Source organism: Bradyrhizobium sp. BRP56 (assembly GCF_020194035.1).
Taxonomy (GTDB): Bacteria; Pseudomonadota; Alphaproteobacteria; order Rhizobiales; family Xanthobacteraceae; genus Bradyrhizobium; species Bradyrhizobium australafricanum.
The window spans coordinates 1-41795 of record NZ_JADYVV010000084.1 but is presented as its reverse complement, the minus strand read 5'-3'; the positions used below and the strand labels follow the sequence as shown (position 1 = coordinate 41795).

The 41795-nt window shown below is 60.1% G+C and carries 43 protein-coding genes, 1 tRNA gene and 1 pseudogene; 10 read left to right on the top strand and 35 right to left on the bottom strand.

The genetic code is table 11. The annotated features are described in order from the left end of the window. A partial coding sequence (locus I6F38_RS38120) for a DUF1254 domain-containing protein (protein WP_225164032.1) occupies positions 1-613 on the bottom strand: 613 nt, incomplete at its 3' end. Between the two features lie 382 nt (positions 614-995). Between I6F38_RS38120 and I6F38_RS38115 the strand changes: the two genes are divergently transcribed. Next, positions 996-2426, top strand: coding sequence for a DUF1254 domain-containing protein (locus I6F38_RS38115; protein ID WP_225164031.1), 1431 nt, complete (start codon positions 996-998; stop codon positions 2424-2426). A gap of 198 nt (positions 2427-2624) precedes the next feature. After that, positions 2625-3062: a DUF2721 domain-containing protein gene (locus I6F38_RS38110; RefSeq protein ID WP_225164030.1), complete on the top strand. Its 438-nt coding sequence runs from the start codon at positions 2625-2627 to the stop codon at positions 3060-3062. Positions 3063-3258: 196 nt separating this feature from the next. Here the strand turns inward: I6F38_RS38110 and I6F38_RS38105 are convergent, their stop codons facing one another. The 9 genes from I6F38_RS38105 to I6F38_RS38065 form a co-directional block, all read right to left on the bottom strand. After that, positions 3259-3858 carry a hypothetical protein gene (locus I6F38_RS38105; protein WP_225164035.1) on the bottom strand — a complete coding sequence of 200 codons (600 nt, stop codon included), beginning with the start codon at positions 3856-3858 and terminating at the stop codon, positions 3259-3261. Positions 3859-4003: 145 nt separating this feature from the next. After that, positions 4004-4750, bottom strand: coding sequence for an outer membrane beta-barrel protein (locus tag I6F38_RS38100; protein ID WP_225164029.1), 747 nt, complete (start codon positions 4748-4750; stop codon positions 4004-4006). A 129-nt stretch (positions 4751-4879) separates the two neighbouring features. After that, positions 4880-5746: a helix-turn-helix domain-containing protein gene (locus tag I6F38_RS44315; protein WP_225164028.1), complete on the bottom strand. Its 867-nt coding sequence runs from the start codon at positions 5744-5746 to the stop codon at positions 4880-4882. A gap of 211 nt (positions 5747-5957) precedes the next feature. After that, positions 5958-6311, bottom strand: a complete 354-nt coding sequence (locus I6F38_RS38090; RefSeq protein WP_076826357.1) for an HdeA/HdeB family chaperone — start codon at positions 6309-6311, stop codon at positions 5958-5960. A 199-nt stretch (positions 6312-6510) separates the two neighbouring features. Beyond that, positions 6511-7230, bottom strand: coding sequence for an outer membrane beta-barrel protein (locus tag I6F38_RS38085; protein ID WP_225164027.1), 720 nt, complete (start codon positions 7228-7230; stop codon positions 6511-6513). 295 nt (positions 7231-7525) lie between these two features. Further along, positions 7526-8467, bottom strand: coding sequence for a hypothetical protein (locus tag I6F38_RS38080; protein WP_225164026.1), 942 nt, complete (start codon positions 8465-8467; stop codon positions 7526-7528). Between the two features lie 228 nt (positions 8468-8695). Further along, positions 8696-8998 carry a hypothetical protein gene (locus I6F38_RS38075; RefSeq protein WP_225164025.1) on the bottom strand — a complete coding sequence of 101 codons (303 nt, stop codon included), beginning with the start codon at positions 8996-8998 and terminating at the stop codon, positions 8696-8698. A 59-nt stretch (positions 8999-9057) separates the two neighbouring features. Then, positions 9058-9543 (bottom strand): helix-turn-helix domain-containing protein, encoded by a 486-nt coding sequence (locus I6F38_RS44115; RefSeq protein WP_276573533.1) that lies wholly within the window; start codon positions 9541-9543, stop codon positions 9058-9060. A 406-nt stretch (positions 9544-9949) separates the two neighbouring features. After that, positions 9950-10360 carry an AraC family transcriptional regulator gene (locus tag I6F38_RS38065; RefSeq protein WP_225164024.1) on the bottom strand — a complete coding sequence of 137 codons (411 nt, stop codon included), beginning with the start codon at positions 10358-10360 and terminating at the stop codon, positions 9950-9952. A gap of 835 nt (positions 10361-11195) precedes the next feature. Here I6F38_RS38065 and I6F38_RS38060 point away from each other — a divergent pair. After that, positions 11196-11417 carry a hypothetical protein gene (locus tag I6F38_RS38060; RefSeq protein ID WP_225164023.1) on the top strand — a complete coding sequence of 74 codons (222 nt, stop codon included), beginning with the start codon at positions 11196-11198 and terminating at the stop codon, positions 11415-11417. 2 nt (positions 11418-11419) lie between these two features. After that, positions 11420-11596 (top strand): helix-turn-helix domain-containing protein, encoded by a 177-nt coding sequence (locus I6F38_RS38055; RefSeq protein ID WP_225164022.1) that lies wholly within the window; start codon positions 11420-11422, stop codon positions 11594-11596. A gap of 156 nt (positions 11597-11752) precedes the next feature. Here I6F38_RS38055 and I6F38_RS38050 read toward each other — a convergent pair whose 3' ends face one another. After that, the gene (locus I6F38_RS38050) at positions 11753-12238 is read right to left on the bottom strand and encodes a DUF992 domain-containing protein (RefSeq protein ID WP_225164021.1); all 486 of its coding nucleotides are present in this window, start codon (positions 12236-12238) and stop codon (positions 11753-11755) included. 416 nt (positions 12239-12654) lie between these two features. On the opposite strand from I6F38_RS38050, the pseudogene I6F38_RS38045 reads away from it, so the two are divergent. Next, positions 12655-13316 (top strand): annotated as a pseudogene (locus tag I6F38_RS38045) (hypothetical protein). A 479-nt stretch (positions 13317-13795) separates the two neighbouring features. On the opposite strand, the gene I6F38_RS38040 reads toward I6F38_RS38045, so the two are convergent. Both I6F38_RS38040 and I6F38_RS38035 read right to left on the bottom strand, forming a co-directional pair. Continuing rightward, positions 13796-14236, bottom strand: a complete 441-nt coding sequence (locus I6F38_RS38040) for a hypothetical protein (protein WP_225164020.1) — start codon at positions 14234-14236, stop codon at positions 13796-13798. 134 nt (positions 14237-14370) lie between these two features. Then, positions 14371-15726, bottom strand: coding sequence for a hypothetical protein (locus I6F38_RS38035; RefSeq protein WP_225164019.1), 1356 nt, complete (start codon positions 15724-15726; stop codon positions 14371-14373). A gap of 94 nt (positions 15727-15820) precedes the next feature. On the opposite strand from I6F38_RS38035, the gene I6F38_RS38030 reads away from it, so the two are divergent. Beyond that, positions 15821-16036 carry a hypothetical protein gene (locus I6F38_RS38030; protein WP_225164018.1) on the top strand — a complete coding sequence of 72 codons (216 nt, stop codon included), beginning with the start codon at positions 15821-15823 and terminating at the stop codon, positions 16034-16036. 16 nt (positions 16037-16052) lie between these two features. Then, entirely contained in the window at positions 16053-17051 is a 999-nt protein-coding gene (locus tag I6F38_RS38025; protein ID WP_225164017.1) for a DUF2806 domain-containing protein, read from the top strand. A gap of 191 nt (positions 17052-17242) precedes the next feature. Here I6F38_RS38025 and I6F38_RS38020 read toward each other — a convergent pair whose 3' ends face one another. The 14 genes from I6F38_RS38020 to I6F38_RS37955 all read right to left on the bottom strand — a co-directional run bounded on the left by I6F38_RS38020 (position 17243) and on the right by I6F38_RS37955 (position 29494). Beyond that, positions 17243-17617, bottom strand: coding sequence for a hypothetical protein (locus I6F38_RS38020; RefSeq protein WP_225164016.1), 375 nt, complete (start codon positions 17615-17617; stop codon positions 17243-17245). A gap of 1025 nt (positions 17618-18642) precedes the next feature. Next, positions 18643-19035 (bottom strand): hypothetical protein, encoded by a 393-nt coding sequence (locus tag I6F38_RS38015; RefSeq protein ID WP_225164015.1) that lies wholly within the window; start codon positions 19033-19035, stop codon positions 18643-18645. 53 nt (positions 19036-19088) lie between these two features. Then, positions 19089-21332, bottom strand: a complete 2244-nt coding sequence (locus tag I6F38_RS38010) for a phage tail tape measure protein (protein ID WP_225164014.1) — start codon at positions 21330-21332, stop codon at positions 19089-19091. A gap of 127 nt (positions 21333-21459) precedes the next feature. Then, complete coding sequence (locus tag I6F38_RS38005) at positions 21460-21795, bottom strand: phage tail assembly protein (RefSeq protein WP_225164013.1); 336 nt, start codon at positions 21793-21795, stop codon at positions 21460-21462. 14 nt (positions 21796-21809) lie between these two features. After that, positions 21810-22457, bottom strand: coding sequence for a hypothetical protein (locus I6F38_RS38000; RefSeq protein ID WP_225164012.1), 648 nt, complete (start codon positions 22455-22457; stop codon positions 21810-21812). An 8-nt stretch (positions 22458-22465) separates the two neighbouring features. Next, on the bottom strand, positions 22466-22738 hold the full coding sequence (locus I6F38_RS37995; protein WP_225164011.1) for a hypothetical protein: 273 nt from the start codon (positions 22736-22738) through the stop codon (positions 22466-22468). A 7-nt stretch (positions 22739-22745) separates the two neighbouring features. Beyond that, positions 22746-24455 carry a phage portal protein gene (locus tag I6F38_RS37990; RefSeq protein WP_225164010.1) on the bottom strand — a complete coding sequence of 570 codons (1710 nt, stop codon included), beginning with the start codon at positions 24453-24455 and terminating at the stop codon, positions 22746-22748. 5 nt (positions 24456-24460) lie between these two features. After that, complete coding sequence (locus tag I6F38_RS37985) at positions 24461-24823, bottom strand: hypothetical protein (protein WP_225164009.1); 363 nt, start codon at positions 24821-24823, stop codon at positions 24461-24463. 14 nt (positions 24824-24837) lie between these two features. Then, positions 24838-26646, bottom strand: coding sequence for a terminase gpA endonuclease subunit (locus tag I6F38_RS37980; protein WP_225164008.1), 1809 nt, complete (start codon positions 26644-26646; stop codon positions 24838-24840). A 39-nt stretch (positions 26647-26685) separates the two neighbouring features. Next, complete coding sequence (locus tag I6F38_RS37975; RefSeq protein ID WP_225164007.1) at positions 26686-27102, bottom strand: hypothetical protein; 417 nt, start codon at positions 27100-27102, stop codon at positions 26686-26688. Between the two features lie 229 nt (positions 27103-27331). Further along, entirely contained in the window at positions 27332-27553 is a 222-nt protein-coding gene (locus I6F38_RS37970) for a hypothetical protein (protein WP_225164006.1), read from the bottom strand. 128 nt (positions 27554-27681) lie between these two features. Further along, positions 27682-28308, bottom strand: a complete 627-nt coding sequence (locus I6F38_RS37965) for a phage tail protein (RefSeq protein WP_225164005.1) — start codon at positions 28306-28308, stop codon at positions 27682-27684. Positions 28309-28475: 167 nt separating this feature from the next. Beyond that, on the bottom strand, positions 28476-29084 hold the full coding sequence (locus tag I6F38_RS37960; protein WP_225164004.1) for a hypothetical protein: 609 nt from the start codon (positions 29082-29084) through the stop codon (positions 28476-28478). 32 nt (positions 29085-29116) lie between these two features. Continuing rightward, complete coding sequence (locus I6F38_RS37955; RefSeq protein ID WP_225164003.1) at positions 29117-29494, bottom strand: hypothetical protein; 378 nt, start codon at positions 29492-29494, stop codon at positions 29117-29119. 734 nt (positions 29495-30228) lie between these two features. Here I6F38_RS37955 and I6F38_RS37950 point away from each other — a divergent pair. Next, positions 30229-31104: a hypothetical protein gene (locus tag I6F38_RS37950; RefSeq protein WP_225164002.1), complete on the top strand. Its 876-nt coding sequence runs from the start codon at positions 30229-30231 to the stop codon at positions 31102-31104. On the opposite strand, the gene I6F38_RS37945 is transcribed toward I6F38_RS37950, so the two are convergent. The 8 genes from I6F38_RS37945 to mnmA all read right to left on the bottom strand — a co-directional run bounded on the left by I6F38_RS37945 (position 31096) and on the right by mnmA (position 38873). Continuing rightward, positions 31096-33258 (bottom strand): AAA family ATPase, encoded by a 2163-nt coding sequence (locus tag I6F38_RS37945; protein ID WP_225164001.1) that lies wholly within the window; start codon positions 33256-33258, stop codon positions 31096-31098. The genes I6F38_RS37950 and I6F38_RS37945 overlap by 9 nt on opposite strands. A 10-nt stretch (positions 33259-33268) precedes the next feature. Then, positions 33269-33832, bottom strand: coding sequence for a sigma factor-like helix-turn-helix DNA-binding protein (locus tag I6F38_RS37940; protein WP_225164000.1), 564 nt, complete (start codon positions 33830-33832; stop codon positions 33269-33271). A 110-nt stretch (positions 33833-33942) separates the two neighbouring features. Further along, the gene (locus I6F38_RS37935) at positions 33943-34179 is read right to left on the bottom strand and encodes a hypothetical protein (protein WP_225163999.1); all 237 of its coding nucleotides are present in this window, start codon (positions 34177-34179) and stop codon (positions 33943-33945) included. Between the two features lie 582 nt (positions 34180-34761). Continuing rightward, positions 34762-35127 (bottom strand): hypothetical protein, encoded by a 366-nt coding sequence (locus I6F38_RS43830; protein WP_249794436.1) that lies wholly within the window; start codon positions 35125-35127, stop codon positions 34762-34764. Positions 35128-36397: 1270 nt separating this feature from the next. Continuing rightward, positions 36398-36474 (bottom strand) — tRNA-Met (locus tag I6F38_RS37925). 116 nt (positions 36475-36590) lie between these two features. Further along, positions 36591-36920: a hypothetical protein gene (locus I6F38_RS37920; protein ID WP_225163998.1), complete on the bottom strand. Its 330-nt coding sequence runs from the start codon at positions 36918-36920 to the stop codon at positions 36591-36593. 92 nt (positions 36921-37012) lie between these two features. Continuing rightward, positions 37013-37651 carry a methyltransferase domain-containing protein gene (locus I6F38_RS37915; RefSeq protein WP_141343435.1) on the bottom strand — a complete coding sequence of 213 codons (639 nt, stop codon included), beginning with the start codon at positions 37649-37651 and terminating at the stop codon, positions 37013-37015. Between the two features lie 25 nt (positions 37652-37676). After that, positions 37677-38873, bottom strand: a complete 1197-nt coding sequence (gene mnmA / locus I6F38_RS37910) for a tRNA 2-thiouridine(34) synthase MnmA (RefSeq protein WP_225164033.1) — start codon at positions 38871-38873, stop codon at positions 37677-37679. Between the two features lie 359 nt (positions 38874-39232). On the opposite strand from mnmA, the gene I6F38_RS37905 reads away from it, so the two are divergent. Beyond that, complete coding sequence (locus tag I6F38_RS37905; protein ID WP_225163997.1) at positions 39233-40825, top strand: flagellar hook-length control protein FliK; 1593 nt, start codon at positions 39233-39235, stop codon at positions 40823-40825. Positions 40826-40835: 10 nt separating this feature from the next. Continuing rightward, complete coding sequence (locus tag I6F38_RS37900; protein ID WP_016844363.1) at positions 40836-41549, top strand: flagellar hook capping FlgD N-terminal domain-containing protein; 714 nt, start codon at positions 40836-40838, stop codon at positions 41547-41549. Positions 41550-41795: the final 246 nt, after the last annotated feature.

The window sequence follows — 41795 nt, the reverse complement described above, 5'->3', positions numbered from 1 at the left end:
TGTAGCCGGCCTGAATTTTCTTGACGGCCTCAATATCGGCCGGATCGAACAGCTGGGTCCGGAAGAGTGCCAGGCAGAAATCGCTCGTCGACCGGAACACCCTCTTGATGCCGGCCGGCGTCGTGCCGGTCCATCGCGGGCCGGCGACCAGGTAACTTCCCGCATCGCTGCCCGTCGCGCGCGAGCCGACATAGCCAAAATTATACGTATTAAGGTCGTTCAGCTGCAGCGAGTAGTAGCGCTTGGGATCGATCGCCGGCACCGAAAAGACAAGCGGCTCGGCCCGCAGGTCCAGCCAAGCGAACGAATACGGCGTGTCGCTGTTGGGGGTGATCACGGCGGTATCTTCGTATGTGAAGACGCGCGCCTCGTTGAACAGTGTATTGAACGGCGCCTTGTACTGGCCCGACGACTTGTCGACAGCGTACTCATTCATGACGCCGTAGGCCATCACCATCGGCAGGCCATAGATGAAGCCGGCCTCTGCGATGTCCTTGGCCTTGAAGAATCCCGGACGTTCCGACCACTGGGCCCAGGCCTGGCTTGATTGGGCGCCAGCAGCGGCGACGCCTGCCAGCGCGGCAGATCTCAGCAAATCGCGCTTCGTCAGCATGAACGGGCTCGATCGCTTTTGCATCAAACCTACTCCGTTTCCGTGGTGGACGGGCCTGACACGCCAAGCGTTATTTCGTCCGCTCGCCAACCTAACGAAAAAGCGGCCGCCCGCTATGCAAATTCGGCAATCTCCAGCCCCGCGCGAAGCAATGGTCTGAAATCGCGCTGAGTTATTGCCAGCACGGGGTCTTCGACTTCGGCATGCGCCCGCTCGGATCCCCGGCTCGCCAAGCGATTGGTTGGATGGGCCCCCGATCAAGGTCAGAAACTGCATAGCCGATGCTAGGAAGTACGGGCTAGCCTGCCTTGCGCGGCACGAGATGGAGCTCCGCAACGCTGCCAAAAAGCCGCCTTGAACGAAACCAATCCAGGAAACAACGATGGACATCACCCGCCGTTTTGCGCTGAAGACCGGACTTGCCGCCGCTTCCACTGCACTGACCCCGTCGATCCTCCGAGCGCACGAAGGCCCAGTATTTGATATCGTTGAAGGGGCGGAAGATTTTTGGCTCGCCACCGACGCCTATGTGTTCGGTTATCCACTCGTCACAATCGAGATGACCCGCCGGGTCCTCACCAACGTGGCCAAACCGGAGGGCACGCGTGCCCCCATGGGTCAAATCATCAAGCTGCGTCAGTATCCGGATGCCTCGTTTCGCGATGTGACAGCACCGAACGCCGATACGCTCTACACCACTGCATTTTTCGACGTCGGCAAGGAGCCATGGGTGTTGAGCGTTCCCGACATGAAGGACCGGTATTTCCTGCTGCCGATGCTCGACGGCTGGACCAATGTGTTCGCCGTGCCCGGAAAACGCACAACCGGCACCGGGGCGCAGACCTATGCAATCACGGGTCCCGGCTGGAGCGGCACGCTTCCCTCCGGCGTCAAGGAATTGAAGGCCCCAACCAACATAGTCTGGTTGCTCGGCCGGATCTACTGCACGGGCACTCCGGAAGACTACGCAGCCGTCCACACCCTGCAGGACCAGTTCAAGCTGGTGCCGTTGAGCTCCTACGGAAAGGACTACACCCCGCCCCCGGGCAAGGTCGATCCGTCCATCGACATGAAGATGGCCGTGCGCGAACAGGTCAACCGCATGGATGCGGCTGAATACTTCAGCCTGCTCGCCCAGCTGATGAAAGTGAATCCTCCCTCTGCTGCTGACGCGCACGAACTCGCGCGGTTCGCCAAGATAGGTCTTGTCCCGGGCCAGGACTTCGATGCCAGCAAGCTGGACGCGGATTTCGTCAAGCGTATTCCCCGCGCCGCTTTCGATCGCATCATGCTCCAGCTCAAGGTCAACGACGCCATCAAGAAGGTCAACGGATGGATCTACGACACCAAGACCGGCGTCTACGGGACCGACTATCTCAACCGTGCGCTGGTCACCGCGATCGGGCTCGGCGCGAACCGCAACAGAGACGCGGTTTATCCGCTTTCGCTAAAGGACGCAGATGGTAGCGACTATCACGGCTCGAACAAATACGTCATGCGTTTTCCAAAGGGCCAATTGCCGCCGGTGAGCGGCTTCTGGTCCGTTACCATGTACGATGCCAACTACTTCTTCGTCTCCAACCCGATCAATCGGTACTCGATCAGCCCACGACAGAACCTGAAGGTCAATCCGGACGGCTCAACGGACCTGTACATCCAGAATCAATCCCCGGGGGCCGACAAGGAGTCGAACTGGTTGCCTGCGCCGACCGGCAAGTTCATCCTGATGTTGCGCATGTATTGGCCGAACGAGGACGACCCGTCGATCCTCGATGGCACGTGGTCGATCCCCGCGGCCAAAAAAGCGACGTAAGTTGAAGCGGCGGGCTGTGGGGACGCTTCGCGGCGTCCCCTTGCCCGTCACGCTACGCAGCGATCATCTTGAGCAACGATCTCACATCGTTGTAAAAAGCTCCCCGTGACCAACGATGCGCTAAGCTTTCGTTGCGAGCGCTCGCCCTGACTCCAATGTAGGCGGCGGCGCAGGTACCGGTCGCGGAGAAAAGTAGCCATGCTGATCGACACACCGACCGCCGCGCACCTGTCGCAAGTCATTTCGCAAGTAGCGGCGCCCGCATTTCTCCTTGGCGCAGTTGCGGCCTTCGTGTCGCTTTTGATAGGGCGCATGAATCGCGTCGTCGACAGGCTACAGGCATTGCACGCAACGACCGACGACGACCGTTCCGGAACGCACCCTGATATCCCACACCTCAGGCGTCGCGCTGTGCTTCTGAACAAGGCAATCGTTCTCGCGACGGTCAGCGCAATCGTCACCTCGCTGCTGGTGATCCTGGCGTTCGTGTGTACCTTCTTTCGATTCCAGCATGAGTACGGCGTTGCACTGCTCTTTGTTGTCGCTCTCAGCTTCTTCACGCTCTCGCTTGTAGATCTGGTGCGCGAGGCCCGCCTTTCACTGCATGACCTCAGTCATCACAAGCCCAATCCGTAGCAAGCGGCCGGCTCAGCCGGGCTCTTTTGCATTGTAGCGCCAAGACTCGAAATCGGCTCGTTTCTGGACGGGCCGGCGCTTCCTCGAGTCGAGAGAATCATCGTCCAGTGCCGGCTGGACGCAAATGCTACACAAGGTGCATCAGCCAGAGGCTGGCCCGGCGCAAGGACGCCAGGCCAAACTCCGCGCGGTCCCGCTAGTAGCACGGGGGATAGGGATAGTACCCGCAAACCGGCGGCCGATAGTAATACGGGTGGTACGCGTAGGCAGCCGCAGCGCCAGCCGCCGCGGCGGCTCCGGCATAATACGCACCTCGATAGGCCGTGCGTCGCGCAACGCCCGCGAATGAAAGCGGCGTGAACGGAAGGCCGATGATGTCGATGAAGACAGAGGCAGGACCGTCGGCGCCCTTGATGTCACCTTCGAGAATATCGACATCGAAGGCAAGGTTATCACCTTCGAGCTTGGGATTCTTCAGCGTGACAACGACATCGCGCACGGTGTTGCCGTCCTTCTGGAATACGGACACTGTGGCATTGGGCGGATTCTTTGCAAAACTGTCGTTGCCGGTTCCCCAGTCTTCCACGATATGGCTGGTCAGATCGTGACCAGCCGAGCGAACCGGCCGATCCGCAAATATGATCGCATTTGGCGCGACACCGGTGAGGACCAACTTGCCGGGCTGCGCGTTCGCGCCCCTGGAGTTGAAGACGATCAGTGATGGAACGACCTGGGGTTTGGTGGCCCCGATCGTCTTCAGCGGCGCATGGGACGCCGTGTCTTGCGCCAAGACCATGTTTGTGGCCGCCAAAGCACCGAGAAAAGCAATCGCACGCATCGTATTCGACAGCATGATCAACTCCGGAATAGTGGATTACCTGGACCCAGGCATGATGAAACAAGAATGGAGGCCGGCCGAATTGGACGACCTCCTTTCTTCACTAGTAACCGAACTTATAGTTGAGGCGGAGCGCCAGCAGACTCGCGTCCGTCTTGGTGTTGGCGGTGATCGACGTGATGCGCCCGAGTGACGGCGTCAGGAACGTGTTGCTCTCGTTTACCCGCCACAGATAGTCGTACTCGATGCCGGCCGTCCAATTCGGAGAGAAGCCGTACTCGAAGCCGACACCTACGACGCCACCCCAGCGGGTCCGGTTCGCGAAGGCGAGGCCCGTGCCGGTCACATTGTCGATGATGGCAAAGTCCTGGCTGCCAACCGCGCCGCCGCCCTTGACGTAGAACAAGGCCTCGTTGGCCGCGTAGCCCAGTTGAGCCGTGAAGAGGCCCAGGCCGGCGAGGGTCGACTTGTAAGTACGTGTCGGGTCCTGCGCACTGATGCGCGTGTTGCGGATGTTGGCCCAGTCGCCCTGCGCTTCCAGACCGTACACCAATTGTCCGGCCTGCCAACGATAGCCAAGCTGGCCACCGATGATGCCGCCGCCCTTGCTATTGCAGCCTTCCGCGAAGACGCCGCCAATTCCATTGATTGCGGTGATATCGATGCACTGGTTGCTCCAGCCATATCCGCCGTTGATACCGAGATAGAAGCCGGACCAGTTGTACATCATGGGCGCTGCGATCGGCGCCGCCTTGTACGCCGGCCGCTGCGGAAGATCGGCGGCCTTTGCAATACCCGTGAACGCAACGGACATCACCGCCGCTGCGGTAAGTAAACTGATTTTCTTCATCGCCTGCAAGCCTCATCGAACGTGGAAAACACATGAGCCACTTGCCATCGACCTTGTCTCAGTCGGTATGCAGAAACTGTCACCGCCGACCAATTCTTAGCGGTGTTGCACCAAAACCCCACTTCGAAGTCACGGCACGTTGCCAGGCCTCAATGCGCGAGACCGGCGATATGTCTCGGATGGCAACTCGCCGAACAGCGACCGGTAGTGGCCGGCAAATCTGCCGAACTCGGTGACGCCGTGTGCCGACAGGATATCGACGACTCTGACCGATGCACCGTTGTCGCGACTGATCTCGTGATAAACCAGGTTTAGCTGCCGAAGCCTCAGATAGAGCTTTGGCGAGAAGCCGAGATAGCGCTCGAAAGCACGCAGCAAGGTGCGGTATTCCACCTTGGTCGCTTTCACGATATCCTTGATATGGACGATGCTTTCCGACCTGGTCCCAACGAACTCAAGCGCCTCCAGAACGATTCGCTCGTACGAGAGGGTGTACTTGTTGGGCAAGAAGCTTTGGCTCAGGCGATTATCCCGGATGCAAGCCAGCTGATCCATCAGGGCGTCCTCTGCCTCCCGGGCCATCATAGGCCGGTCAGCGAAGGCAGAATCGGAGAAGGAACGCAGTGCCTGCCTCGACACCTCGATCAGCTTCGATTTGATCGGCTCTGGCAACCGGACGAGATGCTTGGCGGTCTTCGGCGAAGCCTGAGTTGTGGCCGCAGGGAGCATGTTCCTCGCGATGCTCTCCTCATTGGGCAGCGACCACGCCACCCATTCGACATGACCGGAACGGACAAAGGTGAAGTGACAGTTTGGAGGGAAAATGACCAGGTCAGAGGCCTGGCATGGCACACCATCGAGCACGACGCGATCGTCGAAGTTGGACGACTGGACGATCAACGTCGTAAAATTCGGGTCGGTGACGCCATGCGCAATCCCGGGGCCGCCGTCGGTGCCAAACTGAAGGATCGTGCGATTCAATGCGAGAGACTTCACGCCCCAATCGTGAGAGGACGGAGCGGATTTCAGAAATGTCACCCTCGCGCCTCTAACGGCGTCGGTGTATTGCCCGAAATCATTCAATTCAAAATATCCCGCCCGTCTGAGCGGCTATTCAAGAGAAAAATAGAACAGGCTATGCCGCTCTTAGTAACAGTGCGCACAGCGGATCGGTCGGCAACGTGCGACCGATCCGCCCTCAGACAATCTACTTCATCTGGATTCCCATCATCTCCCGCTCCGCCTTGAACACGACGGCAATAGCGTCGATGATGAGCTTTTCGGGATGTGCCTTGCAGTACACGATGACTTCGTGCTCCACGAGCTTGCCCTTGCGCAGGTCGAGGAAGTGCTTCTTGGCAAGGCCGTTGTACCAGCCGCTGTACCAGGCCGTCAGCGCATCGGCGTCCTCCTGGTAGGTCCCGGCCAGTTGCGCGCAGGTCAGCTTCTGAACATCGATGAATCCATTCGCGTCGACATAGGCCGACAGCGGGGTCTGGGCCCTGGCAGACACCATTGTGGCAACCAGCAGAGCTACGGAAAGCAGCAGTCTCGAACGCATTGGGGATCCCATTGTGATGAATCGGATGTAGAAAGATCTCGGACGATTTTCAGAGGCCGGGCGCCTTCGCGCGCGACAGGCATCCGAGCTGAAAAGCATCGGCTCGGATGCACGATCAGGATCAATACAGTCCTATCGGACGTTCGAGGCGGCGCATCGTCCGTCGAACAGGACCGAATATGTGATCGATGTCCCTTGTTCAGAACCGGTAGTTGATGCCGCCACGCACGACATTCAATTCATCCGTGCTGACTCCGGTGCCGACGACTTTCGTGTAGAGATACTCGGCCTTCACGGACCAGTTCGGTGTAAAGCCGTATTCCACGCCGAGACCCGCGGAGATGCCCGGACGCCAGGACGAGCCTGAACAATCCGGCAAGACGCCAACCGTGCCGCAGGGCACGCCGGCGATGGTTGATGCGCTGGCGGTCGACTTGACGAAGGCTCCGCCGCCGGTGGCGTAGATCAGGACGTTGTTCATGGCGATACCGACCCGGGCCCTCACCGTCGCCAGCGCGCTGATGTTCGACGAGGTGTTCAGCGTGACGCCCTGTCCGATGCCGAGAATGCTCGGCGTTACGACGGAGGACCCGCTGATGTTGGCCCAGTCGATGTCACCTTCCAAGCCGAGCACGACGTATCCCTGCTGAATCTGCCCACCAAACGTGCCGCCGATCATGCCGCCACTGATGTCAAAACCGGCTCGATCGAACCTGTTGGCGAACAGCACCATCGGGTCCTGATTGCCCCAGCCGTACCCGGCGTTGCCGCCGATATAGAATCCCGTCCAGTTGTAGACAGCGGCAACCGGAGCCTGCGCCTTGTAGGCGGGCGCCGCCGGCAAATCCGCAGCGGCCGCATAACCGCCCATCATTAGCGAGGCCGCGATCGCAACCCCAAACTTTCCAATCTTATTCATTGCCGTACCTGATTGATTGAAGAAATCGTGTAGCGGTGATCGCATCGAATGCGCGCAACCCACTATGCAGAATCTGACGCGCGCGTTCTGTTTTCCCGACTGTGGCCAAGTTGCCGCAGCGGAAGCGCGGGCGCGCAGTCGGTGTTGCCCAGGCCACCTTTGCAAATGGTCTGTCGGTGTCGGGCGAGCAGGCTGACGAATATGCAAATTCTGACAATCGGTGGTGTCGAGCGACGACCGGGCGCTCCTGGCCTGGTTCAACCTTGCCGAAACACCGTCATGGTGACCGGAAGCCCTAATTGCGTGCGAAATAGAGCGGCGTCCTGAGTGTGACCTGGTAAGCAGGCTTTGGTACCCACATGATCTGTGCGGTCACGCCGAACAGGCGGTTGTCGTTGTCGTCCATCCGGTCAAGATCCAGTCGCACGATCGGCTGGGTAAAGGAGGAGACCGACGCGCGGCCCAAGAGCTCGGCGCCGCCGAAAACCTGCACGCCCGCGCGGCCCGTAAACTTCCAATTGTTCGGCCATTGGTAGTAACCGCCGACATAGCCCATGATATCGGGATGGATGGTCGCGAGCGGACTGCCGATGACAACCCGTGTGTCCTGCACGCCCGCGAGCCACCCACGAGTCTCGTCCTGGTCGAACGCATAGTCGAACTCGAAAATGTTTGTAAAACTCGTGGTAGCAAACGGTCCATTCGGAATCGCTTGGGTAATGGTCGATTGCCAACTCAAGGTCGGAATCGAGCCGCCGTTCTGATTGTAGAGATCGGCCTGAAATCCAAGATTCCAGCTCGTAATCGCCACGGACGACCAGCCGGTCATCGGAGTGCTGGTCGAGCTGGCTGATACGCCGGCATAGAGCGAGACGTTATCGTTCACGTCGATCGTCATGGGAAGATCGACCACGACGCTCTGGGCGCCCGGCAGCGTCGCACCGCCCGCAACTGCAGCCACGCTGCCGGCGTTCGAGATGGCAGCGGATTGCAACGCCGCGAGCAAGGACGAATTGCCGAAGCCGACCGCCAGCGCACCGGCGGGCACCCTCGCGTAGGTGGTTCTCATGTCCAGGTAGACGTTCGGCGCGCTCGACGCCCCGTTCGAGGAATCATCGTCTTCATCTCCAGCACGGGCAATTCCGCTCGAGAGGCAAATCAAGACGGCCAGCACCAATCCCGGGAAACCAACGCAATTGCGCGCGTTCAGCGCTCCAACCTTCCCCGTAACCTGCAAGACACTCTCCTCGAACGGGGTCCTTATCGGCGATGTCTGACAGTAGTGATGCGGCCAAGCTGATCGATCGAGGGAGCGACAGGCACTGTCTCGGTCATCGCCCACTATGCGTCATCCGGTGAACCCGGCACATTCCGGGAAAAGATCGTTGAAACGATATCGGCAATTCGTCGGAACGGTCTATGCAAATTCTCCCAATGTACAGGCGCAACGTATCGCGGCAGTCTCCTACGGCAGATCCGGCTCCTTGGTGTTCTCGAATAAGGGCGGCTCGCCCAACGGCGGCGCGGACGTTTCTGCAAACCAATGGTGAATGACCGCCGAAGGTATCGCCCGTCGCGGTGTGCAGGGGTTGATGGTGCCCGCAGTCACGATGTATCCTTGCTCGAACTTCTGGCGGGCAAACCTCTGGGCGTCGAGTTCGGTCGGAAAGCTCTCACTCTGTCTCGGCTGTCGTTGCGCGGATGCCTTGCGCATCCTTTTCGGCACCTCGAACGAAACATACCAGGCCTTCGTCAGGTCAATCGACACGGCGCCCTTCCGGTTGGTTTTCCCTGTGGGCTCGCCTCGTCTCGGCCAGCCCGCGCCAGCTATACGCTTTCGACATCACGATCTTGAGTCGCGTCCATCACGCCCGCGCTGAAAGCCCTCGACAAAGGATTCTGGTAATCGATCCTGGCGTTGCGCAGTCCAGCTCTGCCACCGTGCGACATATCGCTGTCCCGGCCCGCCGCTCGAAGCGTCTGCGAAGGGCTCTCGCCGAACAGCTTGCGATACTCAACCGAAAACCGTCCAAGCTCGAAAAAGCCGAAGCAGATCGCAATTTCCGTCACCTTTGCTGTCTCGCCGTCCACCGCGAGAAGTGCTTGCCTTGCCTGATTCAGTCGGAGCACACGAATTCGACGGCACGGCGACTGGCCGTAAACGCTCCTGAACGCCTTTCGTAGAGTACGCTGGCTCACCGAGAGCTGGTGGCATATCGCGGGGATGCGAGTCATTTCTTCGGCATCCCGCGCAGCGATGGCCTCGGCCCGCGCGACAAGAACGCGATATCGATCGCTGGCACCGCCAATCATTGGTCGGCGCCTTTCGATTGCATCCAAAAAGTCGATGAAGTGAGGAAGCTACCCCGAATGTGGCAACGCAACCCGTTTGCATGGCCCCCTGACGGACCGCTTCGCGCGGGCGTGCAGATCAGATCGGCAGCAGCAATGGCAATAAGAGCGGCGCAGTACATAATAATGACCTCAACGTCTGGCTTTACCTCTGCATCTCGCGTCTTTCAGCGCGAGGCGTCTTGCCATTTCGCGCCAATCATTGATGCACGGTCTTCCGGGTCGCCTTGCCGCCGAAAAACACAGCTCGAATACTGGTAAATATGCTAGCGCGACGCTCGTTCGCGGGGCGACGCGGGCCGCTACCTGCGTCGTGGCCCGGCGCATTTGCGCCTACCGTGACCGCTCAGTGCAAGCCGCCCATGCGCTAACTTTTGCCGGCGCGGGCCTTGCCATTCCCTCTGGCGGCCTGCTGCTGCCGATATGCGATCGGCGGCATTTTCATCAAACGCACAAAGCTTCGGCTGAAACTGCTCGCTCCGGTGTAGCCAAGACGTAAGGCGATGTCCGAAATGCGCTCGTCGGACTCCGCAAGGAGGCGGCAGGCCGTATCGAGGCGGACTTCGGTGACCAATTCGCTGTAACTCGTCCCCATACCAGCGAGGTGTCGCTGCAATGAGCGCACGCTCACGCCCAGTTGGCGCGCAGTGCACTGCACAGATGCGGCATCCTGACGCAGCAACACCGAAATCGCCGCGCGGACAGAGTGTCGGGATGGCGAAGAGACGGGTTTCATATGCACGTCATGAAAGATTGCAAGCGTGATCTCCTTACTCAAACCGCTGCTTACGATCTTCTTATAATGTGATCGAATTGGTGGGCCCGTCTGGCCATGAGCCGCCTAAATTGCAATTCTGGAACCAAGATCAATTGCACACGTCCCAGCCTCGCATGCACCGCTGCGACGCGACACCCAATGCACCCGGCCAGCAAATTTCGAGATCGCTCCTCATAGTGCCGCGACGACAAAGTACGACCGTAAAAATGAACGCCGCAGGCAGGGGACGAGCAACATGAGCGGAATTCCCCTAACCCGCTGCCAATTCGTGATTCCGTTTGCAGACATTCATAACGAGGTGGGAGCTCCCACCGCGACGCTCCTGTCGAAATTTGGTCTCCCGACAGCGCTGCAAGAAAAAGCCGATCATTATGTTCCGATATTGCCTGCCATATGGTTTGCACAAGCCGCGCAGAGATCGCAGGCATCACGGATATTGGCTTTCACGCTTCGCGGCGGCTGCAGTTCTGCCACCGGAGCGATAAGCTGCGAACCATCATCAGCTACTCTCCGACGCTGTACGTCGCCCTACAGCAAGTGTGCAAATGGGCATCGCTCGAAGACACAAACCTGTAAATGTGGCTGGAGCGCTGCGATGAATCGCATAAGAATTTGCAGCAAGCTGGGCGGGACCGCCGGCATGCTCCATCTTGAACACTCACAATGGCTGCAGAACGTCTTTGTCGTCCACATCGTTCGACAGTTCGCCGGATCGGAGTGGACTCCCTCAACGATGGCCTTCGAGGCAAATTATGCGCCAGGCTCGGAGGCTCAGGCCTTCTGGCCGAATACGCGCTTTCTGCCGGGCCAGTAAGCCTCCTGGATTGATGTGCCCGTGGCGCATCTCGACCTACCCAGCCTGACACGCGATACGGCGCTGAATTTCTCCGAGGACGAGCCTCAGCCGTTCGGCGACGAGCTTGTCCGTGCACTTAAGCTGATGCTGCCTTCTTACCTGGATGAGGGAATCCCGGCGGTCGCGAAAATCGCCGAGATGGCCGGCGCAAGCGTCAGGAGTTTTCAACGCAAATTCTCAAACGCTGGCCTGACATATTAAGCTTGCTCGAATTGATCCGTTTTGAGAATGTCGCCAAGCTTCTGCGTGAGACGGACGCCAAGATCATCGAAATCGCGTTCTCTTCTGGTTATGCCGATCCGGCGCATTTTTCGCGTGCGTTTCGCCGTATGACCGGCGCCACGCCATGCGAATTTCGCGAGAAATGGACACCGCGGTAGGCGCGGCCGCCATCGGACAATCGCTTCCGTTTCGACAGCAGCCCCCTCCGATTGGCACGGAGGCAATTTCCCCCGGCGCAAGCCCGCTATGGAAAGCGCGCCACGCATTCGTCGAGCAATTCGGGACTGCACAAACGGCGGTCGGACGGCGGCGCGTCAATAGATCGGACGCAGTTGGAGCCCGGAGAGGCCGAGGGTCACATTGACGGCTACCGAGCCCTCCACCGAGACGGGCTGCAACGCAAATGACCGCCCCGAGCCACCGACAAGAACATTGACGCCGGCGCCTAAGCCGAGGCCGATGTCGCCTGACGCCCCGACATATTCGCCGGCGAGAGCTCCGGGCGGAGGGCCTGCCGTCGGGGCAAACACCGCCCAGGCGAGTGCGCCTCCGGCCGAAACGCCGATATCGATTCCGATGGTGTTGAGGGCACCTTCATAGAGTTGTGTCGGCAATGGCGGGTTTTGTGTAAAGCGACATGACATCGATTGATGGCCGAATATGACAAACCCGACGCTAGGGTCGAGCTTGCAAGCCAGCATGCCGATCTGGGTCCACGATGCCTGTTGGGCGCCTGCGGAGGACACAGAGACGGAGCATGCGCAGACGATGCAGAGAACAACCAGAATTCGTGCACGCATTTCGCTTCCCTATCATCTCGCAAAGACTCATTGATCGCGGTCGGCGCTTGGTTCCGACCGCGTTCTGTTTTCGTAGATGAGCATGTGCAGAGCCGACGAGGCTATGCAAAATCGGCAATCCGAACCCGCCGTCAGGCCTTTTTGTCGCGTTAATCGGAAGCGGTTTGCGATGTTGGACGCTAGCCCTCCGTTACTTTTTGAAGACGGCGTTACTTGCGAAACCGCGCGAACGTTATTTGCAAGGACATCCCGACACCTGCCGCATGTCGGGCCGTCAGCTCATTGCGCGCCGGGCCATGCTGAAAAAGTCACAATTGGACCGCTGCTGATTTTGCATAGGCGACGGGTTTTGTGCTGTCTAGGGTCCGCACCGACCAACCTGCCGGAAGCTTCCGGCCGATCGCAAGGAGAACGAGATGCGCAACAGGAAGGGCGTGCAGATTTGCTTGGCATTGCTGGCGACGGCGTTACTGCTCGACACCGGGACCGCGCTGGCGCAGAGTGCTACGCACGGAAACCTGAAGACGATCGGCACGCCTTCTGCCGCACAAGCCCAAATTGTGCCGTCGCTCATCGTTCTCAATTCGCGGGGCGCAACGTTGCAGGGCGACAGCCTTGTCCTCACAGGGATCACGCCGAACTCGATCATATTCGCCGACCGACCCGTGCGCGCTGCGGGCCATCAGCTCACGGCTGATATCATTGCGGACTGGGGCGCAGGCAAGGACAGCTTTGCCAGCGATCCTCCGAACGCGACTGTTTCGGCTTTCAACAGCAAAGACGGCTCCGTCAAGGATACGCCGTCGTCGTTCTGAAGAATCCGAAGCTGGACGGAGACAAGCTGACCTTCACCGTTCAGACGCTCGAGGGTGATCTCACCGGCGCGGACGGCGCAGCCTCGATCTTCATCGACATCATCGGTCGCCCCTTTACACCGCTCTCCTTTGCGGGCGTCGCGCGACGCGCGGCATACCGCGGCGCAATGTATGCCGGCGCTGCTGCTGTCGGAGCTGCCGCCGTCGGAGCTGCCTATGCCCGGCCCTATTGCGGCTACTATCCCTATCCTCCTTGTTACTGAACAGATCTCGCGCCGGGCGGCGCCTATCCGCCGCCCGTGCAAGGACCAGCGATCACTCTGCGTCGCAACAGCCCCCCCTTTTGGCGTTCCTCCACATCAGCGCGGTTCGCGGAACCGCATCGCCGTCGCGTCCCTCTTGGCTGGGGCCGATGAGACCAAAGCGTTCCGAGCGACGTCGGCGCGCACGGGTTTGCGTGAGGAAAGCGCGTCAGGACGACAAGCCAGGAATTCCGGTCCTGCGGTCGCAACCCAAAACGAGGCGTGGTGAAAAAGTATTGAGGGGCGAGATTCGGATAAGGACGGCAGCGGCGCCTCGCGTTTGGCCACTACCGGGCGTGTGAAATCGCAGAAATTCGTAGTTTGGCGCGCGAAATCGTACGATTGGTAGCGGGGGAGCGTTACGAACGGTCCCCCACCCAGTTCGAGTCTTTGTTTTCAAAGACTTACCGCGCAACCTGAACAATCGGCTCCGGCCGTCCCTATTCGACAGTCCGAAAGCACAGCACCTGCTCAAGCCTGCTCGCTGCGGCGGCCCTATCCGGACCGTAGGTGTCAAGTGTGTTCGACACGCCCAGAAGCGCCGAGCTGGCCTTCAGCGGGTCGTAACCACATCTTCTAACAAGCCACACCGCGATCCGTTCGTTTAGCGCGAGTGCCCTCATCCGGGCAGCCAAGGTACGGAACTCCTCTTGCGCCTTGTGAAGGCGAGTCAGCTCCGCCTCATTTAGCTCGACATGTGATTTGTAGTCGGGACGGTCCTGTTTCGCTGAGGCCCGGACATCCGCGTAGAGCACGCTCTTCTGGATAACTTCGCTTCGCAAATCATAGAACTGACGAAACGGACCGCCAATGAACGACGTTACCGCCCAGCCGATACCCCCGAGCGCGAATGCGGCAATTGCCCCCCAAATCTGAGCCATTAGCTAATACTCCCTTCAACGCCCCACCGTTCATATCAAGGCTTCAAATCTAGAAAGTGGCGTTGCCGGTCGCCAATCAGCGATGGCGCGGACCGAAATCTCAGCATCCAATGACTTAGGCAGAAAGCCAAATTTCACGCCGATGATCCTTCCGCAGCCACTTCCGAGGCGGCGGTTAACGGATAAGATTCGACGGGGAACCGTTTGGCAGCATAGTTTGAGTATGCCCCCTGATAGCCAATAAGCGCAAATGTGATCTGATACATGCAAACGTACACGCGGTGAATGAGATCAATCAGCGCTTGCAGTTGTTCGTTATCGAGCCCCTCCAGTTTCGAACTGCTGGGATGCACAGCTTTGTTTCTGAGTTCTTTCCACGCATCTAAGCACGAAGAAGCAAGGTGCCCGCTGTCAACGAGCGGCTGTAACCTGTCCGTGGCACGGACATTATTGAGTTGCCCCAAGAGCCCCTCGATTCGCTTTCTTACACGTTCGACAGGGGCCAATTCTCCTATCAATTTCAAGAGAGCATCTCTGACGTCGACAAGAGCCTGGTCCAAAGGTGCTCTTTCAAATGGAAGGAGGTTAGCGAGACCTTCGACGGTGACACCGAGGACGATTACTTCAGCTTCGGTCGAGCCAGCGCTCGCATCGCAAGCATTGCGAAGCCACATGGAGCAAGGGTGAACGAACTCCGACGAGGTATTTGAATTCACAAAAACAAGGTATCGCACAAACATCCGATGCACGTCATCTGCATGCTTGTGCGAGCTAAGCGGAGCCGGAAAACGCGTCGAGACTTCGCGAACAGGCGACATGAGCGTCGTATCCGTTTCTCCGTTCGTTCTGGTCTCGATTAACGACAAATGGACTACCTTGCCGAGGACATAGCGAAGCGCCTCGATGACCCGGGTTTCGAAGTTCGGTACAAATGCAGCGTCCCCGATGATCTCAACGAGGACGTCTGATTCGCGCAGCATTTCGAACTTTAGTGTGCATCCGATCTCGTCTACTCGGATAACGGCATCGTAAAACGGACGCCAATCTTGCCGTTGCTGCTTCAAAAACAGTAACCGCATCGAATGAGATTTAAGAGCACGCTTATCGGGAGAAACGTGTCGGAGTGATCGCAACTTACCTGACGCAATCGCGTGCCCGGTTGCGAGGTTGCAATTGAGCCCTATCCAAACGTTCTCAGCAGTCAATATCATCGTGTCGAATGTAGTCACCTTGATCGAATAGTACGCTTCGTCTGGGATCAGCTTTCCGACCTCAAGAGCCGCTTGATTCAGGATCGAACTGACGGCGTCGCGCGCTTCGCTTTGCGCGAAGCACTTAAACGACAGAACGCCGTCGTCATCTTGCCAAACCTCTCCAGGGCCACGGTAGGTGAGCGGTTTGACGCCGTTTCTAACAAGCTCAATCTCGACGCAGTCGTGCTTGAATTTTTCTTCTCGAAAGGATTTCCACCAGTGGTCGTTTACGCTCATGGGTCGAGTCCTTCACCGGGAACAGAAGCTAGCCTTGACACTCCGAGAACATAATGAGAACATCGTACCCCGACCTAGCACGGAATATGCTTCAATGTCCACGGCAAGCGCGCCCGATCCACAATCAGACGTGGAGTGGCTGGAAACGGCTGCCGATCAGGCAATCGCGGCTTGCGGTGGTGACGCACGCGAGGCCGTGAAGGCGCTGTTGATTGCGAATGAATTTCTTGAGCGGGAGATGGAAGCGCGCGTCTCGCGGGGGTACATTCGTGGCGTGAGACACGGCAGATTTAGCACTTACAGCGGTTAGTTGAGACGTATGCGCAATGTCCAATGATGTTGTACCGTCCCCTAGTGGTAGCTTCCTCGACGAAATCAATCTTCCAAAGTTAGTCGCAGGTCCGGCCGGTGAGGCCATCGCTCGCCTAATCGGCGGTGCTGTCGACATTCCCGCAGCGTGGCTGGCACAGGTTGCGCAGGGAGTTAAGGACAAGACCGCGGCAAAGACGGCTGTTAGCAAGGCGGTCGCTGATGCCGCAGCAAATCTCGCCAAGAACGATCCCGAGATTGTGCAAAGAGCCGCGCATTCTCTCCTTTCGAAGGAATTGAGACATCAAACGAATAAAGAGGCGGTAGCAAAGAAGGCGCTGGAAGAATTGGGCGATGAACCTCTCAGCAAGACTGAGAAGCCTGACGATGATTGGTTCAACGTTTTTGAACGCTATGCCGAGGATGCATCGTCGGAGCAGTTTCAGGATATCTGGGGACGCATACTTGCGGGTCAGCTCCGTAAACCGAAAGCTTTCTCGCTACAAACACTGCGCTTCGTCTCCGAATTGGATGAGCACATTGCTTCCCTATTTGAAAAGTGGTCTGCACGGGTAATCGACGGAGATTACATTGCCGACCCGCCCAAGCAGGGCGACGAATTCACTGAGTTGTTGCAGTTGGAAGATTTCGGATTGGTCAGCGGCGCGTCGGCCCAGCTTACCAAAACGCTGACTATTAAAGAGGACCCCCCTTCTCCCCAACTCCGCAGATTGTCCTTCGAGTTCAAGGACCACACTCTGATCGCGCTAATGCATGATCCTGTCAGCATTACGATCCAGAATGTGCTGCTTACCCGAGTAGGTCGAGAAATCTACACCATCACGAAGGCTAAAGGCACTCTACAGCCGATCAAGGAATTTGCGAACAGTCTCCCAAAACACAACGCGGAATCTATTGTTTGCTTTCCAAAGAACGCGATTGGCGGTGGCTTGCCTTCGGTTCTTTGGACGAAGCCAACTCAAGATCAGGATGGGCAAGCTGGAACTGGCAACTGAGAACAACAAGCGCCAAATCGTTACCGACCAGCTATGCAGTCGAAGTCGAATGGGACTGCAACTTAAATTCAGCGCAGGTAACGGAGCATTGTCATCGGTTTCGTTGAGGCCGTGAAGCCTGCCAGTCTGCCAGCGGATCGCTCGATGCGGCCGTATCGGTAGGCAGACCAGAAGCCCGGTCCAGATACCAATCAATCGCCTTGCGGTCTCACCGCTGCCCTTTGTGGATCGCCCTCGACCCTACGCTTCTTCTTATCTCGTGCCGCCGATTTCAACGTCTCGACAGTCAATCTTAGCGCGGCAAGGGAAGCACGATGTCTTGCCTCTTCCGTCAGATTGTTCCCCGCGCGGGTATCAGGCTTCGCGGCTTGCTGACGGATTGGGAGACGACACTTCTCCTTCATCGCCGCGATATCTCGGCGCGTCGTGAAGTGCTTCCTGCCAAGCTTGAACACGACAAGGTTGCCTCTCCTATGCTCCGCTTTGAGCGTCGCTACCGAGATCGCGTTGGCGAAGACCTCTTCGCAAGCTTGCTTCAGCGAGATGGGCCGATCAAGCTCGGACACATCAGGATCATGTATTGCGCTGAACTCAGCTAGGGAGATTGTCGGGTGCCGCCTTGGCGGCTTCGACGAAGGCACGTCTTACATCTCCAAGCCTCTTGTTGAATCTTATCACCGGGCGTCCATTCACTCCGGCACGAACCGTGACAAGGTGTCGTCGTCCCTCGTCAAGCGCGGCCGCAAGCTGCTCTTGCATTTGCTCGGCCGTCAAGTCTCGCCCCCACACGTGCCGAGTGACAACCAGCTCCATTAATCGGGCTAAGTCGCTCCGATCACAACTCGCTCTATCTGTTCCGGACATTCGCGCAACCACTCGAAGACCTGTTGACGGGTGTATCTGTGCCTAGTCGTCGCGTCCCCTGGGAGCGGCCCGGCGACTTCCAACTCGAAGTAGTCATTGTCGCCTGGGTCTCCGTACAACCGGTCTTGAAGTTCGTACTCTTCGCGCGTAGCCGGATCAAAGTCGTGATAGCGCCGTGTAAAGAAATGCAGCATTCCCCCGCCTCCAAAATAATTGAACCGCTGGAATCAGCGAACCATTCTTGTATGCCGGGGTCGGACGCCCCCCGCCATCCGTCGCTTACCGGATTGATCGGGCGTGGATTGTATGCATAATCAGACAATACGCTGTGGTTGTAAGGCGATATCGCATGACAGACCTTACAAACTGAACGTCCCTCGGACTCTACGTCGCTCAGTTCACGCGCCCAATAGCGCAGCCCTTTTTGGGTATCGAGCTTCCAGTTGTCTAGCTCTCGGCGAGCCGAGACAGCGATGCAGGAAGCGCGGACCGATGTACTTCACCAGCGTCTCGACCGCGACGCGCGGGACATATGTCTTCTGCGACGCGACCCAGGCGAGGCCCGGCAAGATCATGTCGGGCAACGAGTCTATGAGCACAAGCGTTGCAATTGAGTCGTTGCACCCGCGTAGCCTCATCAAAGCTGGGATCAACACGTCTATAGGCGGTTCATAAGTCACCCCTTGCCGGGGCGCGTACTGGATTCGATCTAGGACGCCCGCAACCATCAAAATGACTCCTTGGCGCGGCCGAGTTGCACCACAGGACACTTGATGCGCGACACACTATCGTCCCTCACGTCTTTCACTTCATAGGTAGAGCCGTCGCACAGCCGCTTAACGCGGTAGCCCTGCCTGATCGGCCAGGGCAACACGCCATATCGAAACGCAAATGTCGGTTGGTTGGTCGAAATGATCGGGCTGACTTGCATCCCACCGTGCATCCGGCCGTGCGACTCGCCTAGGAGTACATCCTTCGCGGGGTTAGTGAACACCGCGGTGACGGTGACTGCATTGGCAGGCAGCGGTTCAGTGGGAAAGTTCGGCCGCGTGGCCCGCACGGGCATAACCTCGACTCGTTCGCCCATGCTGTCGTCGACAGCTGAGGCGGCCTCTTGCATCAGAGACCGCCAGTTATTGGAATCTGGAAATAGCGTCATCGCCTGTTTGATTCCTAGTGGTGCCCGCCAGACGGGAACGCACCGACGCTCGCCTTGGTCGCGTTGTCGCCGGGACCCTGCATGCTTGTGCCGAGATAGCCGCTTAGCGAGATACTGGCGTTCGCTTCGGCTCGATGGATGATGCCTTCAAGGTACGGCGTCGGCTTGATGTCGCCGGAGACGTTGATTGCCAAGTCGGTAGCGCCGCTCACGGTGCCGGTGACGGCGACGTCTTTGAAGCCGGACGACTGACCGACGTTGCGTATTGAGTCTTGCCAGCCACCCGACGTGACGCCTCCATCGCCGCCGCTTCGCAGATACCGGCTCGACACGTCGTCGAGCGTCGGACGTTGGAACTTATCGAACGGACCGGACTGCGGGGCTGGCATATCATCCCATACGCGCCGCTTCTGGCGACGCTGCTTTTCGATGGCATTCGCAACGGCCCAATCCGGATCGGCCCAATCGGCGATATTGCTGTCGAGCTGCTCGTCGGTGCTGGTGCGGATGCTCTTCTCTTGGAAATACAAGCCAACCGCCGTCGCGAGCGCGGTGGAAACCCCGAAGCTAGCGGCAACAGTTCCGCCAACTACTGCAGGCGCAATGACTCCCGGTGCGCCACTCGGAACACCCGGAACGGCCGGGACCGCCGCACGCCCGGCCAGCACTTGCAGAGCAGCCGACGCCGAATTCACGCTCCCGATAAAGGTCACCATACTGTAGGCCAACCCACCGCCAGCGGCGACGGTCGCGATACCGGCGAAGATGCCGGCGGCTCGCTGAGCCTCCGGACTCAGGTTGGTGAGCGCGGTCGTGACCGCGTTCGCAGCGTCGACAACACCCGTCAGCCAGCCCTCATTCGCCTTCACCATAGTGTGCGATAGAGCTTCTGCGGAAGCCGTCAGGCGATCAACCGCAGATGCAAGTCCCGCGTTCATCTCATCCGCGACCTTCTTGGCGAAGCCATCCGCGTGGCCCAGGTCCCTCTTCGCTTCGTCGAATTTGTCGTGCTCTTGCAGCAATGCGATGCCGCGCGCGCCTTGCTTGTCCCCCAGAAACGCCTGCATCAGCATGGGGTTTCCCGCAGCAATGATACGGTTGAGCAATGCCTCACCTTTGAACCCTTGCTTCGTAAAATCGAAGTACTCGTTAGCTGCCCGCGCGAGATTCTTCTGATCGGTCTTACTGAGCTTGTCGCCGGAGGCTTCTGCGGCCTTCCTGACCATTTCGGTGAACTTGCCACGGTCTGACAAGATTTCGTCGCCGTGGTCTTCAAGCTGGCTATTGAAGCCCGCGACAGCCTCTTTGCTCAGCCGCTTACCGAAATTGCGGGCCAGCTTGTCGGAAAGCCCCTCACCCGTGATAGCGCCGTGCGTCGCATAGTCGTCAATGTTGATGCCGTTCTGGGCGAGCACTTCCCGCCCCTTGCGCGTCGGTGCCAGCTCCCGCGCGTAGAACTGCCGAGCGAACACGCCACCTTCTGCACCGACGATACCGCCGCGACGCAACGCCATGCCCATCGCCAGGTTAACCTCCGGAGAGACGCCCGCCGCATTCGCCGCCGCCGCGCTGTACTTCGTGAACTCCTTCACGTCTTCGAACGTCATATTTGATTTCTTGGTCGCGACGGCCGCGAGATCGTTCAGACGGGTGGCCTTCGCCTGTGCGTCTGCGGGGCTGTCGAAATGAACGCCGTACTGCGAGATCATGGATTCCATAAGCTCGGCGTTCTGTTCGGGCGTCACGCCCATCGCCTTCGCACCGATAGCCGTGGGGCGTGTAATGGCGAGGTTGGTTGCAGCGTCATACTTCAGTCGACCAAAGGTCTCATGAGCCTTCTGGGTCGCCTCAACGGTCGCGCCGTAGACGGAAGCAAGCTCGTTCTGTTGCTTTCTGAGCGCGACCATATCGGCCTCGCTGTATCCGGTGCGGGCTTTGATCGCCACGTCTTCGCGAAGGTACGGCAATGCGTGCTTGATCGCATCGACACCGCCATGCACCATCCGGAGACCCGCGTATCCGGCTACGCTCGCCGCGATCATTTTGTGAGCGCTATGGATGCGCCCCAACAATCCGAGGTGTTTCTCGGCCGCGACGTTCGCTTGATTGAGACCACGTGCAAGATTGCCGGTTGCATTGCTGTCAAACGCCTGCTTCGCAAGCTGTTCGGCTTTCTTGAGATTGGCCAGCAGTTCCCGCACAACGGGAGATGCGTTATCGACGGCCGAGATTGTGGCCGTCACATTGGGTGAAGTCATGCTCCCGCCTGTTTCTTCATGAACTTTTGATAGTCGGCAAACGTGTCTGCCCAGCTCACAACGTCGTCGAGCTGCATGGCGCAGAGGTCACTCACCCCCACGCCGTGCTCACTCACTAACCACGCCATTATTCGCCGGGCTGATCTAAAGGGGCTTTGTCCGGGACCAGCCCCATGATGACGTTGGTGATCGCGCCTCGAAGCTTCATGAAGTCGGAGACGGTGAGGTCGCCTAGAATAATGTCGTCGACTCCTGTCATGTCTGCGGCAAACTGCATCATAGACGCGTTGTCGTAGACGTACTCGAAGCTCTCACTCTCGCCTTTTGCGTTCTTGACCGGGCGGATAGTGAACGGGTCGCCGTACTTAACGACCAATCGCGCCTTCGGCGGCTTCAACTTCAGTTCGGTCACCATACCGTCATGCGTCTTGAGCGGCTGCGAAAGCTTTACAGTGTCAGTCATTGCAATTGTTCTCTTTAAGCGTTAACGAATTTCGAAGTGTCGATGCCGAGCTGGTGGAACACGGTCGCAGGCGGCGCGCCCGTCGCGTCCAGTACGCCGAGCGCGTATCTGAGATTGCGGGCCTCTACACCGCCGTTGCCCCGTACATCGATTGCAGCGAGTCTCAGCTCTGCGAGCCTGCGGAGCTTTGCAGGCTCGATGTCTCGCGGCACTTGCCGCTGACCTGACGCTCTCGACTTCGGCGCGTAACCGCGTTCCCTATTGATGACCTGCATGTTGCGGCTGATCTCAGCGAGCCTTGCGGCACGCGGGTCGTTCGCATTGTCGGGAGGCACTGAAGTGTTTTCCTCTTTGGTTTCGACCGGAAGACCGCGCAAGTAAGCGCGAACGGTCTCGATTGACATAAGGGGTTGCGAAGCGATTAGTTCGGCAATTGCAGCCGGTCGTTCGCGCGCTTCTGGTAAACAGGATACCCGCGTGCGCCACAGCTCAAAGGCGTTCGTCGCATTGGTCGCGTTGATTGCGTCCGCCTTCGCTATCGCGTCGGCATCAGCTATTCGGTAACCTGCCTCGATTGCCGCTTTGCGCGACATGCGCTTGTCATTGCCGAGAAGAACTATGCTCGGCACCCCATCGAGCGGGATTGCGATTTTCTGTCCCATCGTGTGCTTTACCTCTGAAACCGAAAACCTTGAGAGAAATGCGAAGGTCCAACCCGGACGGCTCCGCGCGTGCCATGTTCACACATGATTTCCAGGCGGCGCACCTCGTGTTGCAGCGCCTTCAGGTCGGCCTTCTGCCATCGGTGCCACTGATTTTCATAGCGCACTTCCGCCTGCGCTTCCCCCGCCATCAACGCGTACATCGCCGCGCGAAGTCGAGGTAGAAACGCGCAAGGGTTATCGACGGTTGGCGGTGCGCCAACCGGGTTGCAGTTTGACATTGGTGTCTCATCCTATTTTGAGCGCTTCTTCGTCAGACTCGCTCGCCGCTGTGACTCCGGTCGGAGTCGGATACGGCAAACCTGCGGCCTCGCACTGCTCGCGCTCAGCCTTGCGTTGCGCGAGCGTTTCCTCCATGTCGAGCCCCCGCTCACCCAGCTTCTGCTCAAGCGTCGCCAAGCCGTGCTGTAGCTCTAGCACGTCGGCCTGGGCCGTCCGGTACGGGTCGGCAGTAGGCTTTGCCTCACCGCGCCAAACCGCGTTGCTGTATGCCGCCGGATTTTCCCAGAAGGCAGGCGCGCCAGCGGGAAGCTTAATGCGTCCCGTCTCGCACATTTCTTCGAGCCACGCGCGATACGCGGCGCGGTAAAACGGCTCGACAATGGCCTGTCGTCGGCGCTTGGTTATGCGCCACGGCAATTCTAGCGAAAGGCGGCTCGCGCTGAAGGATGTCTTGGAAAAGTCGCCGCTAGCATCTTCGTAGCTTGAGCCCGCTGCCTTGGCGGCCTGTCGGACCAGAGACGAATCAAACGAATCGTGCGTTGTGTTCGGCGACTGCGACTTGTTGAAGTGCAACTTGTCACCCCGCAGAAGATGATTCACCGTGCCAGGCTTCAAACTGAGTTGCACTTGGTTGTAATACGTTTGCTTGGCTTGCAGCCACGCCTCAGGTGATACGCCTTGCGGCGGTTGCGCCGGAAACAATTGATCCTGTGTCGCGAGTGAGCCAATGGCCGACTTCGGATCTAGATCGCTCTCCACCGTGATAGCGACCATCGCGTGAATCAACGCCGCAGCCAGCGTGTACTCATTGAGCACCTCTCGGGAGCGCGCCGGAGTTAGAGCCGCCGCAAGCGGCGATACTCCGCGTACTTGTCCTGGGATGACAAGGTCAAACACGTGCCCTAGTCGCACCCGCCCCCACGAGGTCCGCGCACGGACAAAGACCGGCAAGGGGGCGGTCGCAAAGCTGCCAAGCGTGAATTGCCGTACCCAAAATCCGGAAACCCGCCCCCGCTTGTCAAATTGGATACCTTGCAACGCATGACCCTCGCGGTCGGTGACACGCGTTACGTCATAAGCAATCTGGCGCGGATCAAGCATGTTGATCTTGGTTCCGGTGATCGCATCGACGCTGCGCTGCCAGTCAATCGCGAACGCTGACTCGCCTTGCAGCAACCACGACTTGAACCCCGCGACGGCCAATTGATGCAAACCATGCCTGCCCGACGCATCACACTCGTTTTCGCTGTTGCTCCACGATGTCCACGCGGTCTCAATGCGGTGGGACAGCTCGCGGGCGGCGGCTGGGTCGATACCTAATGCGGTGTAGTCCGGTCGCGAAGAGAGAGTGAGGCCGCACCCCACGGCGTACGTCGCCAACTGATCCACCAGGCTCGCAATCAGCGGGTTGGTCTGCACCAAATCGAGCGCGATGCTCGACGCCGTCGCTTGCTCACGTGCGATCTCTCCGCCAGGCACGCCCCACCAGCCATAACGGGGGTATCCCGCCGTAAATTGCCGGAAGGTGTCATAATTGGCCCACGTCAGCGAAGAGCCGCCAGCGGACGACTCCATGATGCCAGCCTGCGCACCTCCGCCGTTTACCGTGTAGGACGGTGGTGCGGGCAAGCTGGGAGGCTGAGCGACTGAAGGCAACGCGGCTTCAACCCGCTCGGCCTCGCGCTTTCCCAGCCCTAGAAATTCCATGAACCCCATAGCGATTAGGCTCCCGCCCCGTCCTTCGGAACCCAACCCTTCTCAACATTGAACGCCGATACGCTCTGTTTGATTTCCTGCAATCGAGCGGCCTTCGCATCATTGCTGAAGTCGGCCGTTGCGGCAGTGAGGCCAACCTTCCCTTCAAGCTCCATGGCCTGAAGATACGGATTGGCGGCCGGTGCCTTGCCGAGCAATGACTTTGCGGTGTCAGCGTCGAGTGTGCTGCGGAGCGCAAGCTCGCGCGCCAGCTCCGGGTTTCGCTTCCCTTCCGGGCTATCGAGAATTGCGCCGATACGCAAGCGTTCACTCAGGATTGCTGCATTGTCTTGACCGGTTCCCGCTACGGTCGGCATTTCGGTTACCATGTCGTGTGTTCCTTTCAACGATTGGATTGGATTGTCGCGGCGAAGTTCGCCGCAAGGTCTTTGAAGTTTGGTCCAGCCTGGGCCGGTTGCGCCCGTTGGGCTACCAGGGCTTTCCGGTTGACCAGCCCTGCAACGGCGTGCGCGTAAACGCATGCGTCGAGCGCTTCATTTTCTCGAATGTTCGGGACGAACCGCGAGCGCGCATAGCCGCGCACGTACACGGTCTCAATACGTTCCGACGCCAAGCCTCGATAAAATCCATCCGGCAAATGGTCGGGGACGTGAATGTGATCCGGACCGAACTCAAGCTTTTGCAGACGACGATAAAGCGCCGCCTTCACGCTGTCGGTGCCAACGATGTATATGTCTAGTCGCTTCTTCAGCTTGCCGCCCCGGTCGATGAACGGCCGCGCCCAACCTTCCTTGCCCTTCACTGCGACGACTTGCCGAGACTTTCGCGCTTGCGCCAGAACGAAGTCGATAACCGCATCAGGCCTGTGGCCGCAGTCGACCGCCGTTACCAAAACAGGAAGATGTCGACCGTCGGCAAGTTCGAAAGTCTGGCCCAAGCTTGCATCAAGCTTGTCCCACGTCACACCAGAAAATGTATCGCCGTCGAGCCGGTCGTGGTTCAAGATCGTTGTCACGCCGTTCGGTTGGTGCGCCACGAACTGAACTTCTAAGCGGTTATCCTGAACGTCCACGCCCGCCGTGATGAATTCTATGTCACGCGAATACGGAGGCCGGATCGGCTCCGCTCTTTCGCGTAACTCGATTGAACTCATTGAAAGTTCAAGGGACGAATCGAAGGGCTCACCTAGTTTCAGATTGTGAAATACTTGCCGCTCTTCGACGGTGGAGCAGGCTTCCCACGCCTGCACCAAGCTTTTGAGCGATGAATATTCTGAAGCGAGCGCCGTTATATGATAGCCACGGATTCCTGGTTCCCCGTCGGGATTGGTGGCGACCCACCGGCCGTTCTCCAACATTGCCGCGCGCTGAGCTTCCGAGTGTAACGCTCCGCAGTGCAGACAAGCCAACTCGGCCGTTTCGGGCTTCCCTTTCGTCCAATGCAGGTTATCGAACGTGAGGTGGCTCGGCTTACCACAAGAGAGACAATCCACGAAGAACCGGCGCTTGTCGGAACGTTCGAACCATTTTGCTATTCGACTATCGCGCCCCGTTGGTGTCGAGACGATTACAATTTTCTTCCCGCCGAGCCCCCACCGTTCGGTGCGCTGTATCGCAAGTAGAACGGGGTCTCCTTCCTTGCCTGCGCTATGCGCGCAACGGTCCGCTTCATCGATCCACACGCACCGGACGCTTTGCGCCGCTAGTTCGGACGGCTTGTGGCTGCTCGATAGAGTTAAGCTTCCCCCCGGGAACTCTTTCGCGGAAAGGCTGTTGGCTCCTCCGGTAGAGCCTTTCCGCGAAACGTGAGCCCGACCAATTAGGGAATTAAGAACAGGCGAGGATTCAACGAACGGATCGAATCGCGTACGCACCATCTTCTCGGCGGCCGTGGTGTCGGGCAGCAGGCACATAAACGGACCGGGCGATGTTGCTATCATCGCCATCATTTGAGCTTCTACCGCGAGAGACTTCCCGACTTGCGACCCCGCCATGATGACAATTGTCTCAACGTCTTCGTCTTGAATTGCGTCGACAATCTCTCGTTGGAAAGTGCTCAGCCTCAAAGGGCCAGGTAGAGCGTTAGAGCTTGCGGGTAATCGAAGCTCGCGTTCTGCGAACTCGGATGGACGGATGCGAGGCAGCGGCATTAGCGCACGCAACATCGCCCGCGCCAAAGCGTCGTCGAGCATTGCTGTGTTGATCCTGAAGTCGTTAGGTCGTGATCCGAGTCACGACAACGCCACCCGTTCAAAGAAGTCGTCAGGGTCGGCGAATGAGGTAAGCGTGCGGCCGATCTCATCTTCGATCAACCGCGCGACGGCCTTCTGATCGGCCATTCCTGCAACGCGTGGCGCTAAGCGGACGCCTATGGCGAGCAACGCGACGCGGAGGTCGCCCAGGATTTGGGCGGCCGTTTGCTCCACGGAGTCCCTATCGATCAGCCGCCCTTCGAGCTGAGCGTTCTGTAGCTCAAGCTTGCGTGCGCGATGCTTTTCGGCCTCCGCTTTTGCGGCTGCCAGCTCGCTAATGTGCCCGCCTTCGCCGCGACCGCTTGTAGCGTGGCCTGCAACACGGTCGGTGTCAGCAATCGCTGTCACAACTTCGACGGCCTTCGAAAAGTCCGCCTCGCAGGCTTGTTCGCTCATATTTGACGCCACGAGCGCGCGTCGGACGGTCGCCTGATCTAGCCCTGTTGCGTCGGCGACGCGCCGGACCGGCCCCCTAGGTCTGCCCATGGTCGTTCTCTGCTATCGAAGATGTGAGTATTTTTAGTGCGCAAACTGCGGCAGTGCGCCGCTGTCGGTCGAGTTCGGATTGTCGGAAGGACCCAAACCCCATGGCGTCCCGCTGCTCGCTGTGCGGAACTACCTTTGGTTAGACCAATGCGAGCGCTATCTCGCTAACCAGCACGTCATCGCGCTGGCTGTTGTGCTGGCCGATTGCTGCTAGTGAAGCCCACGCTTTCCGACGATCATGCGCGAACATGCGGAGGAAGGTCGGCGTCTCGAACACAGCGCCACCAACCGTCACGCTTGCGGGCAACGCTGCATCGCTCGCGCGCTGCTTCGCAAGCCGCTCTAGCGCGATGTCAAACATGTTCATTGCTGTTCCTTTGATTGGACGCGCGCCACGTCCCCGGCCGAATCATGGAGCCATTCAATCGGGGCGTGGCGCGCTAGTCGTCGCGAGCGGTGGTAGACTCCGCGTCAGCGACGGTGTTGGGGTTAATCGTTGTCGTCGGTCGGTGGCGTGTAGGGCAAACCTTCGCTGATAAGCTGCTTTTGCACCTCAGCGCCAAGCCTCGCGTTCAACTGCGCTTCCGCTTCTTTCTTCCAGGCCTTCTGTGCCGCTGCATCTGACTGGCCCATCGCTTGATTGGGCATCTCGGCATAAAGCCCTTTGACCGGGAGTCGGTCTCGCCCGCGACGCATAGCGACAAAGCGACCCCCGTTGCTTTCGATAATGAAGGCATGCGGTGCCCGCAGGTTCGCGCTTCCACCGCCGGTCTGACGAAACGTCGAGCCGGTAAAGCCGTTCGCCTTCGTGACTGCCGCACCCGTCGCCAGCATGCCAATGCGAAGCTTGCTGGCTGTGAAACTCGCGCTCAGATTGTACTGGGTGGTTCGCTTCACTTTCGTGACGCCGTCACGGATGCGCGCCTTGGGTACGCCGATATCGGACGCAATGACTTGCACTGCTACCCGACGCGCCGCCGTGGCGCTCTTGTCAACCGCGCGTCGGATTGCATTCTTCAACCCGCGTTGGCTCAACTCGCTGGCCCATTTTTCGAACGGCAGCGCGTTTAATGACACGCTGAGCTTCAAGGCTAAAACCCTTCCGGGCGTGCCCATGTCGTGGGCTTCACATTCACAAGCCGATCCAGCTCGCGCGCGTGTTGCTCGCACTGCCTAAGCGCACGCACATCCGGTGCATCGGGATTTAGGCGCGGCGTAATTTCCGTCGTCCGTAAAGCCTGCCTTAAGAGCCGTGCGGTTGGTGTTTCACTCATCGTCAGTCCTTATTGCGGCCACCCGGCCGTGAAGCCTGTCGGCACGGCATAGACGAACGCTGATGCGCCGAAGTTGGCGGTGAAATTGTCGCCCGCTACAGGGCTACCGTATTGGCTAAAAGCCACGGCGGGGGCCATCGCCGCAGTCGGGTACGTTCGGCCCCCTGCGTTGGTCGCAGGATCATACGTCCCGTTGTTTTCCCAAGCGCCCGCGTTAATTGCCTGCCAGAATTTGCCGTTGCCGCCATCAAAGGCATTCCGGATGACAGTCCCGGGGGCGTTAACAGCTCCCCCGAACGAGCCTATAGTGCCGCCGTTATTTACGATCTGCCCCCCGCCCAGCCAAACGCCAGCGCCCGGACCAGTATTCCCGTTGATCGCCAGGAAATATCCGTAGCTGGCCGCCATGATACCGACGAAGTCGGTGCCGCCGTGCGAAGCCCCGACTACGTACTCCCAATAGTGCTTTCCGGCACTCTTGTAGGAAGTCGACGTCGCGCCGCCAGTGTTGGTGTTGCTGCGGCTAGCGGTGCGGTTGCCGTTAGAGAGCGAAGCGTTGCTCAATGTTGCAGGATCGAATGTAGTCGGCGCGAAACCGGCTCCGCTGACGTAGGTCATCAGCAACGCTTGACTAAGGACGGACATGCGCGTCAGCCCTGGGTGCCGTCATCGTCACCCCCGTGGGGCGATGAATCGCATTTGAACGTTCTGCCGTCTGCGCTCGCGCGCAGGAAGTTGACGAGCGGCGTCTCGCCCTCAGTCCGACCCGGACAGAAAGCCTGAGTGGTGCCAATACAGCTCGCGAAGAGTGCAACGAACGTTTCGAAGGCGTCGGCTTGCCGTTCGGCGGCATCGACCAGGCGCGCAAGCTTGGCGTCAATGCCGATCAGCGCGAGGTCGTGGGTCGATATGCCCGGTTGAAGCCTGAATGTGTCGCCCGCCTTCATGCGGGCGGTTTGGCCCGGCTCCGGGGCGATGGCAGCAGGCCTGAGGCCCTCCGCGATGGCGTCGGTAACGATATCGGTCATGGGTGGTCCTTTCAGGGGTGCGCCGCGCAGTGGTCACGAGCCGGACTGCGCGGCGCTTGGCGCAAGCGGCATCCCGCTCCGCTCGCACTGGCTCTTGAAACTTGTTGGGGCCGCGCGCCTGCGCCGCTCGAACTCACCCGCTGATATTCTTCCGCCTCCCGTTTCCGGGCGCGTTGGCCGAACCTCGCGGCTCGTTAGGTCCATCTGATCCGAGCACGCGCTGTGCGGAGACCAGGGAGGCTGCCTGCCCTCCTAGATCATTCGCGGCGGCCAACCGGGCAGACGGAAGCTTGGAGAGGCGTGTGGCGACTTGCACGCCACAGTGAGGGTTGCTTTTGATGGCCGTTGCCCCCTTCGGCCGGGTGAGGTGCGCGCTCGGTTTCGAGCGGCCCTATTGGGTAATCAGTTTTGGGAGGCAGTTCGTGACGTGGTCCGGCAACTTTTTCGGCGAGTGGTCAGCCTTCCCGGCTGATATCTACCGCCCCGCGTCCCCGCCCTCGTGTCGTCTCCCTCCCTTAAGGGAGGGAGAGACGTGCACGGTTGACGGGAAAATCAGTGCACGGTTACTGCACGGTTATTGCACGGTCGACCTAAGCGATTGATAATGCTAACAAACAACCGTGCATCTGACCGTGCACGAACCGTGCAGGCCAACTGTGCAAACGACCGTGCAGTAACCGTGCACGGTGGGGCGCTGCACGGTCGGCTTGCACGGTCGACTTGCGAGACGCCAAATGGACCAAGAAGACAAAAGCACGACGACCGATCTGCAAACCATGAATCTTGCAGAGTTCTTACAAACTGTCCCACCTGGCCAATCGCGCTTGGTGACGGACTTCGGGACGGCAGGATTCAGGAAGGATGCCCGAAGCATCGACGTCTATATTGCAGTCAAACCACCGCCAGTGGAATTGCACTGCGAGCGTTGCGACGGGCTGAGAAACTTTAGAGTCAAGGATGGGGAACTGCCTGATGCGGGCGCGCAGGACCACTATCTCAACTATGTCTGCTCAAATTGCCGAACGTTCGAGAAGACGTTTTCGGTTCGGCTGAAGGTGCGCAGTGATCCGCCTCAATCGGCCGAAGCGTACAAGTTCGGAGAGATACCAGCCTTTGGTGCTCGCGTCCCCAATCGCCTCCTGAAGCTTTTGGGCGAGCAAAGCGACAACTTCTTGAAAGGGCGCAGATGCGAGAATCAAGGCCTCGGCATCGGCGCATTCGCCTACTACCGGCGTGTGGTAGAAAGCCAAAAGAACGAAATTTTGAATAAGATAATCGCGGCGTCCCGTAAACAAGGAGCGTTAGAGGACACCATTAAGGCTCTCGAAGAAGCGAAAAGCGAAATTCAGTTTAGCAAGGCGGTTTCATCTGTTAAGCTTGGTCTACCGGCTTCAATCTTGATCAACGGACATAACCCGCTCACCTTGCTCCATACAGCATTGAGCGCGGGCGTTCACGAACATACCGATAAACGGTGCCTTGAGTTAGCTCAGGCCGTTCGACTAGTTCTCGTCGAACTAGCCGAACGCCTTACACAAGCTCTGAAAGACGAAGCGGGACTCAACGACGCGGTCTCACAGCTACTAAAGGCACGAGAGGCTTCAGGCTAGACGATACTCCGTCCCCCGATTATCTCCCGACTTAACGAGCGCACCGGCTTCCACCAACTTCGCCAACAGTCGCGGGACGGCTGTGCGCTCCTTAAGCTCCGGCAGCCCGCTCCGCCTCCGATCAACGTTCAACGCCGTCAACACGTCCTTGGCGGCCAACCCGACCTCTTCGACCTTATCGCCCGTCTCGGCGGCGATGCTTTCAGCGCGCTCCCTAAAGACACGCAGCGTTGCAGCGAGCTTGTCGGAAGGCTCGTCCGGAGGCGTTAGTCTCGCTTCATCTTCGGAATCGTCAGTAGCCATATCGACGGTATCGCCAACGACAACCGGCCGAACGATGCAGCTTGTCACGTCCTCCCCGTCATCGTCTTTGCCAATGACAACTTCCACGAGTTTGAATCGGATGGACTGGGTTTTAGAGGCGTCACGCATTTTTTCTACGCTGAGAGTCGACCCGACTTTACCCCCCTCCGCAAGCAACGTGTAGTCCACCGCTCCCAGGATTGCAGACGACCCACGCATTCCCTTCGTCACGTCCTTACCGCTGTGATGAACGACCAAGACGGCACAATCGAGCGCCGTCGCGACTTTGCGTAGCCGCTCGCACACCAAGCCCATGTCTCTGTCACTGCTCCCATCGGCTCCGGTGGTCGCCGCTGCGAGCGTGTCGACGATGACCAAGCGCACCGGCTGCCCGCTATCTGCCTCACATTTGCGGGCTTCCGCGATCAATTTGTCAGCGGCCCTCGGGTCCTTGAACAAATTGGGGACGTTGTTCATCAGAGCCACGTCGCCGCCGCTCGTGTCGTTGTTGTCGGCCCATGCCTTAGCGCGCCCGCTCATTCCCTCGGCACCTTCTGCGTAGCAATACAGAACATCGCCGCCTGCGATCCTTCGGCCGAACCACTCCCGCCCGCGTCGCGCGTGGCTAGCAAGATCGAAGACAACGAAGCTCTTGCCGACATTGGGCAACCCGTACAGCGCACCGACGCTGTTGAGCGGGATTAGCCGCTTAACGAGCCAGCGAATGGGTTTGTAGCTTGCGACAAGATCGCTTGCGCGAATGTGAGAAAGACGCTTATGGCCAGTCTCATCACCCTCCTCTTCCACGGGCTCAAAGGCACTGCCGTCGCTAGGTCTGGAAACGTGCGCGGGATTGCGCTTCGCTCGCGCGAACTCGCGGGCTAGTTGGCGGTCATCCGGCTCGCCTGCCCCCGCCCATTCCCCGCAGAACACCGCGTAGTCATTAACGGTCAGCTCGGGATAGGCTCCGACAAGAAACGTCGCGGCCTTCAGTCGATTTGCGGAACGGTCGTCTCCAGGGTGGTCATAGAAGAACTCAAAGTCGGGGCGACACTCTCGAATGAAATCGAGCGGGAATCTTCCAACCGTTGAGTCGAACAGCGAGACATGGTCCTCCCGCTGGCCTACACCGAGTTCTTCAATGAACCCCTTAACCACCGGGTCACTATCGCTCAGTGACGACGCTTCACCTTCAGGCTGAGAGCCGATCAGCTCCACGACGTAATCCGGTAGCGTCGGCAGTTGACCGCCAACGAACGCTCGCACGAATGCTTGCTTGTCAGCTTGGGTGCCATATGTCGCGCCATCTTCTCGGATAGAGCCCGGACCGACAAACTGCCCGCCCGTGCCTCGCACGTCGGTGCCGTAGTTCTTCTTGAGCAGGCCAGCGCGGTTGGAGAACTTGCCGTCCGGATCGCGGAAGACGAAGTGTTCGCCGCCTGATTTGGTGGGGTTGATGCACACCCCCGCAGGCGGCCCCTCGTGCTCGTCAAAGAGTGCTCGCAACTTCGCCGGACCGTCGTCCTTGAGGTCGGCATCGAGCACGACAAGCTTCGAGGGACCGCACGAAATCGACGGCACCGCGTTGGGGAATTTGCGCCACAACTTGACGAGTGCGGCATCGTCTTTGGTTGCGCCGACATGCACGGGCTCGGTGCCGTGCTTCTCGACGTACTCTTCAATGGCTGTCTCGCGCTCTTCTTTGCTGAGCGACGTGTCGGCGCGGTTATACCTGGGGATCAGCGGGACTTTGCCGTCAGACGGGAACACGTAGAGCCCGGCTTGCGCGAAGAAGCGCGCGTTCTTGCGGTTTGTGCTCTGACGTTCGCCAGTGTTGTCGCCTACAGTCACATCTCTTCCTTTAGGCAGCCTGCGCGGCGGGCGTATCGAGCATCTGGCGCAATTTCGCGCGGCTCCGTTCAAGCATCTTCCGAACACGCTCTGCGTTAAGGTCGAGAGCCTTGGCTATTTCGGCAGAGCGGTAGCCCGCCCCGGCCAGAAGCAGCACTTCGCCCTCGCGGCCGGGCATTTCGCGGATGATTTCGAGTGCAGCACGCGCCTCAATGAGCGCAATACCGTCGACTGCGTCGACACGCTCGGAAAGCGATACGGACTCCTCTTGGTCGTCATCGGTGCCGTCGATCAAGTCGGCTCTCAACGTTTCGCGCTTGCGGCGTTTGGCACGGTCATCGAAGTATCTGACGTGCGCAATCTGTCGCAGTGCGTGCAACCAGCACTCAAAGCAGCCGCGTTCATAGGACGCCTGCAATTCCAGCGCGAGCAGACAAACATCGCTTAGAATCTCGTCGACGGTAGTGGCACGGTTGGCGAGGTCGCGAGGTAGCCGCGCCAAGATCGAACGGCGCATCATCGGGAGATGGTCGACTAGATCGCGGTTGAATTCAGTCATGGTGAGATGGGACATTAAGGTCTCGTGAACGTTGAGGGCACGGGCAGCCGCTCGCGCAAAAGGCGCGCGTCGGGCTGGTCGCGTGATTGAAGTTGCTGGTCGTTAGACGGCGTTTGGCGCGAGGGTCAGGCGATGCCAACGTCGCGCGTGTCCGCCATGACCGTCTCGGGCCAGCGGTTCAGGGAGCCGAGCTTCTGCGGTTTCGGGATTTTGCCTTCGGCGAGCCAGCGCGCGAAGGTGGAAGTCGCGGGATTCCCGAGCACGGTAAGATAGAGGTCACGTCCGCCGAGACGTTGAGGGTGAGGAAAGTCGGACGGGATCGCGGTGAGCTGCGCCGACTGGCGCGAGCGAAGTGCAGGCATAGCAGACTCCGATTCGCCCCGTTTGCGGGGCGGGTTGATTCATCGGAGCCGAGCCACAACCCGGTACTATAGTTCGGCCGAAGCCCGCTGAGCGGGAACCCTTATCAGCCGGGGTTTAATTCCGACCGGGGCGACGTGTCGCTTCCGTCTGACGCCAGAGACGCGCCGAATACCTCTCTGGTCTGTGCTGCGCACGTTCCGATGTTACGCAGCAGTTAGTTATAGATATATCGGGTCGCTGGGCGGTTTCTCAATTAAAGGGGCATAAAATCGAGCATCGCAGAGAAGCGGCTGCAATCGGCCGCCACGGCATACAAACGCCCGAGCGGTGGAAAAACGAACGGCGTAACGAAAAAAGATTTGGAGCAAGCCCCTCCCCCTCGCGTCCCAGAATCCCTAGGCTTATGCCCCTTTAATTGACCAAAGCCCGATGGCAGAGGCTTAGTGAGGCGATTCAGCCCCTACCTCACCGAAGCAATGGTATCTGAGCGCCGACAAACTTGTGGACTGGCAACAGCCGGTTTACCCGCCCCGACCGGGCGCGGTAAGCTTGATCCGGACGTTGTCGCGTTCGTGGAGGCCCTAGCTCGATACGCGGCTCGCAAGGATCACGAGGCCCAATTGAAGAGCCTCGCGCCCAGGGAGTTGAACTAGATGCTTCGTGCTGCGATCTACGCCCGGTACTCGTCTGATAATCAGAACGATAGATCGGTTGACGATCAGATCGCGCTCTGTCGGGACATCTGCAAGCGCGAGGGCTGGACGGTAGTAACGGTGTTCGAAGATCGCGCAATCTCCGGAGCGTCGACCGCGAACCGGCCGGGCTTCAAGGCGATGATGCATGCGCTTGAAAAACACGGCTTTGACGTGCTTGTCGCCGAAGACATGGATCGTATTTTCCGCGATCAGGCCGACTACCACACCGCACGCAAGCGCTTCGAGTATCATGGAGTGCCCATCCACACCGCGACTGGTAGAGTGGGGAAGCTCGACGGTTCGCTCCGCGCCCTAATGGGCGAGTACTTTATCGACAACCTGAAGGTCCACGTCGTGCGCGCTATGGAAGGCGTTGTCCGCGACGGCAGGCGTGCAGGCGGTAAGGCGTATGGCTATCAGCTTGTGTCCGGTAAGCCGGGCGAACTTCAGATCGTTGCCGAGCAGGCTGACATTATCCGCCGCATCTTCAAAGAGTATATCGAAGGACGCACCGTTCGCGACATCGCCGGGCGTTTGAACAAAGACAAGATCGCACCGCCCAGCGGATTGCGTTGGAATGCCTCAACGATCCAAGGCAGTGCCCAACGCGGCAACGGCATCCTGCAAAACGAAATCTACATAGGGCAAATCGTCTGGAATAAGGTCAGCATGATTAAGGACCCGACGACCGGCAAACGGCTGTCGCGTCCTAATCCAGCGTCAAAGCACAAGCGGGTTGATGCGCCCCACCTTCGCATTGTCAGCGACGAAACGTGGGCAGCCGTGCGAGCAAAGCGCCGCTCCGTTGTGAAGCCGACAATGCATCGCGTACCGCGCTTGCTGAGCGGCCTGCTCCGCTGTCCCGCCTGCGGTGGAGGAATGGGCTCTGTGGGCCTGCACCGTGGGGAGCCGCGTGTTCAGTGCTCTACATATCGCGAGAGCGGCTCGTGCTCGAACGGCCGCATGGTCAACCGAAACAAGATCGAAGCCGCTGTACTCGACGGCCTGCGGGAGGTGCTTAAGGACCCCGGTTACTGGAAGCACTATCTGAAGGTCTACAACGAGGAACGCCGCCTGCTGGCGAGCGGTGCTGTCCGTGACCGCGCCAAGCTCGAAACCCGAGCCGGTCAGATCAAGCGCGAAACTGAAAGGCTTGTCGACGCAATCGCTGAGGGCTCCGCTCCCGCCGACGTAATCGGACCGAAACTCCGAGCCCTAGAGGCTGAACGCCTGTCCGTGGAAGAGCAACTCGCCGCTGCGGACGACAAGGGCAAAGCGGTCGCCCTCCACCCGGCCGCGATCCGGAACTATCTGGTGGACGTTGAGGCTCTCAGATCGGCGCTTGATGACGAAAAGGCATCCGAGCGGCCAGAACTGATCGGGCCCCTACGGCGGCTGATCCACAGCGTGGTGGTGCACGCTGAGCCAGGCGTTAAAGGTCCATTCGATGTCGAGATTAAGGGCCGATTGCAGGAGCTGTTGGGCGCTCCGTTCTTAAGACGTTCCCTGGGTGGGGGACCGTTGGTAGCGGGGGAGGGACTCGAACCCCCGACCCCAGGATTATGATTCCCGTGCTCTAACCAGCTGAGCTACCCCGCCATGGGCTCGCCATCGGCGGCTGGTGAGCCGCGGGTGCGAACGCGCGGCATATAAAGAGTGGCATGCGCGCCTGTCAAGCAAACCCGGACGAGGCAGCAACTTATTGCAGGCAGAGGCTATTTCGGCCTCACCGATGGGTCGCCGCCGGGGCTGCCGGGCGGCGGAATCACCGGCGTGTTGCCGCCTTGCGGGGTCGGCGCACGCATTTCGGGATCAACCCCGGCCGGCGGGCACAGCACCCCGTCGGATTTGGCGAGCTTGTCGCCCAGCGGCTGGGCGGCCTGCCCGGTCGTGGTTCCCTCCGGCACTGCAGCACCCGGATGCGACGGCTGCTGCTGCGGCGCGCAATTCGTGGCGGCGCGCTGCGGCGCCGGCGGCGCGGTCTGGGCCGGCGGCGTGGCGGGCGATGGCGGCGCCTGCGCCACGGCCACAGCGGGTGCCAGCATCAGCACACAGGACAAAGCGAGTGTTCGATTGATCCTCATGACGAGAAAACCGTGACGACGCGCCGATGTTCCCTCGCAAAATCGCCGCAACCTCACGATTTGCGGAAGCGAATCAGCGAGAAATGCCCCATCGGCGGCATCGGGCGGCGCTCCGCAAGGCTGACCCCGCCATGCTTCGCCGCCCAATTGGTCAGCCGCTCCCACGGAAACTCCGGACGCCAGCCGAGCCGCCGCGCCAGCGGCGCGAAGGCGAGCTCGAAGACGCGGCGCGGGCCGCTCTCGGCGCCGATGTGATTGACCAGGATCAGCTCGCCGCCGGGCTTCAGCACGCGGATGAAATCGTCGAGCGTCGCCTCGGGATCCGGCACCGCCGTGATGACATATTGCGCGACCACCGCGTCGAAGAACGCATCCGGAAACGCGAGATTCTTGGCGTCCATCACCGCCAGCGCCTCGACATTGGTCAGGCCCTGCGTGCGCACGCGCTTGAGCGCCCGCCGCAGCATCGGCTCGGAAATATCGACGCCGCATAGTTTTGTGGTGCGCTTGTATTCCGACAGCGAGAGCCCGGTGCCCACGCCGACGTCGAGCACGCGGCCGCCGATCCGGTCGGCTTCCGCGATCGTCGATTGACGGCCCTGATCGAACACCTTGCCGAACACCAGATCGTAGATCGGTGCCCAGCGGCCATACGCCTTTTCGACCCCTTCGCGGTCGATGTCCCCAGCCATTCCCCTGCCCCGACGCTTCTTCTGTCTATCCGCGAACTGCTTCCGCAAGCGGCGCCAACGCGTCCTGCGTCGCGGTCCGCATTGCGCGGCTGGCGCTTGCACTCCTGATGAAGCCGCCGCCGAGCACACGCGCCTGCCCGGAGGCCGCGTCGTAGAACACGCAGGCCTGGCCGGGCGACACGCCCTCCTCGCCGGCGACGAGCTCGACCTCATAGCCGCCATCGACGGCGCGCAACCACGCCGGCTGCGGCGCGCGCGTCGAACGCACGCGGACATAGATCTCGATGCCCTCGCCGATCACGCGATCCAGCGCGCCGTCGCCGATCCAGTTCACGTCGCGCAGCGCGATGCGATCCATCCGCAGTGCCTCGCGCGGCCCGACCACGACACGGCGCGTCGCCGCATCGAGCTTGACCACATAGAGCGGGCTGCCGGAGGCAATGCCGAGCCCCTTGCGCTGGCCGACGGTGAAATGAACGATGCCCTGGTGCTGGCCCATCACATGACCGTCGAGATCGACGATATCGCCCGGCGCGATCGCATTCGGCTTCAGCCGTCCGATGATGTCGGTGTAGCGGCCGGTCGGCACGAAGCAGATGTCCTGGCTGTCCTGCTTGTCGGCGACCTCGAGATCGAAGCGGCGCGCCAGCTCGCGAGTCTGCGGCTTGGTCATGTCGCCGAGCGGGAAGCGCAGGAAGTCGAGCTGCTCGCGCGTGGTCGCAAACAGGAAATAGCTCTGGTCGCGATCGGCATCCGCGGCACAGACCAGCGAGCGCGATCCGTCGGCAAGCCGCCGCGAGGCGACATAGTGACCGGTGGCGAGCGCCTGCGCCCCGAGTTCGCGCGCGGTCGCGAGCAGATCGCGAAACTTGACCGAACGGTTGCACTCGATGCACGGCACCGGCGTCTCGCCGAGCGCGTAGCTGTCGGCGAAATTGTCGATCACCGATTGCTTGAAGCGGCTTTCGTAGTCGAGCACGTAATGCGGGATGCCGATCCGCTCGGCGACATTGCGCGCGTCGTGGATGTCGCGGCCGGCGCAGCAGGCGCCCTTGCGATGGGTCGCGGCGCCATGGTCGTAGAGCTGCAGCGTGATCCCGACCACGTCGTAACCCTGCGACTTCAACAGCGCAGCCGTCACTGACGAGTCGACGCCGCCGGACATGGCAACGACGATCCGTGTGTCTTCAGGGCGGCCTTCGAGATCCAGACTGTTGAGCATCTTTAAGCGGGTCATTGGTCACTGTCGCGGCGAGCTTAGACGCTCCGCGACGATATTGGAAAAAGCCTTTTGTCCAGAGAGCCTTAGAACACATCCAAGGCCGGTTCGGTCGGTTCGGACGCGTTGGAGGCCACCTTTAATATAGGCCGTATTCCGGTGAGGCAATCCGCGGAAGCCGTGCCGTGCCGCGCCTGGACGGCAAATCTTGCCGCCGGGCAAAAAGGAGACCTGCCGGGAACCCGTTCCAGCCGGCCAAGGCACCCCATAACCTTCTGAAATAACTCAATATTTATTACCATCGCCGGTTGGCCCACTCCTTGCTGACAAAATGCCGGAAGTCTCATTTGCGAGGGTTGGCAGTGGTCAGCGTCACGTCGGAAGCATTGGCAGGCCGGTCTTTTCAGGGCGCGACGCAGCGGTCGGCGCGGCCCGATCCCGCTTCGCAGGTGGGGAACGACGGCTTTGCCGCGCTGGTCGACAGCAACACTGCGTCCGCAAACGACAGCAGCCGCTACGACTCCCAGCCGGCGCCCTCGCGGCGGTCCGACGATCCGCCCTCGACGACCGACGCACGCCCCCGCGACACCAGCACGGGCCCCGACAGGACGTCGCGGGATTCCGGCAGTTCGCGCGACGACAACAAGGTCGACAGCGACGCGCCGTCCAAGACCAAGTCGAAATCGAAATCGGACGACTCGAAATCGAGCTCCGATGCGAACTCGACCGGTGACAAGCCGGACGCGACGCAGGCCGCTGCGCAGCAGGATCCCGGTGCGGCAACTGTGAATGCCGTGATTGCTCCTGTTGCCGCGACACCGGCGACTGCCCCGACACCGGCGGCCACCGCGCCGTCCGACCAGCCGGCCGCACCGCTCGCGATCGCGGCAGCGGCCATCGCGGCAAGCTCGGCCGTCGCCGGCACCGGCGCGGCGGCCGGCACCGGCGCGCCTGCCGGCGCCGACACCGCAGCGGCGGCGGCCACCACAGCGAACGCCGACAAGGTCGCCAAGGCGGCCGGCGTCAAGACCGACGCGCAGATCATCACCACCAGCGATGCGGCAACGGCATCGGGCGCAGCGACAGCAACCGGCGATGCGACATTCGCCGCCGCGGTTGCCGCCGGAACGCCCGCCACCAAGACGACGGCGCAGGCCAAGACACAGCTCACCACGAAGGACGCGACGGCGACGATGCCGGCCGACCAGGACGGCGCCGCGGCGGGCAGCGCCAACACCGCGCAGGCTGCTCCGACTAACATCGTTCCCGCCGCCGCGCAGCCGGCCGCCGTTGCCGGCAAGGCGAAGGCCGCCGCAGACGGTGCCGCCGATGCCATCAAGGCCGACGCGGGCGGTGACGGCAATGCCGCGCCGACACCGGCGGTCGGCGGCCACGCCGCCGCGCAGACCCAGCTCACGACCCCCGATCCCGGCGCGCAGGCAGCGAACGCACTGCAGCCGCAACCCGCGACCACCCAGACGACGCCGTCTGCGACCGCACAATTGACCGTGACCAACGCTGCGCAAGGCGCCGCCGTGCCGCTCAGCGGGCTTGCGATGCAGATCGCCGCCTCCGCCAAGAGCGGCAAGAGTCGCTTCGAGATCCGGCTCGACCCCGCCGAGCTCGGCCGCATCGATGTCCGCATCGATGTCGATCGCAACGGCCAGGTCACCTCGCATCTCACCGTCGAACGCCCTGAAACGCTGTCGATGCTGCGCCAGGACGCCAACCAGCTGCAGCGCGCGCTCGACAATGCCGGCCTCTCGACCGGCAATGGCGGATTGCAGTTCAGCCTGCGCGACCAGTCGCAGTCGGGCCAGAACAACAATGGCCAGTCCAATCCGAACGCCCATCGTTTGATCGTCACCGAGGAGGACAGCGTTCCCGCCGCAGCGGCGGGCCGCTCCTACGGCCGTGCAACCGGCGCCCTCGGCGGCGTCGATATCAGAGTGTAAGGAGTTCACCATGGCAGTCGATGCAACCATGCCGACGCCCGTCGTCTCAGCACCGGGCACCAGCAACGGAACGAACTCTGGAAGCAGCAGCGGCAGCGGCCTGACGACCTCCTCGCAGGGCATTGCCGACAATTTCCAGACCTTCCTGACGCTGCTGACCACGCAATTGCAGAACCAGAACCCGCTCGACCCGCTCGACACCAACCAGTTCACCCAGCAGCTGGTGCAGTTCGCGGGCGTCGAGCAGCAGCTGAAATCCAATGATCAGCTGAAGTCGCTGATCGAGATCGAGAAGAGCGCGCAGTCGACCCAGGCGCTGGTCTATGTCGGCAACACGGTCGCGGTCGACGGCAGCAAGACGCAGTTCGACAAATCCGCGACCTGGAATCTGGTGTCCCCGCAAGCCACCAGCGCCACCATCACGATCACCAGCGCGACCGGCCAGACCGCCTATTCCGGCAATTTCAGCCTGAAGCAGGGCAACGCCAGCTTCGTCTGGGACGGCAAGGGCAATGACGGCACGCAATGGCCGGCCGGCACCTACACGCTGACCGCCACCGGCAAGGATTCCAAGGGCAACCCGATCGCCATCTCGACCGAGGTGCAGGGCGTTGTCGACTCCGTCGACCTGACCGCCTCCCCGCCGCTGCTCTCGATCGGCGGGCAGACCTATACCACCGACAAGATCAAGCGCGTGGTGCGCGGGGCGACTGGCTCGAGCTGAGCACATTGCCACGATCCGTAGCTGCGCGTTGAGCGGGCGACCGCGCACACCACAATGTATCGTCATCCTGGCGAAAGCCAGGACCCATATGTGGACGGCCCCCGTGGCACAAGAGCTGTTTGGTGAGATCGGATCGCTTGCATCCATATGTCCGGCCTGTTGGGTGCGATCGAATGGATCGCTGGCCAAGATGGTTTGCGCGATGCGAGTTCCAAACAACCACGCGGCCTGTTGGCGGCCGATGGG

Excerpts from the sequence above, each read along its gene's own strand:
- I6F38_RS38115 (WP_225164031.1), top strand. The coding sequence starts at position 996 with ATGGACATCACCCGCCGTTTTGCGCTGAAGACCGGACTTGCCGCCGCT.
- I6F38_RS38110 (WP_225164030.1), top strand. The coding sequence starts at position 2,625 with ATGCTGATCGACACACCGACCGCCGCGCACCTGTCGCAAGTCATTTCG.
- I6F38_RS38105 (WP_225164035.1), bottom strand. The coding sequence starts at position 3,858 with ATGGTCTTGGCGCAAGACACGGCGTCCCATGCGCCGCTGAAGACGATC.
- I6F38_RS38100 (WP_225164029.1), bottom strand. The coding sequence starts at position 4,750 with ATGAAGAAAATCAGTTTACTTACCGCAGCGGCGGTGATGTCCGTTGCG.
- I6F38_RS38090 (WP_076826357.1), bottom strand. The coding sequence starts at position 6,311 with ATGCGTTCGAGACTGCTGCTTTCCGTAGCTCTGCTGGTTGCCACAATG.
- I6F38_RS38085 (WP_225164027.1), bottom strand. The coding sequence starts at position 7,230 with ATGAATAAGATTGGAAAGTTTGGGGTTGCGATCGCGGCCTCGCTAATG.
- I6F38_RS44115 (WP_276573533.1), bottom strand. The coding sequence starts at position 9,543 with ATGATTGGCGGTGCCAGCGATCGATATCGCGTTCTTGTCGCGCGGGCC.
- I6F38_RS38050 (WP_225164021.1), bottom strand. The coding sequence starts at position 12,238 with ATGCGTGCACGAATTCTGGTTGTTCTCTGCATCGTCTGCGCATGCTCC.
- I6F38_RS38040 (WP_225164020.1), bottom strand. The coding sequence starts at position 14,236 with ATGGCTCAGATTTGGGGGGCAATTGCCGCATTCGCGCTCGGGGGTATC.
- I6F38_RS38035 (WP_225164019.1), bottom strand. The coding sequence starts at position 15,726 with ATGAGCGTAAACGACCACTGGTGGAAATCCTTTCGAGAAGAAAAATTC.
- I6F38_RS38030 (WP_225164018.1), top strand. The coding sequence starts at position 15,821 with ATGTCCACGGCAAGCGCGCCCGATCCACAATCAGACGTGGAGTGGCTG.
- I6F38_RS38025 (WP_225164017.1), top strand. The coding sequence starts at position 16,053 with ATGTCCAATGATGTTGTACCGTCCCCTAGTGGTAGCTTCCTCGACGAA.
- I6F38_RS38015 (WP_225164015.1), bottom strand. The coding sequence starts at position 19,035 with ATGCAAGAGGCCGCCTCAGCTGTCGACGACAGCATGGGCGAACGAGTC.
- I6F38_RS38010 (WP_225164014.1), bottom strand. The coding sequence starts at position 21,332 with ATGACTTCACCCAATGTGACGGCCACAATCTCGGCCGTCGATAACGCA.
- I6F38_RS38005 (WP_225164013.1), bottom strand. The coding sequence starts at position 21,795 with ATGACTGACACTGTAAAGCTTTCGCAGCCGCTCAAGACGCATGACGGT.
- I6F38_RS38000 (WP_225164012.1), bottom strand. The coding sequence starts at position 22,457 with ATGGGACAGAAAATCGCAATCCCGCTCGATGGGGTGCCGAGCATAGTT.
- I6F38_RS37995 (WP_225164011.1), bottom strand. The coding sequence starts at position 22,738 with ATGTCAAACTGCAACCCGGTTGGCGCACCGCCAACCGTCGATAACCCT.
- I6F38_RS37990 (WP_225164010.1), bottom strand. The coding sequence starts at position 24,455 with ATGGGGTTCATGGAATTTCTAGGGCTGGGAAAGCGCGAGGCCGAGCGG.
- I6F38_RS37985 (WP_225164009.1), bottom strand. The coding sequence starts at position 24,823 with ATGGTAACCGAAATGCCGACCGTAGCGGGAACCGGTCAAGACAATGCA.
- I6F38_RS37980 (WP_225164008.1), bottom strand. The coding sequence starts at position 26,646 with ATGCTCGACGACGCTTTGGCGCGGGCGATGTTGCGTGCGCTAATGCCG.
- I6F38_RS37975 (WP_225164007.1), bottom strand. The coding sequence starts at position 27,102 with ATGAGCGAACAAGCCTGCGAGGCGGACTTTTCGAAGGCCGTCGAAGTT.
- I6F38_RS37970 (WP_225164006.1), bottom strand. The coding sequence starts at position 27,553 with ATGTTTGACATCGCGCTAGAGCGGCTTGCGAAGCAGCGCGCGAGCGAT.
- I6F38_RS37965 (WP_225164005.1), bottom strand. The coding sequence starts at position 28,308 with ATGGGCACGCCCGGAAGGGTTTTAGCCTTGAAGCTCAGCGTGTCATTA.
- I6F38_RS37960 (WP_225164004.1), bottom strand. The coding sequence starts at position 29,084 with ATGACCTACGTCAGCGGAGCCGGTTTCGCGCCGACTACATTCGATCCT.
- I6F38_RS37955 (WP_225164003.1), bottom strand. The coding sequence starts at position 29,494 with ATGACCGATATCGTTACCGACGCCATCGCGGAGGGCCTCAGGCCTGCT.
- I6F38_RS37950 (WP_225164002.1), top strand. The coding sequence starts at position 30,229 with ATGGACCAAGAAGACAAAAGCACGACGACCGATCTGCAAACCATGAAT.
- I6F38_RS37940 (WP_225164000.1), bottom strand. The coding sequence starts at position 33,832 with ATGTCCCATCTCACCATGACTGAATTCAACCGCGATCTAGTCGACCAT.
- I6F38_RS37935 (WP_225163999.1), bottom strand. The coding sequence starts at position 34,179 with ATGCCTGCACTTCGCTCGCGCCAGTCGGCGCAGCTCACCGCGATCCCG.
- I6F38_RS43830 (WP_249794436.1), bottom strand. The coding sequence starts at position 35,127 with ATGATACTCGAAGCGCTTGCGTGCGGTGTGGTAGTCGGCCTGATCGCG.
- I6F38_RS37920 (WP_225163998.1), bottom strand. The coding sequence starts at position 36,920 with ATGCTGGCACCCGCTGTGGCCGTGGCGCAGGCGCCGCCATCGCCCGCC.
- I6F38_RS37915 (WP_141343435.1), bottom strand. The coding sequence starts at position 37,651 with ATGGCTGGGGACATCGACCGCGAAGGGGTCGAAAAGGCGTATGGCCGC.
- mnmA (WP_225164033.1), bottom strand. The coding sequence starts at position 38,873 with ATGCTCAACAGTCTGGATCTCGAAGGCCGCCCTGAAGACACACGGATC.
- I6F38_RS37900 (WP_016844363.1), top strand. The coding sequence starts at position 40,836 with ATGGCAGTCGATGCAACCATGCCGACGCCCGTCGTCTCAGCACCGGGC.